At 60.4% G+C, this 56,195-nt stretch carries 54 protein-coding genes and 12 pseudogenes (1 of these 66 running past the window's edge); 31 read left to right on the forward strand and 35 right to left on the reverse strand.

The features are described from left to right. Positions 1–830: 830 nt before the first annotated feature. On the reverse strand, positions 831–1,109 hold the full coding sequence (locus tag NKI08_RS28035) for a hypothetical protein (protein WP_352451797.1): 279 nt from the start codon (positions 1,107–1,109) through the stop codon (positions 831–833). Positions 1,110–1,432: 323 nt separating this feature from the next. Further along, positions 1,433–2,692 (reverse strand): tyrosine--tRNA ligase, encoded by a 1,260-nt coding sequence (tyrS, locus tag NKI08_RS28040; protein ID WP_352774150.1) that lies wholly within the window; start codon positions 2,690–2,692, stop codon positions 1,433–1,435. Positions 2,693–3,162: 470 nt separating this feature from the next. Between tyrS and NKI08_RS28045 the strand changes: the two are divergent. Further along, positions 3,163–3,337 (forward strand): annotated as a pseudogene (locus tag NKI08_RS28045) (IS6 family transposase); the annotation flags it as partial. A gap of 84 nt (positions 3,338–3,421) precedes the next feature. Further along, positions 3,422–5,341: a potassium transporter Kup gene (locus tag NKI08_RS28050; protein WP_352509852.1), complete on the forward strand. Its 1,920-nt coding sequence runs from the start codon at positions 3,422–3,424 to the stop codon at positions 5,339–5,341. Positions 5,342–5,540: 199 nt separating this feature from the next. Here the strand turns inward: NKI08_RS28050 and NKI08_RS28055 are convergent, their stop codons facing one another. Next, the gene (locus NKI08_RS28055; RefSeq protein WP_352451800.1) at positions 5,541–5,918 is read right to left on the reverse strand and encodes a flagellar export protein FliJ; all 378 of its coding nucleotides are present in this window, start codon (positions 5,916–5,918) and stop codon (positions 5,541–5,543) included. Positions 5,919–6,215: 297 nt separating this feature from the next. Here NKI08_RS28055 and NKI08_RS28060 point away from each other — a divergent pair. Further along, positions 6,216–6,392 (forward strand): annotated as a pseudogene (locus NKI08_RS28060) (IS6 family transposase); the annotation flags it as partial. Positions 6,393–6,458: 66 nt separating this feature from the next. Here the strand turns inward: NKI08_RS28060 and istB are convergent. Further along, positions 6,459–7,331 (reverse strand): IS21-like element helper ATPase IstB, encoded by an 873-nt coding sequence (istB, locus tag NKI08_RS28065; protein WP_352774152.1) that lies wholly within the window; start codon positions 7,329–7,331, stop codon positions 6,459–6,461. Then, a complete protein-coding gene (gene istA / locus NKI08_RS28070; protein ID WP_352773192.1) occupies positions 7,328–8,590 on the reverse strand; it encodes an IS21 family transposase in 1,263 nt (420 codons plus the stop codon). Before istA ends, istB begins: the two co-directional genes overlap by 4 nt. A gap of 150 nt (positions 8,591–8,740) precedes the next feature. On the opposite strand from istA, the pseudogene NKI08_RS28075 reads away from it, so the two are divergent. Together NKI08_RS28075 and NKI08_RS28080 are read left to right on the forward strand one after the other, a co-directional pair. After that, positions 8,741–9,185: pseudogene (locus NKI08_RS28075) on the forward strand (IS6 family transposase); the annotation flags it as partial. Positions 9,186–9,188: 3 nt separating this feature from the next. After that, positions 9,189–9,584: pseudogene (locus tag NKI08_RS28080) on the forward strand (transposase); the annotation flags it as partial. Positions 9,585–10,034: 450 nt separating this feature from the next. Here the strand turns inward: NKI08_RS28080 and NKI08_RS28085 are convergent. The 6 genes from NKI08_RS28085 to NKI08_RS28115 all read right to left on the reverse strand — a co-directional run bounded on the left by NKI08_RS28085 (position 10,035) and on the right by NKI08_RS28115 (position 12,321). Continuing rightward, positions 10,035–10,289 carry a DUF982 domain-containing protein gene (locus tag NKI08_RS28085; protein WP_352774154.1) on the reverse strand — a complete coding sequence of 85 codons (255 nt, stop codon included), beginning with the start codon at positions 10,287–10,289 and terminating at the stop codon, positions 10,035–10,037. A 437-nt stretch (positions 10,290–10,726) separates the two neighbouring features. Continuing rightward, positions 10,727–10,879, reverse strand: coding sequence for a hypothetical protein (locus tag NKI08_RS28095; protein ID WP_352610245.1), 153 nt, complete (start codon positions 10,877–10,879; stop codon positions 10,727–10,729). Between the two features lie 47 nt (positions 10,880–10,926). Then, complete coding sequence (locus NKI08_RS28100; protein WP_352774156.1) at positions 10,927–11,298, reverse strand: DUF982 domain-containing protein; 372 nt, start codon at positions 11,296–11,298, stop codon at positions 10,927–10,929. Then, complete coding sequence (locus NKI08_RS28105; RefSeq protein WP_352610252.1) at positions 11,295–11,528, reverse strand: hypothetical protein; 234 nt, start codon at positions 11,526–11,528, stop codon at positions 11,295–11,297. The genes NKI08_RS28100 and NKI08_RS28105 overlap by 4 nt, the downstream gene beginning before the upstream one ends. A 70-nt stretch (positions 11,529–11,598) precedes the next feature. After that, positions 11,599–11,859, reverse strand: a complete 261-nt coding sequence (locus NKI08_RS28110) for a hypothetical protein (protein WP_352774158.1) — start codon at positions 11,857–11,859, stop codon at positions 11,599–11,601. A gap of 285 nt (positions 11,860–12,144) precedes the next feature. After that, the gene (locus tag NKI08_RS28115; protein WP_352610258.1) at positions 12,145–12,321 is read right to left on the reverse strand and encodes a hypothetical protein; all 177 of its coding nucleotides are present in this window, start codon (positions 12,319–12,321) and stop codon (positions 12,145–12,147) included. Between the two features lie 779 nt (positions 12,322–13,100). On the opposite strand from NKI08_RS28115, the gene NKI08_RS28120 reads away from it, so the two are divergent. After that, positions 13,101–13,262, forward strand: coding sequence for a hypothetical protein (locus tag NKI08_RS28120; protein ID WP_352774160.1), 162 nt, complete (start codon positions 13,101–13,103; stop codon positions 13,260–13,262). 330 nt (positions 13,263–13,592) lie between these two features. Here the strand turns inward: NKI08_RS28120 and NKI08_RS28125 are convergent, their stop codons facing one another. The 8 genes and pseudogenes from NKI08_RS28125 to NKI08_RS28160 form a co-directional block, all read right to left on the reverse strand. Next, entirely contained in the window at positions 13,593–13,823 is a 231-nt protein-coding gene (locus tag NKI08_RS28125; protein ID WP_352774230.1) for a hypothetical protein, read from the reverse strand. 122 nt (positions 13,824–13,945) lie between these two features. Beyond that, positions 13,946–14,104, reverse strand: a pseudogene (locus NKI08_RS28130) (DUF982 domain-containing protein); the annotation flags it as partial. 7 nt (positions 14,105–14,111) lie between these two features. Then, on the reverse strand, positions 14,112–14,354 hold the full coding sequence (locus NKI08_RS28135) for a DUF982 domain-containing protein (protein WP_352774162.1): 243 nt from the start codon (positions 14,352–14,354) through the stop codon (positions 14,112–14,114). Between the two features lie 92 nt (positions 14,355–14,446). Next, positions 14,447–14,839, reverse strand: coding sequence for a DUF982 domain-containing protein (locus NKI08_RS28140; RefSeq protein ID WP_352774164.1), 393 nt, complete (start codon positions 14,837–14,839; stop codon positions 14,447–14,449). Between the two features lie 189 nt (positions 14,840–15,028). After that, on the reverse strand, positions 15,029–15,256 hold the full coding sequence (locus tag NKI08_RS28145; RefSeq protein ID WP_352774165.1) for a hypothetical protein: 228 nt from the start codon (positions 15,254–15,256) through the stop codon (positions 15,029–15,031). 154 nt (positions 15,257–15,410) lie between these two features. Then, positions 15,411–15,605: a hypothetical protein gene (locus NKI08_RS28150; RefSeq protein WP_352774167.1), complete on the reverse strand. Its 195-nt coding sequence runs from the start codon at positions 15,603–15,605 to the stop codon at positions 15,411–15,413. Positions 15,606–16,026: 421 nt separating this feature from the next. Then, positions 16,027–16,458: pseudogene (locus NKI08_RS28155) on the reverse strand (ATP-binding cassette domain-containing protein); the annotation flags it as partial. 90 nt (positions 16,459–16,548) lie between these two features. After that, positions 16,549–16,722, reverse strand: a complete 174-nt coding sequence (locus NKI08_RS28160; RefSeq protein WP_352774169.1) for a hypothetical protein — start codon at positions 16,720–16,722, stop codon at positions 16,549–16,551. 146 nt (positions 16,723–16,868) lie between these two features. On the opposite strand from NKI08_RS28160, the gene NKI08_RS28165 reads away from it, so the two are divergent. The 3 genes from NKI08_RS28165 to NKI08_RS28175 all read left to right on the forward strand — a co-directional run bounded on the left by NKI08_RS28165 (position 16,869) and on the right by NKI08_RS28175 (position 17,572). Then, positions 16,869–17,015 (forward strand): hypothetical protein, encoded by a 147-nt coding sequence (locus NKI08_RS28165; RefSeq protein WP_352774171.1) that lies wholly within the window; start codon positions 16,869–16,871, stop codon positions 17,013–17,015. A gap of 143 nt (positions 17,016–17,158) precedes the next feature. After that, positions 17,159–17,308: a hypothetical protein gene (locus NKI08_RS28170; RefSeq protein ID WP_352774172.1), complete on the forward strand. Its 150-nt coding sequence runs from the start codon at positions 17,159–17,161 to the stop codon at positions 17,306–17,308. Between the two features lie 105 nt (positions 17,309–17,413). Further along, on the forward strand, positions 17,414–17,572 hold the full coding sequence (locus tag NKI08_RS28175) for a hypothetical protein (protein WP_352774174.1): 159 nt from the start codon (positions 17,414–17,416) through the stop codon (positions 17,570–17,572). Positions 17,573–17,872: 300 nt separating this feature from the next. Here the strand turns inward: NKI08_RS28175 and NKI08_RS28180 are convergent, their stop codons facing one another. Next, positions 17,873–18,157: a PilZ domain-containing protein gene (locus NKI08_RS28180; protein ID WP_352774175.1), complete on the reverse strand. Its 285-nt coding sequence runs from the start codon at positions 18,155–18,157 to the stop codon at positions 17,873–17,875. Between the two features lie 480 nt (positions 18,158–18,637). Here NKI08_RS28180 and NKI08_RS28185 point away from each other — a divergent pair, with 480 nt between their 5' ends. Next, entirely contained in the window at positions 18,638–19,786 is a 1,149-nt protein-coding gene (locus tag NKI08_RS28185; RefSeq protein ID WP_352774177.1) for an IS110 family RNA-guided transposase, read from the forward strand. A gap of 358 nt (positions 19,787–20,144) precedes the next feature. Here the strand turns inward: NKI08_RS28185 and NKI08_RS28190 are convergent, their stop codons facing one another. The 3 genes from NKI08_RS28190 to NKI08_RS28200 are packed head-to-tail and all read right to left on the reverse strand — an operon-like array spanning position 20,145 to position 22,307. Continuing rightward, positions 20,145–20,549, reverse strand: coding sequence for a TadE/TadG family type IV pilus assembly protein (locus tag NKI08_RS28190; protein ID WP_352774179.1), 405 nt, complete (start codon positions 20,547–20,549; stop codon positions 20,145–20,147). Beyond that, positions 20,539–20,928 (reverse strand): TadE/TadG family type IV pilus assembly protein, encoded by a 390-nt coding sequence (locus NKI08_RS28195; protein ID WP_352774180.1) that lies wholly within the window; start codon positions 20,926–20,928, stop codon positions 20,539–20,541. The genes NKI08_RS28190 and NKI08_RS28195 overlap by 11 nt, the downstream gene beginning before the upstream one ends. 56 nt (positions 20,929–20,984) lie before the next feature. Further along, on the reverse strand, positions 20,985–22,307 hold the full coding sequence (locus NKI08_RS28200; RefSeq protein ID WP_352774182.1) for a pilus assembly protein TadG-related protein: 1,323 nt from the start codon (positions 22,305–22,307) through the stop codon (positions 20,985–20,987). 659 nt (positions 22,308–22,966) lie between these two features. On the opposite strand from NKI08_RS28200, the gene NKI08_RS28205 reads away from it, so the two are divergent. Continuing rightward, positions 22,967–23,176, forward strand: coding sequence for a hypothetical protein (locus NKI08_RS28205; RefSeq protein ID WP_352774184.1), 210 nt, complete (start codon positions 22,967–22,969; stop codon positions 23,174–23,176). A gap of 345 nt (positions 23,177–23,521) precedes the next feature. Here NKI08_RS28205 and NKI08_RS28210 read toward each other — a convergent pair whose 3' ends face one another. Beyond that, positions 23,522–23,746: an SOS response-associated peptidase family protein gene (locus tag NKI08_RS28210; RefSeq protein WP_352774185.1), complete on the reverse strand. Its 225-nt coding sequence runs from the start codon at positions 23,744–23,746 to the stop codon at positions 23,522–23,524. 198 nt (positions 23,747–23,944) lie between these two features. On the opposite strand from NKI08_RS28210, the gene NKI08_RS28215 reads away from it, so the two are divergent. Further along, on the forward strand, positions 23,945–24,325 hold the full coding sequence (locus tag NKI08_RS28215) for a hypothetical protein (RefSeq protein ID WP_352774187.1): 381 nt from the start codon (positions 23,945–23,947) through the stop codon (positions 24,323–24,325). A 50-nt stretch (positions 24,326–24,375) separates the two neighbouring features. Here the strand turns inward: NKI08_RS28215 and NKI08_RS28220 are convergent, their stop codons facing one another. Further along, on the reverse strand, positions 24,376–24,678 hold the full coding sequence (locus NKI08_RS28220; RefSeq protein ID WP_352774189.1) for a hypothetical protein: 303 nt from the start codon (positions 24,676–24,678) through the stop codon (positions 24,376–24,378). Positions 24,679–24,912: 234 nt separating this feature from the next. On the opposite strand from NKI08_RS28220, the gene NKI08_RS28225 reads away from it, so the two are divergent. The 8 genes and pseudogenes from NKI08_RS28225 to NKI08_RS28260 all read left to right on the forward strand — a co-directional run bounded on the left by NKI08_RS28225 (position 24,913) and on the right by NKI08_RS28260 (position 34,157). Further along, complete coding sequence (locus tag NKI08_RS28225; RefSeq protein WP_352774191.1) at positions 24,913–26,055, forward strand: helix-turn-helix domain-containing protein; 1,143 nt, start codon at positions 24,913–24,915, stop codon at positions 26,053–26,055. A 379-nt stretch (positions 26,056–26,434) separates the two neighbouring features. Next, positions 26,435–28,084, forward strand: a complete 1,650-nt coding sequence (locus NKI08_RS28230) for a putative bifunctional diguanylate cyclase/phosphodiesterase (protein WP_502899677.1) — start codon at positions 26,435–26,437, stop codon at positions 28,082–28,084. A gap of 165 nt (positions 28,085–28,249) precedes the next feature. Beyond that, positions 28,250–28,771: a ubiquinone biosynthesis methyltransferase UbiE gene (locus tag NKI08_RS28235; protein WP_352774225.1), complete on the forward strand. Its 522-nt coding sequence runs from the start codon at positions 28,250–28,252 to the stop codon at positions 28,769–28,771. Further along, positions 28,768–29,946 (forward strand): methyltransferase domain-containing protein, encoded by a 1,179-nt coding sequence (locus NKI08_RS28240; protein WP_352542260.1) that lies wholly within the window; start codon positions 28,768–28,770, stop codon positions 29,944–29,946. Before NKI08_RS28235 ends, NKI08_RS28240 begins: the two co-directional genes overlap by 4 nt. Next, a complete protein-coding gene (locus tag NKI08_RS28245) occupies positions 29,943–32,309 on the forward strand; it encodes a SpoIIE family protein phosphatase (protein WP_352774194.1) in 2,367 nt (788 codons plus the stop codon). Before NKI08_RS28240 ends, NKI08_RS28245 begins: the two co-directional genes overlap by 4 nt. Before the next feature lie 2 nt (positions 32,310–32,311). Next, positions 32,312–32,872 carry a slr1658 superfamily regulator gene (locus NKI08_RS28250; protein ID WP_352542258.1) on the forward strand — a complete coding sequence of 187 codons (561 nt, stop codon included), beginning with the start codon at positions 32,312–32,314 and terminating at the stop codon, positions 32,870–32,872. Between the two features lie 18 nt (positions 32,873–32,890). After that, positions 32,891–33,229, forward strand: a complete 339-nt coding sequence (locus NKI08_RS28255; RefSeq protein ID WP_352542257.1) for a slr1659 superfamily regulator — start codon at positions 32,891–32,893, stop codon at positions 33,227–33,229. A gap of 316 nt (positions 33,230–33,545) precedes the next feature. Beyond that, positions 33,546–34,157, forward strand: a pseudogene (locus NKI08_RS28260) (ATP-dependent DNA ligase). Between the two features lie 355 nt (positions 34,158–34,512). Here NKI08_RS28260 and NKI08_RS28265 read toward each other — a convergent pair. After that, positions 34,513–35,003 (reverse strand): annotated as a pseudogene (locus NKI08_RS28265) (IS91 family transposase); the annotation flags it as partial. A gap of 189 nt (positions 35,004–35,192) precedes the next feature. On the opposite strand from NKI08_RS28265, the gene NKI08_RS28270 reads away from it, so the two are divergent. Next, positions 35,193–35,501 (forward strand): Hpt domain-containing protein, encoded by a 309-nt coding sequence (locus NKI08_RS28270; RefSeq protein WP_352774197.1) that lies wholly within the window; start codon positions 35,193–35,195, stop codon positions 35,499–35,501. Positions 35,502–35,516: 15 nt separating this feature from the next. On the opposite strand, the gene NKI08_RS28275 is transcribed toward NKI08_RS28270, so the two are convergent. The 7 genes from NKI08_RS28275 to NKI08_RS28305 all read right to left on the reverse strand — a co-directional run bounded on the left by NKI08_RS28275 (position 35,517) and on the right by NKI08_RS28305 (position 45,638). Further along, positions 35,517–36,944 (reverse strand): glycosyltransferase family 2 protein, encoded by a 1,428-nt coding sequence (locus tag NKI08_RS28275; protein ID WP_352774198.1) that lies wholly within the window; start codon positions 36,942–36,944, stop codon positions 35,517–35,519. Continuing rightward, positions 36,941–37,978 carry a HEAT repeat domain-containing protein gene (locus tag NKI08_RS28280; RefSeq protein ID WP_352592145.1) on the reverse strand — a complete coding sequence of 346 codons (1,038 nt, stop codon included), beginning with the start codon at positions 37,976–37,978 and terminating at the stop codon, positions 36,941–36,943. Before NKI08_RS28280 ends, NKI08_RS28275 begins: the two co-directional genes overlap by 4 nt. A gap of 2 nt (positions 37,979–37,980) precedes the next feature. Then, positions 37,981–39,735: a YaiO family outer membrane beta-barrel protein gene (locus NKI08_RS28285; protein WP_352774200.1), complete on the reverse strand. Its 1,755-nt coding sequence runs from the start codon at positions 39,733–39,735 to the stop codon at positions 37,981–37,983. Beyond that, complete coding sequence (locus tag NKI08_RS28290) at positions 39,735–40,127, reverse strand: response regulator transcription factor (protein ID WP_352774202.1); 393 nt, start codon at positions 40,125–40,127, stop codon at positions 39,735–39,737. The genes NKI08_RS28285 and NKI08_RS28290 overlap by 1 nt, the downstream gene beginning before the upstream one ends. A gap of 253 nt (positions 40,128–40,380) precedes the next feature. Next, entirely contained in the window at positions 40,381–40,767 is a 387-nt protein-coding gene (locus tag NKI08_RS28295) for a response regulator (RefSeq protein ID WP_352774204.1), read from the reverse strand. Further along, entirely contained in the window at positions 40,767–43,211 is a 2,445-nt protein-coding gene (locus NKI08_RS28300; protein WP_352774205.1) for a hybrid sensor histidine kinase/response regulator, read from the reverse strand. Before NKI08_RS28300 ends, NKI08_RS28295 begins: the two co-directional genes overlap by 1 nt. 198 nt (positions 43,212–43,409) lie before the next feature. After that, positions 43,410–45,638 (reverse strand): adenylate/guanylate cyclase domain-containing protein, encoded by a 2,229-nt coding sequence (locus NKI08_RS28305; RefSeq protein ID WP_352774207.1) that lies wholly within the window; start codon positions 45,636–45,638, stop codon positions 43,410–43,412. A gap of 1,014 nt (positions 45,639–46,652) precedes the next feature. Between NKI08_RS28305 and NKI08_RS28310 the strand changes: the two genes are divergently transcribed. The 10 genes and pseudogenes from NKI08_RS28310 (at position 46,653) to NKI08_RS28355 (ending at position 52,371) form a co-directional block, all read left to right on the forward strand. Next, a complete protein-coding gene (locus tag NKI08_RS28310; protein WP_352774227.1) occupies positions 46,653–47,576 on the forward strand; it encodes an MBL fold metallo-hydrolase in 924 nt (307 codons plus the stop codon). Between the two features lie 54 nt (positions 47,577–47,630). Further along, positions 47,631–47,845, forward strand: a pseudogene (locus NKI08_RS28315) ((2Fe-2S)-binding protein). A gap of 642 nt (positions 47,846–48,487) precedes the next feature. Further along, entirely contained in the window at positions 48,488–49,243 is a 756-nt protein-coding gene (locus NKI08_RS28320; RefSeq protein WP_352774229.1) for an SDR family oxidoreductase, read from the forward strand. A 108-nt stretch (positions 49,244–49,351) separates the two neighbouring features. Beyond that, positions 49,352–49,666 carry a hypothetical protein gene (locus tag NKI08_RS28325; RefSeq protein WP_352774211.1) on the forward strand — a complete coding sequence of 105 codons (315 nt, stop codon included), beginning with the start codon at positions 49,352–49,354 and terminating at the stop codon, positions 49,664–49,666. 11 nt (positions 49,667–49,677) lie between these two features. Continuing rightward, positions 49,678–50,088 (forward strand): cupin domain-containing protein, encoded by a 411-nt coding sequence (locus NKI08_RS28330; protein WP_352718760.1) that lies wholly within the window; start codon positions 49,678–49,680, stop codon positions 50,086–50,088. After that, positions 50,085–50,387, forward strand: coding sequence for a hypothetical protein (locus NKI08_RS28335; protein WP_352774212.1), 303 nt, complete (start codon positions 50,085–50,087; stop codon positions 50,385–50,387). Before NKI08_RS28330 ends, NKI08_RS28335 begins: the two co-directional genes overlap by 4 nt. A gap of 82 nt (positions 50,388–50,469) precedes the next feature. Next, a pseudogene (locus tag NKI08_RS28340) lies at positions 50,470–50,948 on the forward strand (response regulator transcription factor). Further along, positions 50,935–51,330 (forward strand): response regulator, encoded by a 396-nt coding sequence (locus NKI08_RS28345; RefSeq protein WP_352774214.1) that lies wholly within the window; start codon positions 50,935–50,937, stop codon positions 51,328–51,330. Before NKI08_RS28340 ends, NKI08_RS28345 begins: the two are co-directional and overlap by 14 nt. Next, positions 51,320–51,712, forward strand: a pseudogene (locus NKI08_RS28350) (response regulator transcription factor); the annotation flags it as partial. The gene NKI08_RS28345 and the pseudogene NKI08_RS28350, both read left to right, overlap by 11 nt. A 70-nt stretch (positions 51,713–51,782) precedes the next feature. Then, a pseudogene (locus tag NKI08_RS28355) lies at positions 51,783–52,371 on the forward strand (SOS response-associated peptidase family protein). A gap of 26 nt (positions 52,372–52,397) precedes the next feature. Here NKI08_RS28355 and ligD read toward each other — a convergent pair. Then, positions 52,398–53,405: a non-homologous end-joining DNA ligase gene (gene ligD / locus NKI08_RS28360; protein ID WP_352774216.1), complete on the reverse strand. Its 1,008-nt coding sequence runs from the start codon at positions 53,403–53,405 to the stop codon at positions 52,398–52,400. 55 nt (positions 53,406–53,460) lie between these two features. After that, a protein-coding gene (locus NKI08_RS28365; RefSeq protein WP_352774217.1) for an error-prone DNA polymerase crosses the window boundary here: on the reverse strand, positions 53,461–56,195 show its 3' portion. The gene runs 526 nt beyond the window's last position; the window shows 2,735 of its 3,261 coding nt (coding positions 527–3,261); the start codon falls outside the window, past its right edge; it ends in the stop codon at positions 53,461–53,463.

A 56,195-nucleotide genomic window follows, 5' to 3' on the forward strand; every position in this document is an offset into this window, starting at 1 on the left:
CCCCGACCAGCTCCGCCGATCACCCGTTGCTCAACCCGCGCCATACGGCGTAAAACCCGCCGAGGCTCTAACTGCAGCCGGATGAAAATTCAGTGGCAGGTCAGGGAAGTCAGGCTGTTTGGCTGTCGCATCCACGAAAGGTCGCGCCACAGAAACTTGATTGCCAGTCAAATTTTGTTTTCTCGACGCTTCACGAATTAGCATTGGATGCTTCGCTGTTGGGCGTGAAGGAAGATAGGCTGGGGATGGCGCGGCCCGAGCGAACCCACAAAGCCTTCACACGATGCAGATAAGGCACGGGACCTCGTCGAAAGTGTCGACAGGCTGGCTGGCGTTGCTCATGACTGAGCGGAAATAGAGCACGGCAAGACGGTGGAGACCATCGCGCTCGACAGCAAGAACAATTCTCCAGAGGCGATCATCATTATCGATCCGGCGGTCGGGAGGCCTGGTCGGCTTAGCGGGGCTACGACGATGCGACATCCAACAGATATGCGGCATGACTCGGTCAAGGTCGGTGCTGGAATTGCCGCCCGAAAATGGAGTCTTGGCCCAGGAATCGAGCCGCCATCGCGGACGTTGCACCGAAGCAGAGCCGGCACTGTCTCAAGTCCGGATGGCGAAGTGCGCAGCCGATGAAAGCTGCGGCAGTTGGGGACGCGTACAAGCCGTATATGATGACGACATTCGGGGCGCCACGGAGGCGTTCCGCGTTCCTATCGCTCGAACCATGGCCATCGACGAATACGACAGGCCATCAGGTCCGCCGCGCCTTAGCGATAGATGAGTCGCAGCTTCGCCGTGCATAGCGTGATCGCGGAAGTTTGCATTTACGCGCTCCCGTCCGTTTCATTCTCCTCATCGATTTCGCGCACGGGCAGATAGGCGTTCGTTTCCAACCATTCCCGCAGCACGATCTGAATGAGGTCCGCCCGGCCGATTTCCATTTCGGCAGCAATGGCGTTGAGAGCGTCCTCGGTGGCCGGTTCCAGCGGCACGCCGGCGACGTTTCTGAGCATCAATGCCGCGCGCCGCAAGATGATCTGCAGATCCGCGCGCGAAACGTGTGTCGCTTGGCAGTTAATTAGTAAGCGCGAATTTCCCCGCACCTTTTACTGTTGAGTGCTCTGATGCATGAGGCGTCACCAAAATAGGTGGACACCTTGTGTGCGGTCGCCGTCAATGCCGATCACATCAAAGGAAACGGCCCGCCCATTGCCGCATGGAAGCGTGACAATGCTGCTCGACCTCCTACATGTTAATGCATCACGTAATATAGTAGCCAATCACCCACCCGGCCAGTTTGCTGCCTTTGCCCGGCCTTAACTACCCCCTGGGGAATGTCTCTCGACATTCCTCAGGGAACTCGACGCGAATGTCTGCAATATCCGCTAAGCGGGCAGAATTTCTGCGACAGCATCTTGCTGAAACCCTACTTTACAACAGTGTGGCGCTTCCGGCCGAGCGAAAGCCGGATCGGGAGGTCTTGGGACGATATCATTGTATCAACCTCGACGACGTTGCCGTTGATCCGCACACCTCGTCCCGAGATCGCCCTTCGCGCTTCCCCTTTGGAGGAGGTCAATCCGGCGCGTACCAGCAAATCCACAAGGGCTACTCCGGCCAAGCCCTCGGCGTCATTTAGATGAAGCGTCGGTAGCCCCTCTGCGGCTTCGCCCTGCCCAAATGCTTGGCTAGCCGTGGCCTCCGCCTGTTTGGCGGCGTTAGTTCCATGTGCCAGGGCCGTAGCTTCGTTGGCGAGACGTTCTTTGACGGCGTTTAGCTCGGTTCCTTCAGCCTGTCCAAATCGCTCGATCTCGTCCATCGGCAGATCGGTGAAAAGCTTCAGGAACCGAACGACATCAGCGTCTTCCGTGTTACGCCAGAATTGCCAGTAATCGTATGGCGAAAGGCGATCTTCGTTGAGCCACACAGCTCCGGCAGCCGTCTTACCCATCTTGACACCTGAAGGAGTCGTCAGAAGCGGCGTAGTCACTCCGAAGACTTCCTTTCCATCCGTCCGCCGTATCAAGTCGATGCCATTGATGATGTTCCCCCACTGGTCGGCTCCACCCATCTGCAGACGGCAACCGGTCCGGCGGGATAGCTCAAGGAAGTCGAACGCTTGGAGGATCATGTAGTTGAATTCTAAGAAGCTCAGGTTCTCCTGCTTTTCCAGCCGCGACTTCACACTGTCGAAAGAGAGCATCCGATTGACGGAGAAATGCCTGCCGACGTCTCTCAGCATGTCGATCCAACGAATGCTGTCCAGCCAGTCGGCATTGTTCACCATCACGGCATCCGTCGAGCCGTCTCCGAAGACAAGGAGACGGTCAAAGACCTTTCTGATCCCTTCAATGTTGGCGGCGATCCGCTCGTCCGTCAGCATCGGCCGCGCCTCCGAACGGAAGCTGGGATCGCCGATGCGGGTGGTCCCACCCCCAATGAGAACGATGGGTTTATGGCCAGTCTGCTGAAGATGACGAAGCGCCATGATCAGAAGAAGATGGCCGACATGAAGACTGTCAGCCGTCGCATCGAAACCAGCGTAAGCGGGTACGATGCCTGCTTCAAAGGCGGCATCGACACCCGGCAGGTCGGTCCCTTGATTTACATAGCCGCGCTCAATGAGCGTCTTCAAAGCCGCCGAACATGGTTCGGAATGATCGGTTGGTAAATCGGGAAGTGCCATATAGGGAATCCTCCTGGTATTGCCGCCAGGGGGTCCTCTCATGAACAAAGCCGCCTGACGGCGGCTTGTTTCAAGGCATGATCGAAACGCGCCGCTCCTTATGGAAGCGTCGCATAATAGATTGCAGCGATGAGCGCGGACTTGATCATGTGCCGATGCATAAAGGACTTTATCCGCACCTGCAAGCAATCTGAAATGGCTACTTCGGGGAGCTGCCGAGCCTCTGTCGCGACGATTTGCAACTGACTTTTGCACCGTCGCAGAGCTCAACTTTTGCGACAGCATTTCCTGCTTCCCGCTTTCCTTCTGATGTCGAGCCCAGACGCGTTTCACCTGCGCTTCGCTGCAGCAGCCGGTCAGCTTTGCCGTCCTGCCGATACTGTTGCCGCCAGACCGGAAGACAATAATGCGTTCGTGTGTCACCAGTCAGCTTGGTCCGGCATATTTCCCGGTTCCGTCGCAAACTCCAGCTGAGGTCGGGCAGGTTGAGCGTCACGCGCCATCGTTTCCTGCCGCAGATCATCGCCCATGCGGTCTGGCTCTCCTTCAGGTTCCCCTTGAGCCTGTGTTTGGTCGAGGAAATGGCGCTGGAGGGGGATCGTGGTTTCGTATGAGACAATCCGCCGGTGGGGCAACAAATGCGGTCCGCATACGGAGCCATTACGTGACGGCACTTGATATTGCAGTGCAGCAAGCGTAGAGCACCGCGCGCTTATCGGAGTGTCGTCCATGGCCCTTACCAATGCTGGTAACGAGGCAGAACCCGTCGAACAATCGAGCCATTCTGAGGTCGAGCAGCACAGCACCAAGGTGCTGATGCTGGGCGCACTCGGCGTGGTTTACGGCGATATCGGCACCAGCCCGATCTATGCTTTCCGCGAGGCATTGGTGGCATCGTCGGGGGGCGAAGTCGCCAACCGTGGCGACATCCTCGGCGTGCTGTCGCTGATCATCTGGTCGCTGACCATCATCGTCACCATCAAATATATCATGTTCGTGCTCAGGGCCGACAATCGCGGCGAGGGCGGTGTGCTGTCGCTGATGGCGCTGGCGCGCAACAGTTTCCCGACCCGCTCGGCGGTGATCCTCGGCATCGGCATCGTCGGTGCCTCGCTTTTTTTTGGTGACGCAGTCATCACGCCGGCGATCTCGGTGCTGTCGGCGGTCGAAGGCATGAACGTCGTCACGCCGACCTTCCAGCCTTATGTGGTGCCGCTGACGCTGGTCATCCTGGCGATTCTGTTTTCGGCACAGCGGTTTGGAACCGGCGGCGTCGCCCTGATCTTCGGCCCGATCACGGCAGTCTGGTTCCTGGCCATCGGCCTTTCCGGTCTCAACCACATCATCGCCGATCCGGAAATCCTGCTGGCAGTCAGCCCGCATTATATCGTCGCCTTCCTGATCAATTCACCCGACGTCGCCTTCGTGACGATCGGCGCCATCTTCCTCGCCGTCACCGGCGCCGAAGCGCTCTACGCCGACCTCGGCCATTTCGGCCGCAAGCCCATCGTGCTCGCCTGGCTGGCAATCGTGTTCCCTTGCCTGCTGCTGAACTATGCCGGGCAGGGCGCATTCGTGCTGGCGAAAAACGGCGTGGTCGGTCATCCCTTCTTCGAGATGAACGAAGGCTGGACGCTTATTCCGATGGTCGTTCTCGCCACCGCTGCGACCGTCATCGCCAGCCAGGCGGTGATCTCCGGCGCTTTCTCGCTGACCAGGCAAGCGGTGCAGCTCAACATGCTGCCGCGCCTGGAAATCCTGCATACGTCGGAAAGACAGTCCGGCCAGATCTACATGCCGCGCGTCAACATGCTGCTGGCGCTGGTGGTGATGCTGCTGGTGGTCGGCTTTGGCGAATCCAGCAAGCTTGCCTCAGCCTACGGCATTTCGGTGACCGGCAACATGCTGGTGACGACGGTGCTGCTGTACGTGATCATGAGCCGCATCTGGAAATGGCAGCTCTGGCTGGCCATCTCCCTGACAGTGGTATTCGCGTTCATCGACATTGGTTTCTTTGCCTCGAACATCGTCAAAGTGTTCGAAGGTGGCTGGGCTTCGCTGGCGGTAGCCTTCACCATCGTGCTGGCGATGTGGACATGGATACGCGGCACCCGCTATTTGTTCGACAAGACGCGCCGGAACGAGATCCCGCTGGATTTCCTTGCCGGCAATCTGCTGAAGAAGAAGCCGCATCTGGTGTCGGGCACCGCGGTGTTCCTGACCAGCGATCCGCTGAGCGCGCCGACCGCGCTGATGCACAGCCTCAAGCACTACAAGGTGCTGCACGAGCAGAACGTCATCCTTTCGGTGGTGACGGCGCCGCAGCCTGTCGTGCCCGACAGCGAGCGCGTCAAGATGGAGACCGTCAACGAGCTGTTCATGCGGGTGACGCTGACCTTCGGCTATATGGAGCAGCCCAACATCCCGCGTGCGCTGGCGATCTGCCGCAAACAGGGCTGGAAGTTCGACATCATGACGACGTCCTTCTTCCTGTCGCGGCGCTCACTCAAGGCGTCGCCCAATTCCGGCATGCCGGTCTGGCAGGACAAGCTGTTCATCGGGCTGGCGCGCACGGCGGCCGATGCGACCGAGTATTTCCAGATCCCGACCGGACGCGTCGTCGAGATCGGAACGCAAGTGACGATTTAAGGCATGCCGCGGTTGAGAAGAATCGGTGCTGTCACATTGATTGAGCGGTAAGGAAATTGAGTAGCAGCGCGCCCGGCACTGTAAAGTTTCAGCGGCTTGATGCAGCGATAGCTGGCCGGGACGGCTGTCACGCTGCGGCGACACACGCGCCAACGGCCAGTCGGGTGTCGCGAATTGAGGCGCGCTGAAGCCGTCCGGCTCAGCCGATCATGGCGCTTCGGTTGCCGGGTTCGAGGTCGTGGCCTCTGCCGCTGCGCGATTCTAGCATTTGCGCCTTGGAGAGCTCTGCTTCAGCCTCGGCGAGGCATGGCTCGGCTGTGGTTCTCTGCCGCAGAAGGTCCGATTGCGAATTCTTGAGGTTGTCACGACGTAGGCGGGCGGCCTTGGCGAACGTCGGATAAGCGAAATGATTGATATCGGAGATGCCGGCCTTCGTTTCCTCGGCGTTTATCTGGAAGTCCAGTTCTCGCGCCATGCGTTCGAAATCGGCAATCATCATGTCTAGCTGCTGCAACTGTCGCCGCTTCTCATTCACCTGAAATTGCTTCAGTCGGACCAGATTACCTCGTGGCTTCATGACTCGGTACTCCGGTACACATTTCGTCCAATCAAACCGCTCTCTCCCAGCCCCTTAACGTTAGGCCTACAGCGACTCTCACGGTTTCTGCTGCGAGAGGAAACATATTTTCCAAATCCTTGGCCGATGGCTATGAGTTCAATGGCATCGACAAGCATGCGAGCGAGGGACTTAAGGGGCGGTAAAAAAAGGCGGAATAGGGCGATTTCACATTGTCTGCATATGAACGCGTTGAGACCTGCGGCGGGCTTGTCACACAAACCAATCGTCAAGATTTGCGACATAGACGCCGGGGGCATGAATACGCCCGCCGTCAGCTACACGCCCCCCCGATTTCCGCCCCTATTTATCGCCCACGCGGTCTGGCTTTATTTCCGGTTTCCGCTGAGCCTGCGCCTGGTTGAGGAAATGCTGCTGGAACGCGGCATCGTGGTTTCGTATGAGACAATTCGCCGGTGGGGCATCAAGTTCGGGCCGAACTGTCAATGCCGCTCGAATTTTCCCCAAAAGTGCCGAAGTAAAATTCCCCAGTTTCGCCGCTCAGACTGTCGCGGAGGGGTGTCCATTTTTCGGTGGCCGGCCGCGCGGCCGCGATGGTGGATTTAATGTCGGCGGCGTGATGGAGGCTTTTGATCGCAAGTGTTCGGGCATGAGCTCGGCGTGCTGGCGGAGCCGATAACTCGATCCTTCGATCTGGACGACGACCGCATGGTGAAGCAGGCGATCGAGAAGTGCGGTTGCGACGACAGGGTCGCCGAAGACCTCGCCCCATTCGGCGAAGCCGCGATTTGAGGTGAGAATCATTGCGCCCTTCTCGTAGCGGGCGTTGACGAGTTGGAAGAACAGATTGCCGCCACCGTGGACGACGGGCAAGTAGCCGATCTCATCGACAACGAGCAGAGCAGGCCGGCAGAAGAAGCGGATGCGTTCCTGCAGGCGGCCTTCGCGTTCGGCCCTTGCCAGCGCGGCGATGAGTTCGGCGAGCGTGCAGAAATAGACGCTCTTTCCAGCCTTCACAGCCTCGACGGCAAGCGCAATGGCCAGATGGCTCTTGCCTGTGCCGGGCGGGCCGAGGAAGTGGACGACCTCGCAGCGGGCGACGAAGCCGAGTTGGGCCAGCGTGAAGATTCGATCGCGGTCGAGCGAGGGCTGGAAAGAGAAGTCGAAGCCGGCGAGCGTCTTGATCGTGGCCAGGCGCCCCATGCGCAGTGCCGTCTTGATCCGGCTGTTCTCGCGCAGGGTCAACTCTTCCGAGAGGAGGATGTCCATGGCTTCGAGGGCGGCGATCTCGCCTTTCTCGAGCCGGCGCACGACATGATCGAGCGCTTCGAGCGCCCGCGGCATCTTCAGGCCGACGAGGTCGTGGCGGATCCGGTCGATGGTGGATGGCGTGGTGTCGAGCGCGTTCGTCATGGACGTTGCTCCTTCGCCATCACCCGGGCGACGGCGTCGTAGAAGGCCAACGGGCGCTGAGCGACCCTGTCGCCCGAGCCATGAAGAATGACCTCGTCGTTCCTCAGTCTTTGTCGGCGCTTGTGGACGTGGATGTTGCGATGACCCGGCTCGACATGACGCTGGTGCCGGCCTTCGAGAATAGGATGGGTGGCAATCAGTGCGCCGTCCTCGAAGATGCGCAACTCTTCGGCCAGCGTGTGTACCTCGACGACACGGCGCCTGGTGGCGTCGGGCACGCTGTAGAAATTGCCGCCGACGCTGACCATGCCCTCCCGGCTGATACGTCGCTCGAGCTTTAGGACCGATCGGAACGGAGCCAAAGGCAGCGGCCGCAGCGCTGCGCGCTCCTCGGCGAAAGCTTCGTTGACCACACGCCTTGTGGTGGCGTGAACCCTCGGGTTTGCGACCGTGTCCAGCCAGTGACGCAACTGGGCGTTCAGGTCTTCGAGATTGCGAAAGGACCGGGCCAGGAAGAAGTCCTCGCGAATGTAGCGGAACGGCCGCTCGACCTTGCCTTTGGTTTTGGCGCGGTAAGGCCGACACGCCTTGGGATGGAAACCATAGTGGCGGGCAAGATCGACGAGGGCACGGTTGTAGACGATGCCGCCGGTATCGCCTTCGCCGATCACAGCCGTCTTCATACGGTCGTAAAGCACTTCGCGAGGAGCGCCGCCCAGCGCCTCGAAAGCCCCGGCATGGCAGCGCAAGACAGTCGGCAGATCCTGGTGGACGACGAAGCGTGCCCAGATAAGGCGACTGAAGCCAAGCACCATGGAGAATAGCCAGACGATTCTCGGCGTGGTCGGCTCATCGGCAAAGACGACATTGAACTGGGCGAAGTCGACCTGCGCCTGCTCGCCGGGCGGGGTCTCGAAGCGAACCTCGTATCCACGCTCCGCCGCGGCAGGACGGACGTCGCGCAGGAAGTCGGTAACGGCCGTGTAGCCGCCGCCATAGCCGAGGTCCTTCAGTTCGCGGAAAAGCCGGCTGCCGGTGAGCCCAGGATATCGCGTGACACGTTCGCGAAGATAGGCCGTGAAGGGATCGATTACCGCCTGACGCGGCTTGCGTGGTCCGTAGGCCGGAGCCTCGAGCCCGCGCGCTATGTATTTGCGCACCGTCTTGCGGTCGATCCCGCTCTCCCTGGCGATCGCCGACACCGACAGGCCCTGCCGATGCAAATCCAGTATCATCATCATCTCCCCGATCTTGATCACCGAAATCCCTCTCCCGACCATCAGGAGAAGCATCAACGATCATGCGCCGCCGGTCTCCCCGAGCGCGCTCCGGAAGACCGGCGACAGCGCTAAACTGGGGAAGATTCAAACGGCACTTCTGGGGAGTATTGAGCCGGCATCGACACGAACTACGCTCGCTGCTTGCGCCGCAAGCCGCCGTGCCGGAATGATGTCTGGTACCTGAACGAAGTGGTCGTCACCATCGCCGGCAAAAAGCTTTGGTTGTGGGGCGCCGTCGACCAGGATGGATATGTGCTGGACGAAATCGTGCAAAACCGCCGCAACACCAAAGCCGCCAAGCGCTTGCTGACGCGGCTGTTGAAGAAGCAGGGGCTCGCGCCGAAGCGCATGATCACCGACAAGCTGCGCTCGTATGGAGCGGCAAAGCGACAGGTGATGCCGGACGTCGAGCACCGGTCGCACAAGGGGTTGAACAACAGAGCGGAGAATTCCCATGTGCCGCCGCGAAAACGGGAGCGGATGATGGAGGGGGTCCGATCGCCGGGAGGCCTGCAACGCTTCGTCTCGACCTTGTCAGCCCTCCGCAACCTCTTCGTCCCGCCCCGCCCCAAACGTTCTTGTCGAGCCGCTTCTGGCGATCGTGGCAACGATGTTGCGCGAGTTCGGGCGACTGACAGAGCAGGTCTTCAATATCGCCCGCAAGGAGCAAGTCTGCCGGCGCCTCATGTCCGTGCCCGGTGTGGGACCCATCACCGCGCTCGCCTTTCGTGCCACGGTCGATCAGCCGGACCGCTTTCGCCGATCGAGGGATGTCGGCGCGCATCTGGGTCTGACCCCGGCACGCTACCAATCTGGCGAGACGGACTTTCAGGGCAAGGTGAGCCGATGCGGTGACGAGCTCGCCCGCACGGCCCTCTATGAGGCGGCTCATTCACTGCTTGTGCTCAGCAAGAAATGGTCGAGCCTCAGAGCGTGGGGTATGAACGTCGCCAAGCGGCGCGGTATCACGCGGCTTCCTACTCCAGAACGAGCATGCCCCTCCTCCTTGGCGGCCTCGTCAAAGGCCTACGGACATCCTCGGGTGACACTTGGTCCTCAAAGGCGTCGATGCAGGACAGCACCGCCAGCTTCCACTTAGGTCCCTTCTTGGTCCACTTCATGAGTTCCTCGGCGGCACCCTCGACGTGGCTAACCCGTATCGGATGCCAGGTCTGTCGCTCCTGACATAGACTGGAGGGTTGAACCAATGGAGAGCCATACAGGGAAATTGGAGCGGAACCAGACTGCCGACCAACCCAGGTTGTAAGGAACAACGCAGGCCCTCGCGGGTTTAGAGGTTTAGAGGTGGCCGCGGGTTCTTCTTGGATGTGCAGCCGCTGTGGGGGTCCGTCGCCTTTCTCACGGGCGGCGGGCTCCTTTCGCGAAGGCGGTGTTGGTCAGAGAACCTTTACCGCAGTTCAAGTTAGCTGGTTGTCATTGGGGGAAGTAATGTCCCCTCCTCTTTTGCAGCAGCCAGGAATGCCTTACGAGCCTCCTCAGGTTCCATCTCGTCGAATATCACGGTCATGCAAACGCGCACCGCGAGGTCCCAGCGAGGGCCACGCCTGGTCCACTTCATCAGCTCCTCGCCGGCTGTCTCGGCGTTCTCGACGTTGCGGATTTCCCCTGGACGCTCGGTCTTGACGGGGACCGGAGGGTTGAACCAATGGCGAGCCATGAGAACTCCTAATCAGGAAAGATCATGCCCTCCTCCTTGGCAGCCTCCTCGAACGTGTCACGGGCCTGTTGGGGGTTGGGGGGACACCTTGCCGCTCATGGCATCCACGCAGGCGCGCTCCGCCTCTAGCCACTTAGGGCCACGCTTGGTCCATAAGACGAGTTCCTCGGCCGCAGCCTCAACGTGGTGGACCCCGTAGCGGAAGCCGTCATGCTCCGTCTTGACGTACACCGGAGGTGAGAACCAAAGGATTGCCATAGGCGGAATCTAGAGAAGGACTTCTCTGCGGCCAGCTCCGGTCGGGAGTATTGGTTCTGACGTAGACTGGGCGGGGGCAACCAGTGGAGAGCCATGCGGCTATTCCCGAAGATCGAACGCGACGAACAGGCCAAAGGCTGGGGCAACATCAACAACAAGAGCGACCAGCTCGCAGTCACTTACCACCAGATGTGGCCGTCACGGCGCACCGCCGCGATAGTGTCTTTGACGGAGATGATGATAATTTGGCCGCGCCGGGCTTGTAAAATCAGCTGTTCAACAAGCTCATGGGCCGTCACTTTGCGGGGTCGGCAGTTCGTCAGAACGTTCATCCGAAGGCCTCCCACCTCAGCGAGAACCCAAGCGGCTACCTTATGGGTCACTTCTCCAAGAAATCAATGTTCGAATCGTACTGAATAAGCCACGGAATCTTTGGGAGAAATCTTCCCCTCGTCCTATGCGGGGAAAGATACATCTTGGCTTCTGCGGCAGCCTCAAAGGCCCTTCGTACCACCTGAGGGTCAATCGGATCGCCCTCCAGGTCTGACAGACAGAGGGTCACCGCCTTGTGCCAGCGAGGTCCTCTGCGGGTCCACCTCTTGAGCTGCTCAAGGGCTGCTCTCGCATTGTCGCAGCCATGCCTGTCGCCGGTTTCAGTCTTCACGAACACCAGAGGGACGAACCAATGGGTTGCCATGGGGGTAAGTAGGGCGGCACGAACCCGCCGACCATCCGAATCATGGTCGGTCATGCTCGGTCCCTGCTCGGCAGGGAGCGGGCAACAAACCGAAGGTGTTCATAGAGAACGGCCTCGTCGAACTCGCCGTCCGAGAAGAGTGCCATTGCGCTCACGCTCAGGCGCTCCGCCTGCTCGCTTCCTACCGGAATGCCTTGCTCGACGCATACACGATCAAAGACCTGCTTCAACAGAATCAGATCGCCAGGATAGGCAGTACCACTAGTTGAGCTGCTGCTGGTCATAGGCTGTCACCATTGGGGCGGACGCGGGGTGGGCTCCCCTGCCAGATCCGAATGCCCGAGCCCCTAACCTTCAAGTCGCGCGACTCAGAGCAGTTGAAACTACAGCCGCCTGTGTTGCCGGCAGTTCGAACAGCATGGGCAGGTGGCGACACTCGGCTTCGTCCACGATCAGCGCCTCAATAGTCGCGATGGAAAGATGGCTTCTGAGGCGCAGCCGGACAACCGCGGCGAGCTTGTGAACGGGCACCGGTACCGCCCCGGCGTGATGATCTAGAAGATTGTTGATCTCGGCAACTACTTTTGGATGGACGGCGTGGGGCAATGGCAGCATGAAAGCGCTTCCTTTCGGAAGTAACTCTAAGCGGATCAGGGCGATGAGTCTTGGCCCGTACGTTTTTAACCAAATGCGCGGACATCATTGGACGTCAGGTCACGCCCATTCTCGCGTTACTGTGTTTGTATGGATGCCGCGCTATTTCTTCGACTTCACCGACACTGGCAAAGTCTTCCTTGACGTTGAGGGTACCGATCCCTCGGTACCTCGAAGCTGCAAAACAAGAGGCGGTGAAAGCCTTGGTCGATATTACCAAGGATAAGCTGCCCGATTGCCATGGGGTCACTGTTTGTCGGCCCGATCAATTTCATCGAGCAAAGACTTATGCTCGTCCGGCAGTTCCTGTTCTACCGGAAGATTTAGCGCTCTGCGAAGGTAGTTGCGGACTGCTTCTGACGTGACCCACCGTCGTACGAGGTCGGCAATAACCTTCTGTTTCCTTCTGTCGACCTCAACCATGCTCGATCCTGCATGCGAACAGGTCCGAACCTTCTGGAGAGAAGATTTGTTCCTGCTAATCACGAAGATGAGCAGGACGGCGCGCCCGCTCTTGCGGAGCCACAATGGGCAAAATTCCTGGAATGCTGGGCGGGAACGTTAGGCGGATTAATGAGGCGCGGGCTGAGAGCTACTCCCGGCCGTCGAAACACACGAACAGGCCAGTGGCGGAAGCTACCTCAAGGATAGCCTCAGTTAGCTCTTCGTCAGATGCCCGCAGATTAGGCGCAGTCACACGGACCCGTTCTATTGCAGCCTTGATCGAGACAATGTCTCCGCGAGCCGCCCGGTTCAGAAGTGCAGCAATAGCCTCATGTAGAGTTGGACTGATAATTTGAACGACATTCATCCGACCATCCCCAAGGGGCACGCCGAAGAGACGACAGTACTCTCTCCCTGACCGACATCAACAGGATGTAAGAACCGTACAAAGCTGGGCCGTAACCGTCAGGAAAGTTTGGTAGAAATTTCTGAGCGGGGGATCGGATAGCTGGCTCGCGCGGCGACCCCCGTGCCCCCTCTTGATCCACGCAATGCGGCGTGTTTGGGCTGCCCCATGTTACACCTTGTGTCACAGGATGGGCCTAACCAAGCGCTTTTGCCCATGTCGCTCCATCAGGGACACGGTAGGGCCATCCTGCAGGGTCACGCTAAATTGCGTTGAGCGGTCTTTAGCTCCGCGCGTACAGGTTGCGAAGGCGGTTTCCGCCATGGGGCATCGAATGGATAGGGGGCATCGAATGGATTTCGATTGGGTCGCGGCGTTCGTCGCAGGATTGTCCGGCATGATGGCGCTGGCTGGTTTCTATCGTTGGAACGTTGGCGACCGTATCGGCACTTGGTCTTGCCTGCTCTTGGCGCTATTCGGCGCGCTTGCGTTGATCCTTCGGCGGCAGCATTAAGGCTCCCTGCCATACCTACCATTATGAGTAGACGACCGGATAACTGGCTCGCGCGAGGATGGTCGGTGCCCCTTCGTCCCAACAAGTCGGCCTGCAGTTACCGCAAGAACAGGCCTCTTCGGCTCAGTGGCATGTGGAGCAGGTTCTTGCGCGACTCGTCGTTACTCGGCCCTATTTCGTGCCCCTCCACGGTCCCCCGGCGTGGTCTCTTCCGCCAGGAGCCGAGCCTTTTGGTTTATCCAAAATGACTTTGAGATTTTGGTCGGCCTTGGCGTAACGCGCGGAGACCTGGCCGTCTGGCTGAATACTGTCAAGCGAAGTGAGGGGGGGTCACTTTCTCAATTCGGCCGACACCCCGCCCGGATAGAAGTGCTGGTCGATGCGCGGTTGAAGCCAATCAAGCTCGGCATGCAGGAAATCCACTTCAAATACGCTGCGGGCGGATCGGCCGGGGATGCGGGTCGTCCAGGCCTTGCATTGGATGCAGGACATGCTGACCCAGAAGAGCGAACGGAACCGTATCCAGGCGACGTTGCGCCGCGTGTAGCACGGCGAGGCCATTCTCGAGTATCTGCGCGCCGGTCTCTCCGCCGTGCCGATCTGGATGCAGGAGTTCCTCCGCCCTCTTTTGCAGCAGCCAGGAATGCCTTACGGGCCTCCTCAGTTTCCATCTCGTCGAATATCACGGCCATGCAAACGCGCACGGCGAGGTCCCAGCAAGGGCCACGCCTGGTCCACTTCATCAGCTCCTCGCCGGCTGTCTCGGCATTATTGACGTGGCGGATTTCCCCTGGACGCTCGGTCTTGACGGGGACCGGAGGGGAGAACCAATGGCGAGACATAGAACTCCTAATCAGGAAAGATCATGCCCTCCTCCTTGGCAGCCTCCTCGAAGGCGTCACGGGCCTGCTTTGGGGACACCTTACGCCGCATGGCATCGGCACAGACGCGCTCTGCCTCTTGCCACTTAGGGCCACGCTTGGTCCACAAGACGAGTTCCTCAGCCGCAGCCTGAACGCTGTGGACCCCGTAGCGGAAGCCATCATGCTCCGTCTTGACGTACACGGGAGGTAAGAACCAAAGGATTGCCATAGGTGGAATCTAGAGAAGGACTTCTCTGCGGCCAGCCTCCGGTCGGGAGCATTTGGTGGAAATGCCTGAGCGGGTGTTGAAGTAATTGACGGTCAACCACCAGCCCTAATCAGCATCCCCTCCTCCAGGGCAGCGGCCAGGAACGCCTTGCGGCACTCCTCAGGCTCCATCTCGTCGGCAATAACAGCCACGCAAACGCGCACCGCGAGGCTCCAATGAGGGCCACGGTTGGCCCACTTCAGGAGTTCCTTGGCTGCTGCCACTGCGTTGTTGACGTGGTACTTCGTATTGGGACTTTCAGTCCTGACGGGGACCGAAGGGGAGAACCAATGGGTTGCCATGGGGTCACTCTTTGCCAACCGATGAAGTTCCTTAAGCAAGTTTTGCTCGTCCGACAGCGTTCGCTCAAATGATAAAGTGAGCAGCTTTCGAAGGTAACTGCGGGCAGCTTCTGACCTCTGCTTTTTTCTCTCGACTTCAACCATGATTGTACCGACCCAAGTTCTGTATATTGTCAGGAACTAATAAAAGATCAACCGACGATTTCGTGTGGAATGGTGGGCCAAGAATGTTTGGTGGAATTTCTGAGCGGGGATGGGATAACCAGCTCGCGCGAAGTTCCCCGTGCCCCTCTCGATCCCAGAGTGGGATTGAACCAATGGGTTGCCATGCGGCTATTCGCGAAGATCGAACCCGACGAACAGGCCAAAGGCTGGGGCAATCTCGACAATGAGCTCGACCAGCGCGCAGTCACTTTCCACCAGATGCGGCCCGGCTCGGCGCACCGCTGCGATGGTCTCTTTGACGGAGATGATTTGGCCGTGACCGGCTTGTAAGATCAGCTCTTCAACAAGCTTATGGGCAGTCACTTTGCTGGGTCGGCAGTTCGTCCAGACGTTCATACTAGGCCTCCCACCTCAGCGAGAACCCACGCGGAACATTCATGATGCTCTGTCGGGAAAAATCAAGAAGAATGTTTGGCGGAATTTCTGAGCGGGAACCAGAGAAACAAGTACGGAGCGAGCCTCTGTACTCTTCCGCTTTGACGCCAGCCGGCTAGGGACCTTCTTCCGTCGGGCCCTGTTTGGCCCGATCAATAGCCGCAAGTAATGACTGTAGGGTTGCCGGCAGTTCTGGTTCGACCTCCAGATTTAAGAACGTTTGTACGTGATGACGATAGCCTTCGGAACGGATCAGCTTCCGAAACGCTTTGGAGACAGACTGATGGTCTTCTTTGTTGCTGGTTGCCATGTTCGGGAAGTCCCTCCCAATGAGCCGCAACTCGCCCGCAACGAATGGGTTCCATCAGGACGTCGGAATATTTAAGTATAAATTTCTGAGCGGGAGATCGGATAGCTGGCTCGCGCGAAGACCCCCCGTGCCACCTTCGTGCCGCAGCATTATCCTCGCTCTTTGAACTGAAGATTCGTGTCGGTCTGGGTCGGTGAACGTTGGAATGCTTCGTCCGATGTTTGCTCACGCTGTGATGCCAATAGGGCAGGCTCTTGCGGGACGGTGCCGCAAGGCCGCGAAAATGAAACGCCGGCCCAGTTCAACCCGCGCGACGTCCCTCAAAGCTGGGGGGATCGATCTTCATCAAGCGGTCTGCGGCCTCCACAGCAGTTCGGAAGGCATCGGCTGCTGCCATCTTCGCCACCTCTTCGACCTCCTATTCGCTCGCCTCCGGCCGACCATAGCGGATATTGTCGCCGACAGAACGATGCAGCAGCGCGACGTCCTGCGCGATAACACCGATGGCGCGCCGAAGGCTTGCCTGGCTGACGGTGCGCATATCCTGCCCGTCGATGAGACCATGCCCTCCCTGATATCGTAGAAGCGCAAGAGCAGGTTTGCGAGCGTGTCTTGCCCGCGCCCGAGAGGCCGACGAGACCGACCTTCTCGCCGGGGCGGACGTCAGCGACAGATCTTCGATGACAGGCTTGCCGGCCTTGTAGGCGAAGTAGACATTTTCGAAACGGATCTCGCCGGTCTCGACCTTGAGATCAGCGGTATCCGCCCGGTCGGCGATGGTGGGCGGGGTTGTCATGACCGGCATGGCGTCCTTGATCGTGCCGATCGCCTGGAAAATCTGCTGGCCCATCTGATGGCCGGCGCTGGTTGTGGTCGCATCAGACCTGGCGTGGGTTGCCGGCCGGCGCGGTTGTCGTACAGCTGGCGAGCACCAGGCAGAGGATCAGCGCCTTGCCCATTTCCCAGCCTCCGCTCTTGCTGCCGCATCGGTCATGCCGGCGGCCTTGCGCCCTTCGGCGGCGGCCTCGCGGTAAAGAACCTGCGGGTCGACATAGGTGACGATGGTCGCAATGATGCTGATGGCCCCCTGAACCCGCTTCGAGCTTGAAAAACACAATGCGTCGCAGCAAAGTAGAATTGGGCAGCAGCGCGTGCCGATGTTGCGGCAGCAAGCAAGGTTGATGTTTTCGACCCGCCGTGTGAGAAGAGCACGGGATGGTTGCACATGTCTGATGATGAACAAACGGCTGCGGCGCGCTAACAGTGAAGGCCGAACTCCGCGCGGTCGGCCGCGACAAGCCGCTGCTGCTGGTGCTGGCGGCGATCCTCTGCCTCTATTGTGCGTTTATCGCCGGACCTATCGTCTATGCGTTGCTGGCCATCAACGGCATTGCAGATTTCTTCAAATGAAGCGGTTCCGGCGATCTCGCTCCGTTCCGCCGTACTGCGTCTATCGGGCCCGTAAATTGCCTGGCCTCGATGAAATTGCTTAGCCGGGATGAAACTGTGCGGGAGGACACGTGACGATAAGAATCAGGCTTCCGGGCGGGACCTTGAAGATTAAGAAAAGGGACGAGTTACGGCGTCGCGAGCAGAAGCGCGAGGTGCCGGTTTGGCAGGTCGGCAATTACTTCGTCATCTGGTGGCCGAGCGGCATATCCGATCGCCCGTCCTCGCCCAACAAGTCCTCGCCCAGGAAATAGCTCGCGCACCCGACCATCCCGCCCGGGCACTGACGCTTCGGTGCGGGATCAGGAACCGCCGAGGTCAGCGGGCAGGCGTTGATTCTTCCGCCGCGGAAGGCCCTGGTGCTGCATTGCGCAATGGGGGCGGCGGAATCGGTGGCGGTGCGTATCCGGATGCCTGGCGGCACGCTGAAGGTGAAGGTCTACCGCGAATTGCACCGCGAGCGCGCCCGCCGCATACCCGTCGTCAAGATCGGCCCGATCTACTTTACCGGCCCCTAATCACGTTCGATCTTGAAGTGACCTTGCGAAGCGGGATTTACTGTCGGTCTGGCAGCATCGTCAGGATGCCCAAAGGTGACCGCAAGAGATCGTTGCTCTGATCAGGTCGAGGGTTCCCGGCTGACCTGCTGGGGCGGCCACTTGTGCCGCAGCCCTCCGAAATCACCTTCTGTTCACTATGGGTAATGTTTGCCGGCCACCTACTTAAACCGAAGAAATTCTGGACGAGGAACAAGGCGTCCAAAGGACGGGGGTCAATCGTGGCCCAGTAGACGGCTACGAAGGTGTGGTTCAGGGGATTTAGCCGTAGTGCCAGTGGGGCTTTGGCGCGGTGCCGGTGAACATGATGCCGATGCGGTCTTCCCGACGCCAACGGACCACCGCCTTGTAGGCGATGCCGTCGGTCGGCACATAGAGCAGGAATTCGTCGGGGACGCGAGCGTCGATCGACACCTTCAGTTCGGCGCCGCCGGCATGCATGTTGCGCACCGTGCATGTGACCTCGGAATGGGTCATGCCTGTCAGGATTGTTGCGCCCTTGAAGACGCGCTGCCTGCGTTGGCGCCTCTGTTCGTCTTCAGCCATTTCGCCTAACCCCGGCGTCCGTCGCTTCGTGCAGTTTTTGGTCTGCCAGATAATTGAGCTTGCCTGATGAACATAGCGTTATCGTCAGAGGCGGCGACTTTGCCTGCCTAGTCGGGCAGGAACAGCTTGCAAGAAGTTGCGACCGCTACCCGTCGTATCGTGCAGGACAACAGCCCTACAGCGGTCCGCGACAGCAGACTGGCTAGACTCCAACTATGTCGCCCGAGCAGCCCGGAAACCCAGCAATATGTCGGGCTCGGTCTCTGTCAGCGTCGGCCGTGACATGCGGGATCGGATCTGGAAGCGCGTTTCAGGAGCATGCCGGTTAAGGGGCTTGCCAAGGCGGCCGGCGACCCAACGGGTCAAGCCGGGGATCAAAGCCTGCGTGAGGCGTCTAAGCGGCGAGGAAGATCCTATGGGGATGGAAGGCGACCAGCGCTCTGCCAGAGTGAAGTCGCCAAACATCACCTGGAGGTCAGCATGCAAGCCAACACCACGGCCGCTATCCGCGTCGATCTTGCCGCAGTGTTTGTCTCGTTAGAACTGTCTCGTTCAAAATGGCTCGTGACTTCGCTTTCGCCAGGTGGGGGCGAGAGAATGTCGAGACACCTCGTGCCGGGGGGCGACATTCCGGGTTTGCTCGATCACTTCGCAGAGCTGCAACGAAAAGCGGAAGTGCGGACAGGGCAGCGTTTCCGGGTCATATCAATCCAGGAAGCTGGTCTGGATGGATTCTGGATACATCGGGTCCTCGAACGCGAAGGCATCGAGAGTTATGTCGTGGACCCGGCATCCATTGCCGCATCGCGTCGCCGCCGGCGGACCAAGACCGACAGGATTGATGGGGAAGCACTGGTTCGAGCGTTGTTGGCCTACAACCGCGGCGAGCCTCGGGTTTGCGCGATGTTGCGAGTGCCAACGCCGGAGGAGGAAGACCGTCGCCGGTTGGTGCGGGAGCGAAAGGCGCTGACGAACGAGCGGATCAGGCACGTCAACAGGATAAAGGGCCTTTTGTTCAGCCAAGGTGTGTCCGGATACGAACCGTTGAAAGGCGATCGACGCAAATGCCTCGACGCGCTCATTACCGGAGATGGGCGTCCACTGCCGCCAGCGCTCAAGGCGCAGATCAGCCGCGAGCTTGATCGCATCGAGTTGCTGATCCAGCAGATCAAGGATGTTGAAGAGGCACGCGACGCCTTGCTCGTCGCGGCAGATGAGCCAACACCGGCCCTGCTGCTCAGCCTCAAGGGAATAGGTCCGGAGTTCGCGGCCGTCCTGTGGTCTGAGGGATTGTCGCGCAAGTTTGACAATCGACGACAGGTTGCCGCCTACGCTGGTTTGGTGCCAACGCCCTGGCAAAGTGGGCAGATTAATTGCGAGCAGGGAGTCTCGAAGTCCGGCAATCCTAGGCTCCGGTCGACGCTTGTCCAGGTTGCGTGGCTCTGGGTGCGCCATCAACCCAATTCCGCACTCAGCCAGTGGTTCAGGGCGCGAGTCATCCAGAATGGTGGCCGGTACAAGAAGACGGCGATCATCGCGCTCGCTCGGAAACTGCTTGTTGCACTGTGGAAATACGTGAACGCCGGAGTCGTTATAGAAGGAGCTCTCCTGACGAAACCATCAGCGTAGACGCCAATCGATCATAACAATCTCCAGGCCGATCAGGCCTGGCAGATCCTCGGTAGACGAACCGACGAAACTCATGGCCTCAACAGCCGCCGTTGAAGAATGGTTTCGTCTCTTGGGTCCGAATCCGCCGCAAGCGGGATCATGGAACAGGTGCATGCGCCCTGACCGAATATAAGGTGGACTGGGTTCGTTCGCGAACCGCGTCACGCAAACGGACCCATCGAATGGATCTGCGGATTGCCCGGAGGTACATGACAATGTCGACGTGCCGCCGTTTGTGGTTGACCATCCCCATATAAGAGTTTCGCTGCAGGTTTTTGGATGGAAAGTTTGCCGCGGCGCCCGACGCGAATGAGCCTTATGTTCCAACCAACGGAACTGTGACTGTCGTTGCGTAATTTATCGGATTCCGATCGAAATATGGGAACTCGATCACGAAAGCATAGGTGGCGGTCAGATGCGCCATGCGGAAACCACCGCTAGGGGGATCGATCCCAATCGTCACTTTGACGTCTTTTAATCCCAAATCCAGTAATTTTTCCGTGGCAATGGCTTGTATCTCGGCCTGGGTCAGCGAATTCCTCATCTGCAGCGCACGCCAGGACGTTTCCAGGGTGTACCGAACACTCGACATGGCGTTCAGAGCCCAGCCGAATGCGAAGATGCCGATCAAAAACATTATCAGAATAGGCGCGAGCAGTGCGAACTCCAGTGCGGCTCCGCCTGATGCCCCACGTATGAAGGCTCTCCCTTTAGCGAACACGAATCACCTGTTGGTGGCTGAACTCGCGCGAGAGGGAAAACGCGCCAAAGCTGAAGGGCGGAGACCAGGTGGCGGTCGCCTGGATTTCGACGAAAACCGCGGGAGCTTTCAAACTGTCGCACAGGACAGATGGATCGACCACGGTGGTCCCGCACATGTATTTCCGGCTCAGCGTCACCTGCGCGTCACCGGGATGGTTTTCCCAGCTTGAAAGGGCGACGGCTTGGGTGGCCGTATCGTCGGCTGCTCCTTGCATCACGAGATTCGCCGCCGTTTTGACCCCTGCACGCATCGACAACGCGTTCGACACAAAAGACCAGCCGTCAATGATACCAAGAAGCAGCAGGCAAAGGATCGGCAGAACCAGCGCAAACTCCACCGCAGCAGCACCCGAATCACTCCGGGAACTCCGGACTGGCAGCCGTTCCACGAAGACTACTCGACAAGCTTTATCGATTGCGTGGCCGGAATGTCGCGCATTCCGAGGCTTGTGCAATCCTGGCTGATGCTCGTGTTGCCGGACCACTGCAACGTGCCGGCGACGACCTGGGTGCAACCACCTTTGCCCGAGAAATTACCGAGATAATTAACGTCCTGCGTTGGAAAATACAGAGCGCCGGTCAAAAGCGAATCCGCCGTGCCATTGAACGTATTCGATCCCGCCGGGTTACCTCTGTTGCCGTAAAACAGCACACCGGAATAGGTGCCTGACGTCGGTGCGCTAAGCTTGACGGTGGCGTTGCCGTTCATGCTGACGCTCGACGTGCCGGCCAGATAGATGATGACACCGTCGCCGGAAATATTCGCGTTCGCGTTCGCTTTGAAATCACCGCCTTGAATGACGTACACGCCGGGCGAGAGGGCAACATTGCCGCTCAGGCTCAGCCCGCTGCAGTATGTCCCGGGGTTCAGGGTCGACAATTTCGAGTTTTGACAGGGAGTTGTGCCTGGTGGCGTCGGCAGGTCGATAAAGGGATCGCCGGCGGGTAAGGCCTGGGTAATCGGGCTGGCGCAAACGGTCGTCACCGGGTTGTTCAACGAAACACCGCCGGCCGATATCAGGCAGTCGGCCTGAAGTCTTGCTGATCCCTGAAGCTTGATAGCATCCGCGGCTATGGAGTTGGACATCACGGAGCAGCCCGTCATTTTTATGGTCGAACTGCCCGAAAACAGCGCCGCTCTCGGAACGGAAGGATTGAGGGCTAGAGCGCAGGCTTTTGAGGCGGCAGTGATAAGCGCCACCGCTCTTGCCTGTGCGCTAACCGCGTTTTGCGTAAAGATCGAGGTAAAAAACCGATCGAGGGTCTGATCAACGATGACCTCGACAGCCCTTTTTGCGACATTTGGGCCGGACGACGGGGGCGTGAAGACTTCGATCGTGCCGGTTGACGGCCTCCAGCCGTTCGTGGTCGCTGACGTTGTCGCGGCGGAGACTATCGTCGACTTGTCGGATCCCGAGACTTTTTCCAAAGCGCCAGCATAGGCCGCCGCATCCGCCACCGCCTGTAACTTAAGGGTGCTATAATACCAAAAGGAAGTCTCGACACCGAGGCCCGCTGCGCCGACAACAATCGGCAAAGACAGGGCAAAGATAGTAGCGACGTTGCCGCTCCTGCCGATGCCTGGTCGGAGACAGCGGATAAACCGCCTCAAGATACGGGCACCCCATTCCATGGAAATATTTAAGCAAAGATCGATGAAGGAACGACTAAGGATTTCACTCCATTTGATGGATTCGCTCCTTGGGGCGGCCGGCACGAGCTCCGGCAGCCGGGCAGCGGGTCAGCCGTTCGACAGTCTCGATCATCGCCTTGGAAAGGGTTTCGCCCTCATGGACCGGCTCGTGACCGAAGAGCAGCGACACCCGCTTTGCAAAGCTTCGCCTCCGCAACGGCGTCCCGTCGGTAAGAGCGGATGGCCGGCGCCGCTTGGGAGGCGTTGGGGTCAGCGCGCATAAAGGAGGGGAGTCAAAATTGAACGCCGACTGGAGTGGACCCGTCAGACCGGATAGGTTGGTTCGGTAATTGACCGGGCAGCCAGGCTTTCAGAGGACCGGTCCATGGCAAAGCACCGAGTTCAAGCGGCGGGTTTCACAGGAGTATTTCGGCTATGCACGCCCTCTCGAAGCGGACGGGGCCCTACTCCTCCTGCTGAGTGCATTCCACTGTGCCATTCAGAATTATCTGCCGCTGTCCGGAATTAAGCCGGGCTTCGGCTTCGTGTCGGCGCTCGTGCATAAGCTTGAGCACGTGAAACCCTCGGCGGTTTTCGTACGCCAACTCTGAAGGCTTCTTCAACGGTGAGGCCAAGAAAGATCAGTTCCGGATCTTTCATCTTCGAGTGTTTGAAGGCTGAAGCACCCAAGTCGCACCCGGTAATCGTCGTTTTCGTCACATGGCGACTTTGAGAAGCCCGCCGTGGCGGAGGCCGATATCGCGGTGGTAAAGTCGGTACCTGACCTCTTTACCAAGCTTGGGTTGCAGGTAAAGGCGCAAGAGATCGGAGTTTTTCTCGAAGAACACATGGACGAGCTGATCGCGGCCGGCGATAATTGGGGCTTAATGGGAGATTTCGAGGATTCCGAAATCGACGAGACGACAGTGATTGCCGTAGACATTGGGCTCTGACGAGCTTCGGCTCGATTGAAGAACACGGCCCAATCTTAGTCGTGGGTCAACTCACGATAACGGCTGGCGTGTCCTACACACACCCTGACTGGACAATCCGGCGTATGACTCTGAAGACAAGCGTCTCATTCCGTTTGACGACGTAGCCGGCGAGACCGAGGTTCAATTCGATGTCGACGTTTCGATGTCCATCCTGGTCGATGAGAACGGAAAGCCGGCAGATTGACGAGCTACAATTCCGCGATAGCGATTTTACTTTGAGTTGAATCCGCCGGAAACTTACAAGTAAAAACGGCCCTTCGGGGGGGCGCCCGCTCTCCATCCATCTATAAGACCCACCCACAACTAGAGCAACGACAGTTGCCCGCCTGTGGGTCCTTGCGACACCTTGATCTCGGTGGCGGGCTTCTCGACAATCACAAGGGCACCGCCCGGTGCGGTGCGCTGCAGCCGCTTCACAACAGACCACGGAGCGGCAAGCGACGCCTCAGTTTCCTCTTGCGTGGTCAGGATCACCAGCATTGCCTTCTCGTGGATCGGCGTGATGTGGGCGTTGGGCTTGGTTGTCATGAAGCCGTACAACTCGAACTGGCCGGGACCGTCTTTGACCTTGCGAACGCCCTGCCAGCGCGTCCAAAGCCGGCGAAGAACAACAGCGGGCGGCCCTCATTGAGTGCGAACCAATAGTTCCGCTGAATGGCTGACGGGGTCCTTGTCGCCTGGCGTAGGGCTCGGCTCGGCGAAGCTGGTCATGGGGACTAAGCAGCGATGCTCAACGCCCACATACTGCTGCCAGTGCCCACACCGGATCTCGTTGCACTAAAACCGCTGCGCACATTTGGGCGACATGTACCAATGCCCGGTTCCCGCAGCCCTTTGCCGACGAGACCTGACCGCCTCCAGCAGTTCGGGCTCGCTGGTGTGAACATTTCGAAAAATGGCCACAACCATCACCGCCAAGATTTCGGCGTCCGGATCCAAAGGGTCGAGATTCTCATCCGCGCAGACCCGATCGAACACGCGTTCGCAAATAGCCAGATCGTGAGGGCTCAGGCACGTGCGATTGAAACGCCGACGCAGCATCTGGGCGAACCTTTCAGGGCCCGCCGTGCGTGCTTTGCGGCGGGCTTTTTACTGATGAACCGCTGACGCGATGGAATGCTTAAGTCATAATATCGTCCAAGTGGATTGTAATCAGTTTACCTGCTGCCTGATGATTGCTCTGTTAAGAGTCCCAAAATCAGCGCGCACTCGCGGGCTTTATACTGCCCAGCAATCATGAGTTGGCGGTAGTCTTGCCGCTTGTGTTCCGGGACGTGAAATCCGCGCCGAAATTCCGCCGCCTCTTTCGGAGTTCGAGTGCAACCGAGTTTACTGGCCGCGACCTTCAAACTCCCCAGTGAGCATCCGATTTTTGCCGCAATGTCTTTCAACGGTTCGTTGTTGCCATACCCATCAAGAATTATCTTGCGACGAGCTTCGCTGTTGAGCTTTGTGTTCATTTCAGCGGTCCCCCCTCAATTACGCTTTCACGATGCCTGATTCTATACGCACCAGGTTGAAGAGTGTCGTTAGCTTCCCATCCAGAAACTTATCTCGGCATGCATTTCTGACTGTAATCCAGCGTGATCGCCGTTTCAGTCGCCTCGAGTCGGCTAGTCTTGCCAGATGCTTGAGGTACACCACATGATTGAGAGGGGCACGGGACATACCCGATTCGGATATGGCACCACGCGATGGACACCAAGAGGCGAGACGAGGCCCCTGCGAGGCAGCCGCGAGACCGTGACCGACGTCGTTGGCCGCGCGAAGGTCAACCCCACAATGGGGATGCTCCATCACTCGCGCCGGCGCTCGAACCTCTGCCCTTTTCAACGCTCGAGCTGGCGCCAGACGATCAATTCGCCGCTTGGCAGGCGCATATGGCACCGCTCGTCGAGGTCAGGTTGCCGGATCACAAATCGCTCGACGATGGCTTTCCCGCCGATCACATGGCTTGGAATCTCGGTGGCATGCTGATCGTTCAACAGCGCGCGCCGGCACATAGCTACTTGCGTTCCGCCGCTAAGCTCCGATCCAGTTCGATCGATCACTGGTACATGGTCTTGCCACGAACTGGCCGGTCGTGGACGGAGGTCGATCGCCGCGTTGCGGAAAACCAGTCGGGCAAATTGGAGATCAGATCGCTTGGCTACCCGTTTCGCGGGAGGGTAACGGACTCGGAAAGTCTCCTTCTGTATATGCCGCGTGATTTGTTCTCAGATGCGGCGTCAACCCTCGATGCAAAGAACAATTCAATTCTGTCCGGCAACTTTGCCAACCTCTTGGTCGACTACGTCAACAGCATAGAAGCAAGACTGCGGAGCCTCACGGCTGACGATCTGCCCCGCATCGTGCACGCAACTCGCAGCATGATTATTGCCTGCCTCGGGCCTCCGGCGGAACAGGCTGCGGCCGTCGAACAATTGACGGGTGTCGCGCTAATGGAGCGAGCGCGTCGATACGTCCACCACAATCTGGATGCGGCTCATTTGACACCGGATTCAATGTGCCGGGTGCTCGGTGTCTCGCGCTCTCGCCTCTATCAATTGTTCGAACCGAGCGGTGGTGTTCTCCATTACATACAAAGTCGCCGCCTTCTGGCGGCCCATGTTGCGCTTAGCGATCCGGCGGACAGCCGGCGCATTGTTGAAATTGCTGAAGCCTTTGGGTTTAGTTCGGCGGCTAATTTCAGCCGAGCCTTCAGCAAGGAATTCGGTTACAGCCCCCGCGAAGGTCGCAGTGCTGTGGTGTTGTCGCGCCCCGCCCACTCTGTTTCGCATGCCGGATACGAGGTGGCCTCTTCCTTTGAACGTTGGCTCAAAGCGCTCGGAAGCTGAGTGCAGGATCGGGGATGGTTGAAGTGGGGCGGACCCAAAAAAAGGGGCGGGGAAGATCAGCCGCCTCATGGACCAGAATATTCGGGTCGCGTCTGCCGCGCCATCAATTATAGCCAATTCCCGATTTATTAACCAACTGTTCATCGTTACCGCAGTCAGCGGAACACTAAATTGCCACTACGCAGCATGCGGCAGTTGTTGAGACTGCGACTTGCAGGTTTGCCAAGCTTGACAGTTATGCTATTTCTGGGCTGGGGACGTGGATTCTCACCGCCTATGGAGATGGCTATTGCACCCGGAGGCATCAGGCGTGGGCACGGAGAGCGAGGGGGCTTCCTCAAGCGATGCACGTCCCGCCGAAGCGCTGCTTGTTGTTCTTTTGGCGAACACGACCGAACTTTTGTCGTTCTATGATCGCGACTTCTGTCTGACGCACTACGCAGCTAAGCTCAAAAGCGTGTATGGGAGCGCGGTGGTGCCGGGTGCCGCCATTTGGGAGATCTACCCGAGCTTCCTCGATGCGAGATATCGCGACGAATTTCTTCGTGTGTTCCAGGGCGGCTCTCCGGCAAGCATCGACCTGCCGCGATCGTCGGGCGAAGCGCCCCGGTCCGTTTTCGTCTTCGGCACTGCAAATGGTGTGGGAATCATCGAATCAAGGGAACGCGGCGGGCGGAGCGCGGCGGAGGAGCAGGAGCATGTAGTTCTGCTCCATCAGGCGACGCACGACGTGCTGACCGGACTGCAGAATCGGCGGCGATTCGGTGAACGGCTGCAGCAAGCACTGGCGGCCATCGGCGGACCAAAGCGGAAAGCCGCCCTGCTGCAAATCGACCTCGACGATTTTAAAGCGGTCAACGATACGCTCGGTCATGGAGCAGGCGATACGCTTCTTCAACTCGCGGCAGGTCGAATCCGCGACGCGCTGCAGGACGGCGAATCTGCGTATCGGTATGCCGGCGATGAGTTCGCTGTCATCCAATTGGGAAAGGATCAGCCCGCGGAAGCCGAGCGCCTCGCCGGATCGCTTGTCGATGCGTTCAAGGAGCCGTTTGTCATCAACGGCATTCCCGTCTTCGTCGGCTCGAGTATCGGAATTGCTTTCGGGCCGGAGCACGGGACCGATGGCGAGCAGTTGATGAAAGCCGCCGACATTGCTCTTTACGCAGCCAAGACGGATGGACGCGGTTGCGCTCGAACGTTCAACCGTTCGATGCTGCTCTTGCTCGAGCAACGCGAGAATCTGAGGCGCAGCCTTCGAACCGCACTGGAGCGGGGCGAGCTTTATCTTGAGTATCAGCCGCTCATTCGACCTCCCGCGTCGGTGATCGGATTCGAAGCGTTACTGCGGTGGCGGCACCCCGAGGTCGGAATCATTCCACCCAGCGTGTTCATACCGATCGCCGAGGCGGACGGTCTGATGGACGAGATTGGACGATGGGTGCTCGAGGAAGCCTGTCGCCAGGCATTGACGTGGCCTTCCTCGCTGACGGTCGCAGTGAACGTGTCGCCGGCTCAGTTCCTTAGCGGTTCGCTAACGGATACGGTTGCTCAAATCATCGACTCAGTTGGAATCCGGGCTGAGCGACTTGAACTCGAGATAACCGAGCAGGTTCTTCTTGAGAAGACGATCGACAATATCGACACCTTAAATACTCTGAACGTCTTGGGAATACGAATTTCGCTCGACGATTTTGGAACATACTATTCATCATTAAGCTACCTTAAGAATTTCCCCTTCGATACTTTGAAGATCGACCAGTACTTTATTGCGGACTTGGAGACCGATCTCAAAAGCCAAACGATCGTGCGATCGATCATGAATCTGGCGCACGGCCTGGGAATAAATGTCACTGCCGAGGGGGTGGAGACGTCGGCACAGGCACGGTGGCTGATCAAGGAGAATTGCGATTGCCTGCAAGGCAACTTCCTGGGAAAGCCGCTTGGAGCCGAGGCCATCAGCGATTTCATCAAGCGGTCCCCGCTGAGGGTGGTACGAGCGAGGGAGGAATCAAATCGAGCGCTCTAGCGCCTTGCACCTTTGTTAACGGTGAGGCGGAGATTTGTAGAACGATCGAGGCAGATACCGTGCATATCTTCAAGTGGGTGCGAGACTGACTCATCAAGGCGCGGTGAAATTTTTCTTCGCGGAGGCCCGCGAGGCTCAATACTGATGGAACAAGTGAGGATGCCGATGGGACCCGTTCATCATGATCTGACTGGCGAGCCGACTTTTGAGCCGGTGATCCAGATCGACTTCGAAATCAAAGCTTTTGTCTCCGCTTGGAAACATTGCGATTATGTCTCGACATACATGGCCCGGATGATCAGTCAAAACAGGTCAGACTCGGTCCATCATGCAAATCTCTTTTCCTCTGCCTTCAACGAATTGCTGGAAGTCGCCTTTCGTACGCGCCATGCCGAAGGCGAACTGGCATGCAGGGTGTCTCGCCATGGCGCGACGGATAGGATCGAGTTGACAATTCCTTGTGTGCCGGAGGAGCGCCAATTCTACGAAGAAGCCGTATCGCAAGTTGCTGGAATAGAGGCCAGAGAACGATACCTCAATTCCTTGTCTGGGGATCTCGCGCCTAGCCGCGAGGTCGTACTCCTGGAACTGGCTGTCGACTACAACGCGACGCTCTGGACCGAGGAGGCCGACGGCGATGCAATCAAGCTTGTCGTGGATCTTCCGCTCGAGGGCTTTCAAAATTGAACCCTTACGACCTTCTCCCGCGCTTCAAGGCGCAATACGACGCGAACAACCAGGAGTTCTCCATATCGGGAGTGGTCCGGCCTCAGGCGATCGATGAGCTTGGGCCCGCGATAGCATTGCTTCGCGATGCGATTGGCCGTGTGCGCGGCGTTCTCTACGTCAATGTCAGGCGCCTGACGCAGATGAACAACGCTGCGTTTCACACCTTATCGAGGATCATCATCGACGCTTGTCGCGCTCGACCCGATCTCAAATTCGTGGTCATCACATCAAGCGTCGTCGGATGGACCTCGCGAAAATTCGGTCGCCTGAGCGGAATAGAACCGAACATAACGGTCAAGGAGTATGACACCGAATTCTATCCGGGGCAGGGCTTCCTTGAGGAAGGAGGGTTCGTACCGATCCTGCGCACTCAGACAAAGATGACTTGGCGGCACGAGCGCGCAATCTTGCCGCGACACGGCATGCGGCCCGGCATCGTCATGGCCGACATCTGTTGCGGGATCGGTGATTTCGCCGTGCTCGCGCAGAAGGAGTTCCAGCCATCGCGGATCGTCGCCCTCGACCACTCCATGTCAAGCCTGAACTATGCTCGACAAGTGATGCGGGAGTTCGATATCCGGGGCATCGAGTACACCTATGGCGATGCGTCGGAGATGCTGCTCGACGAAGCGCAGTTCGACTTGGTCACTTGCCGACATTCGCTTCAAATCTTCAATCGACCTGAACTCATCCTCAAGGAGCTCTACCGCATATGCAAGCCAGGCGGTCGGGTCTATATCACCAACGAGAAGAATTCGCATTGCCTCGGCGAGCCGCGCGCCGAAAGCATTCGCTGGACCTACGACGAGGTGGCGAAGCTGTTCGGGCATTTCGAGATGGACGTCGAGTTTGGGCCCAAGAGTCGGCGATACCTGGTGGAAGCCGGATTCGAAGACATCCTTGTGGAGACCTTCATGGTCACTAACCTGGACGGCGATCCGCAGGACTTCGCCGACGTCATTGCGGCCTGGGCGGATGTCTATGCCGGGGAGATGGCGAGCAGACGCGGTGACGGACCGGAGTTCGTCGCACGGTTCCGGCAGGGCTTCCAGGATCACATTTTCGCTGCACTACACCCCAAGGGTTATGCGGGTTGGCCGATCTGGGTCGCATCGGGGCGACGGCCACAATGAAAGCCGATAACGAGCCTACACCGCGCTTCGGCCTGCGCTCCTTTCGAGCGAAATTCGTATTGGTCGTTGGCGGCGCCGTACTGTTCGACCTCCTGCTGAGCGGTGGTCTGGCGCTTTGGAACGTTCAAAAGCTGTCGCGCGACGCCACCTCGGAAGTCGGTGAGGGCCTGACGAACGCAAACCAGGAATACATTCGTTCCTATGCCGAGTCGACAGCGTTGAGCGTTGACCTGCTGCTCGATCGGGTTCACGGGGACGTCAAGGCGCTCGCTGGCGTGCTGCAGGCCCAGATCGACGATCCGAGGAGGCAGCAACAGGTCGGCGCCACGCTTTCGCATGAGGCGCCCGGCTCCGTGAAGGTTGTCTACAACGCGCAGGGCGATTGGGCGCAGAATCTGCCGGGCGCGCCTTCCGTGGTAAGCGTCTGGGGCTACCTGCTGGGCGCCGACCACAGTCCGCTGCCCAGCGTTCGGCAGGAAATAGAAGACAGTACTCTGATCGATCTCGTCGCGCCGTCTCTCATGGCCAGCGGGTCGTCCAAACTGCAGATGTACTATATTGGTCCAAAGGAACGGCCGATCTTCCGGACGGTACCGTATACGGATCAGGCACAGACCTTCGACCGACTCTATCCAGGTCACAACAAGGCGGAATTCTGGGAGTTCTTCTTTCCGGGAATCTATGGTTCATGGCAGCAATGGGCCAGGGATCCCGCCTCACGTCCGGTCCCTGACGATATTACCCAGACAGCGCCTTACACCGATGCAATCACGGGAAAGTTGATCGTCAGCTTTTTCCACCCGCTTTGGACGCGCGATCGCACCGGTATCGCCGGTACGACGGGAGCAGATATCACTCTCGATCAGCTCGCGAAAGTCGTCGAAAGGGTGAAGATCGCTGAAACCGGATTCGGCTTCCTCACGATGTCGACTGGCAACGTGGTGGCGATCAATCCGTCGGGCCAGGCGATCATCGGCCTGACTTCATCGAGCGATGCGGGCACGCAGGGCGTCACCGGCTTGGAAAGGTCTCTGCGGGGAAGTACGCAGCCGGCTATCGCGTCACTACCTCTAGACAAGAACAATGACGGTGTCATTCAGCATATCATGCTCGACAATAAGGGCGAACACGTTCCCTATATTGTTGTCCTCAAGAGATTGAAGCCGACCAACTTGTGGAGTTCGGGACCGATCAAGTCCGAAACGATGTCGGTCGGGATCGTCGTTCCCGAACGGGAGATCTATGCATCCCTGTTCGCCGCGCAGGAGAGTATTTCTCGCGCAACCAATCGTATCCTGCTGTTTCAGATCGCGGCGATCGCCGTTTCGCTTCTGATTGTTTTTGCGGCCGTGCTCGGAATTTCGAAACGGATCACCGCGGGCCTCAGGGCACTTGCCAGCGCCGCCCAGCGGCTCCAGTCCAAAGATTATTCAGTCCGCGTGAACATTCCGACGCGCGACGAGGTTGGAGCGGCAGGAATCGCTTTCAACCGGATGGCCGAGCAGATCAGCTTTCACACGGAAAACCTCGAGCAACTCGTCGACGAACGAACCAGGGAACTCGGGGACGCCAATCAGGAGATTTCCGCACTCAACGAAAAGCTGCAGGACGAGAACGTCCGCCTTGGCGCCGAACTCGCGGTCGCCAGGCAGATACAGATGATGGTCCTGCCGAAACAATTCGAACTCGAAGCGATTCCGGGGCTGGAGATCGCGGCCTATATGCGGCCGGCCGACGAGGTCGGCGGTGACTATTATGACGTCCTGCAGAACGGGTCACGGGTCAAGATCGGCATCGGCGACGTGACCGGTCATGGTCTCGAGAGCGGCGTGCTGATGCTGATGGTCCAATCTGTTGCACGCGCGCTGCAGGAGACCAGCGAGGCGGATCCGCACCAGTTTCTGGATCGGCTGAACAGAGCGATCTACAAGAACATCGAGCGGACGAACACCGGAAAGCATCTCTCGCTGGCCTTCCTTGACTTCGAGGATGAGCGGGTAACGCTATCCGGCCAGCATGAGGACGTTCTCGTCGTGCGTGCGGACGGGGACGTCGAACGCATCGACACGATGGATCTGGGTCTGCCGGTTGGCCTGGAGAATGACATCTCGAAGTTCATTGCCACGCGCGACATCCTGTTCGGCAGTGGCGACGTGATCGTGCTGCACACTGACGGTGTGACCGAGGCGGAAGACCAAGACAGAAGGCTGTTCGGGTTCGAGCGCCTCTGCCAGAGCGCACGAAGACGTCAAGGCGGGAGCGCCGAGGAAATCAAAACCGGGATCATCGAGGATCTCATGGCCCATATCGGGATCCAGAAGATCCACGACGACATCACCCTCGTGATCATAAGGCACACATAGCCATGACAACGCTGTTCGGGACCCCTGACGTTGCAATCGGGATGAAGGAGAGCGTCAGTCGCGTGCGGCTGTTCGACGGACCTCTCGACTTGAGTTGGCGTCATTGTGCCACGACCTCGGACTTCATCGCCGATCTTTTCGCATTGCGCTTCCGGTCGTCCCGCAATGACTACATGGAAGTGCGGCACAGCATTGGATATCTGGTCAACGAACTCATCGAAAATGCCGTCAAGTTTCGCGCACCGGGTGAGATCTTGATCGAGGCGTCGATGGATTCGGAGTGCTTCAAGCTGAAAGTGTCGAATGACGTCGATGGTGAAGATGCGTCTGAGTTCCAAAGTCTCCTGGCGGACATCACGGTTGGCGACCCAATGGACCTGCTGATACAGCGAATTGAAGCCAATGCCGCCAACCCCGACGTAGGAGGCTCCGGACTTGGATTGCTGACGTTGATGAGTGACTACGGCGCACGCCTGGCTTGGATATTCAGCGCCGCCGACGAAAGCGATCGGATCTGCGTGGAGACATATGCCTCCATTCCGATCTCGCAAATTCACAACTAGAAGAAACGAAGCCAGGCTATGGAAATCAAGACAGACGACTATCGTGTGTGGACTGAAGGAAGCGAAATTTTCTTCGACGGTGCAATGCGGCTTGCCAGTTCCGAGGCCGGTGCGCCTATCACGGCTTTGGCGACCAGTGTTCTTGCCTCGAAACCCGCTTCCATTACGCTCAATCTGAAGGACCTTCACTTTCTCAACTCTTCCGGCATCAACCTGCTGGCGAAATTTACCATCGAGGTGCGCAAGCATCCCGATGTTCGACTCGTCGTGCGTGGAACGCCCGACATACCCTGGCAGTCGAAATCATTGCCGAATCTGAAGAAGCTGCATCCCGCTGTGGTGCTTTTGATGGACTGACCAGGTCCCGAAATTTGCCAAGGGACTGCGTGGGCTTGCGGCAACCCGAGATAGTATAGGTCAGCCGGGACGATGCGGGAGCTCCGCACCGATAGTGAGAAGGTGCAGGAGCGCGGCGCCTACAGCGAATATGTACACTAGGATAAGTATTTGGATGCCAAGCTAACGACAATCCGGCCTCGTGCGCAGATGCTCGCAATGGCTCGGCGGGGGCTCGGCACAGGCGGCAGGCGTCCAAGTTGGGGGGATGTCGGGCTGTCTGTGCCGATCAGCCGCCGCGCGATCAAAGGTGGCGTCATTGAGTAAGCGTGCCAAGGTGAACGGCGGCCAGCTGGAGTTCATTCCGCCGCAGATCCCGACTCGGGTCACGGAGCCGCCCGAAGATGAGGGATGGCTTCAGGAGGTCAACCTTGACGGCTACCGAACGCAGATCATCATCGATAAAGGCGGCGTGCGTCTATACAGCAAGAACGGCCGTGACTGGGCCACGAAATACTGGCCCATCGCGCTGGCGGCCGAACTGCCATGCCGGGCTGCCATTATCGACGGCGAGGTCATTGTTCCAGGCGAGCAGGGCGCTCCCCATTGACCTGCGCAGGAAGCTGCGATCTGGCTCGAACCGAGCCGGCTGGTGTTCGTCGCGTTCGATATCCTCCATCTCGACGGTCGCAATCTAACCTCCTTGCCCCTGCTGCAGCGCAAGCAGGCGCTGTGGCAGCTCGTTGAGCACGGCCCCGGCAAGATCCAGTACAGCGAGCATTTCGAGAGCGATGCGCTAGCGATCTTCCACGCCATCGAGAAGATAGGGCTGGAGGGCATCATCTCGAAGCGCGCCGATAGCCGCTACAGGAGCGGGCAATCGAAAACATGGCTGAAGGCCAAATATTTCGAGGAAGCCGATTCTGAGCATCGACGACAGCTTCTGTGAAGGTTTCGGATGCCGGCCTTTCCGTGGGCGGTGCCGCGCGCCGGGGCCGGCGTCCGGGAAAGCCTCCAGGGAAAGAATCCGCGGGATCAGGAACGCGGTTTCTGGCCTATGGGGATTTGACGACTTCGCATTGCGCAGCTGGGCAGTGCTGATGGGCGTGGCGCGTGAGAGCAACGGGGTGGACGGGCGGTTGGAGCTTGCCAACGCCGGGGCTGTTGCGGCGTGGCCATTGACGAGCGGAGCAATTGAGCGTGGTTGGCGCCGTGCGGGTCAGACGCACGTCGTCGCCCAGCCACCGACAGCGAGCTTCGGCAGGTTTGCGATATGTTGACGGGCCGTTCGCAGTCATGACGTCCTATGGCGGCGCGCGGGCGGCTTTGCCCCGCTCGAAGGCCTCGATGATGATCGTGCGACCACCGCAGCACGGACATGGCGGCCGCCAATCGGTCGGAGCAGCGTCGGCATTGTCGGAGCTGCCGCGTTCGACCTTGGGCGGGGGCGCTGCGAGTAGTTCGCGAGCGCGCGCAATGTTTGCCGCGCGGGCGGCGCTGGCAAGCAGCCCATAATGGCGAAGCGGTGGAAGCCTCTGGGCAGCACAGGGAGCAGGAAGCGGCGGATGAACTCGCCGGGATCGAGCGTCATGGTCCGGTCCCGTTCGTGCCCGTTGCGGCGGTAGTCCTTGTAGCGGAAGGTCACGCCGGCCTCATCGAGCGCGATCAGCCGGCTGTTGGAGATTGCGACGCGATGGGTGTAGCGCGACAGACAGGCCAGCACGGCCTCGGGCCCGGCGAAGGGCGGCTTGGCATAGACGAACCAGTTCTTCTTGCGCAGCGGCGCCAGGAACGCTAGTTAGGCGACCCTCCCGCGAAGCGGATTCGTGCAATCGGCGCAAAGCGGCCGGCCATTGTCGACTGGCGGAGTCGCATTTGCATCAACAGCGCCTACCGTGATCGTCCTCTCACAGGAGGTCATGCGCGACAAGCAGTCCGTTTCAACCCAAGGCACTTTCTACTTGAATACCCTCGATATCCCGGAATGGAGCACAGCCTCATCTCAAACGACCCTTTCGCACTTTGGCGGCAACGCTTCCTTGCCCGTTGCGACGATCAACTCGCGGAGCTGAAGACCATCGCGCGTGAGGGCGGCCCCCTGCCCGGGGGGCCCGCCGATTCACTGGTCAGGATCGCCCACTCGCTGGCAGGGGCGGCGGGGACGTTCGGCTTTGCGGAGATCAGCGCGCGGGCGTCCGCGCTGGAGACGCTGCTGATCGAGAAGGGGAATGAAGCGGCGGCCGAAGCCGCGCTCGATGCGCTAGTTGCGGAAATCGAGCGGACGCTGCAATGATGCGTCCGGCCATGCCTATTTCTTGGCGCCGGAAAGGCCGGTCCTGGTCATCTCGCCCCAGTTCTGGTCTGCCCGCAAGAATTGCCACCAGCCCCTCACGCGCCAGAAATTGTTGAGCTGGCGATAGCCAAAATTCTCGATCACGGCGACCGCCGTCAGCACGGCCAGGTCCCGGGCGCGCGGGAAGCGCTGGAGCTCGGCCTCTTCGAGGATGAGGGAGCATACGCTGACGCAAACGCCATAGGTGAAGATGAGCGAGGTGAAGGCCAAAAGATATTCGGCCGACAGGATGCCGAGCAGCCAGAAGGCCGGGATCAGGATGTAGCCCAGCACCTCCGCCACGGGCCCCAGCACGTCGGCAATCAAGATGTGGCCGAAGCCGAGGAAGCCGACGCGGCCATAGCGCGGATTGAAGAGCATGGCGCGGTGGCGGAAGAAGCATTCGAGCGCGCCGCGCTGCCAGCGCGTGCGCTGCCTTGCTAGAACGCTCAGCGTTTCCGGCGCTTCCGTCCAGCACACCGGTTCGGGAATGAACTGGATGCGGTATTTGCGCCGGGCGTCCCGCATATGGCGGTGCAGCTTGATGACGAGGTCCAGGTCCTCGCCCATCGAACCTGTGGTGAAGCCGCCCACCGCCACCACTTCTGCGCGGCGGAATACGCCAAAGGCGCCGGAGACCAGCATCAGCGTGTTGATGCGGCTCCAGGCAAGCCGCGCCATGAGGAAGGCGCGCAGATATTCGACCACCTGGAGCAGCGGCAGCAGGCGGCGCGGCAGATGGACCTCGCGGACCCTGCCCGCTTCGATTTTCGAGCCGTTGGCGATTCGGATCGTGCCGCCGACGGCGATGGTGCGCTCGGGGTCGTCGATGAAAGGCTGGGCGGCGCGCATCAGCGCATCGGGCTCGAGGATGGAGTCGCCGTCGATCGCGCAGAAGAGCGGCGCGCGGCAGACATTGATGCCGGCGTTCTGGGCGTCGGCCTTGCCGCCATTCTCCTTGTCGACCACGAACAGCCGCTCGGTCATCGGCGAGGAATAGAGGGCGCGGATCGGCTTGTGCGCGAGCGCCTCCTCATAGGGCCGATGGAACTTCACCAGCCTGAAGGCCTCGATCAGGCGCTGCAGCGTCTGGTCCTTCGAGCCGTCATTGATGACGATCACCTCGAAACTAGGGTATTGGAGCGCGAGCATGGAATGGACGCTCTCTACCACGTTCAACGCCTCGTTATAGGCGGGCACCAGCAGCGCGATCGGCGGCGCGACGTCGCCATAACGGTGCCAGAGCAGCGCCGAGCGCGCTACCGGTGGGCGCTTGGAAAGCGCATAGCCTGCGACGACGAGCTGCAGGAGATAGATCGTCGTCTGCGCCAGCCCCGCTCCGATGATGAACCAAGACACGATGGTGGCGGCAAGAACGATCTCGTGGCTCCAGTCGGCGATCATAAGGCCGGCCCCTCGGCAAGAACGAGCGAGGCGGTGCGCTGGCTGCGCGAGACCTCGCTGTCGGCAATCTCGCGCAGCCGCCGCTCTCCCGGCTGGCCGAAGGAGCGCAGCGCATTGGCGGCGGCATAGCGCACGTTCCACGCCTCATCGTCCATCAGCCTGGCCAGTGGCGAGGCGAGTCCAGACAGGCCGAGCCGGCCGGCGGCATCGGCGGCGGCGCTGCGCACGTCCCAGTCGCCGTTTGCCATCGCGGTCGCCAGGATCGCCGGCGCGTCGGCGTGTCCTGTGAGGCCGAGCGCGCGCAGCGCCGCCGCGGCAACCTCGGGCGATGCGTCGCCGGCCAAGCGGGCGAAGAAATCGGCGAAGCGAAAGCCGCCGGCGCGGGCAAGCGCGTCGATCGCGGCCGCCCGAATGAAGGGCACGGCGTCAACACGCGCGGCATGGTCCGCGAGCTGGTCGAGGCGCGCCGGCGGAAAGCGCCTGAAAAGCTCGATCAGGCGCCGCGAGCGCTGCCCCGCCACGCCGATCTTGCGCAGCGCAATGCCGAGCGGCGGCAGGCTGCCGAGATCGCAGAGCGCGATGGCGACGGCGATCCTGACCTCGCGCGAACGGTCGTGGTCGAGCGCCGAAAGCAGGCTTGCGACCGCACCTTCCGAACGCAGCGCTGCCAGCATCTCGGCCGCGTGTATGCGATCGGCCACGTTGCCTTTTTCCAGCTGCCTGCCGACAAGGGCCGGCAGGCCGCATTCGTTGAAGGCGGCAAGGACGTCGTCATGCTCCCCGCCGCGCAGCAGCGAAATGAACTCGAACCCGGCATTGATCGCCACGCCCGCCGGCACCACGAGCACCGCTGCCTTCAGGGCCTCGCGGTGGCGGTTTTCGGTGAAGGCGATCAGCGCCGTCAAAAGCTGGCGCCGCTGGTCGGCCCCAGCCCTGCCCCAGCGCTCCTGCAGCACGCGGCGCGCGATCAGGAACAGCATGATTACCAGGGAAAGAGCGGTGAGCAATATGGACAGGTCCCAGATGTACCACATGGTCAGAATCGCGCGGTCAGTCCAAGCCCGAATATGCTTCGGTCGAATGTCGGGCGTTGCTCATGCGCGATGCTGGCGCGCAGCGTCAGCGGGTCGCTGACGTCCCAGGAAATACCGCCGAAGACGGTGCGCGTCGGCACCAGCGTGCCGTTGGAGATTTCGGGGGCATCGGCATAGCCGCCGAAGACGTTGAAGTGCGGTGTCACCACAAGGTCGGCGCGAAGCACATAGCCGTCCGCGCGCGTGCCGATATCGTCCTGCGCATGCACCCAGCGGGCGGAAAGCCCCAGGCGGCCATCAAGGATATACGTCTGCACCCAGGGCGAGATGCTGGTGACATTTGTGTTGGCGAAATTGTCGTAGCGGGCGTCGATGTTGAGCAAAAGCGGGCCGAACGCCTTTGCCGGCGCCACGATCTGCCACGAAGCGCCGGCGCCGATCGAATAACGCGCCAGGAAATCGGCGTCCGGCGTCGTCGCCGCCAGCGCATAGCCGGAGAACGCTGGCGAGAAGGCCTGGTCGATGCGGCCCTCGACCTGGACGTCGGTATGGCCAAAGCGGGTGGCCAGCCGGGCGCGGCCGGAAATCGTCGTGCGCGGCGACAGCCGATAGGCAAGGCCGGCCGAATTGTCGGTCCAGTCGCCGAGCCCATTGGTGAGATTGCTCACCTCGCTGCCGAGGTCGAGCCGCCATTTGCGCGGCGGCGGCACGGCCAGCCTTTGCTCGATATCGGGAGAGCCCGGCTCGATGGCGAGCGCTTCCCTATAGGCCTGCCGCGCGGCGTCGTCGTCACCCTCGGCGCGGCGCACATCGCCCATCCCGACCAGCGCTTCGGCGTTGCGCGGATCGGCCGCAAGCACGCGCCGGAACGACTGCCCGGCCCGCTTGTAGTCCGCATCGAGCAGAGCAATTCTCGCATCCAGATCGAGCGCCTCGACATTCTCTGGCGCCGAGGCCAGCACGCCGTCAACCAGGGCGCGGGCGCGCGGCGCGTCGCCCTGCCAGATCGCCAGGCGCACCTTGCCCAGCCGCGCGTCGAGAAGGCCGGGCTTGATTGCAAGCGCGCGGTCGAAGAACTGCCCGGCTTCGTCGAAGCGCTGGCTGGAGCCGACGACAAGGCCAAGGGCGACCAGGATGTCGGTGTTCTTCGGCGCCAGCCTCAGCGCCTGGCGATAGACCTTCTCCGCCTCGGGCAGCTTTCCCGCCGCCCGCAGGCGCCTGCCCTGCTCTATCAGGCCGGCGACGGGATCGGGCCGCCGGCTGGCCGGTTTCTTTGCCCGCGCCGGAGTTGCGGGAGCCCGTTTCGCATCGCTGGCGGCGGCCTGCTTCGCCTTGCGGATGTTCTCGACAAGCGCTGCGGCGTCGGCATTGCCTGGATCAGCCTGCGCAACCTTCTCGGCGAGCGGCAGCGCGCCATCCGGATTGCCCGAGCGGAACTCGACCTCGGCCATGCCGAAGCTGGCGTCCCGATAGGTCGGGGCGAGCGAGAGCGCCCTGGAAAAGGCGTCCCGCGCCGCCGGCAGATTGTCGCGGCCGAGCTCGGCGAAACCGAGCTGAACCAGGGCGTCGGCATTGTCGGGCTTGAGCGCCAGCGCGCGCCGGAAAAGATCCGCCGCCTCGCCGAAATGCTGCGCTTGCCTGGCCTTGACGCCGGACGCGTAGAGTTCATCCCCCGTCTGCGCCAGCGCCGCGACCTGAGGCGCGGCGATCGCCAGGATCAGGCATGCGGCAAGGGCAGCGCGCCGGCCGCGCCGCATCAGGGCTTCCCGCTTCTGCGCGCAAGCAGGCGCGCCAGCCGCGCCAGAAGCTCCTCGGGGATGAATGGCTTCACCAGATAGTCGTCGGCTCCCTTTTCAAGGGCCGAAACGATGTCCTTCTCGGCTTTGCGGGCGGTCAGCATGACCACCAGGGTCTCGGACAAAGCCGGGTCGCCCTTGATGCGGGCCAGCACCTCAATGCCGTCGGCCTTCGGCATCATCGCGTCGAGCACAATGATGTCGGGGCGGTCCTGCTCCGCTTTCGCCAGCGCTTCGGCCCCGTCCACGGCCTTGATGACCTCGTATCCCTTCGCCCTCAGCCTGAATTCTATCAGCTCGAGCAACAAGGGATCATCATCGCAGATCAGAACTCTTGCCTTCGTTCTATCCACCAGTCCTGCTCCGGTTCCGTCGCCCCCCGGAGTGATCAACCCATGAACCGACATCCGCCAACGCGGTCCATGCGGGAAATTCCGCGCGGCTTTTCCCGCGCCCGCCAACGCCGCGCGATCATAGATAAAGCTGATTCGCGACGGTTGCATTTCGATACAATCACTAGATGAATATCGGCCCACGGTATAGGAGCCGTAAACGGCAAACGGCGCTTGCCGACATGCTTCTTGCCGTCGCCTTGCCCTGGCGCGCCTAGGCGGGGGCATCGCGCCGCGGGAGCAGCTTCCTTACTTCGCCTGCAAGCGCCAGCGGATCGAAGGGTTTGGCGATGACCCCGACCGCTCCCATGGCGAGATAGCGCTCGACCTGATGCGTTTGCGTGCGCGCCGTGATGAACGCCACGGGTATCGATGCCGTCAGCGGCGAATCGGCCAGGCGCGTAAGCGTTTCCGGTCCGTCCATGTCCGGCATCATCACATCGAGTAGGATGAGGTCGGGCTGCCAATCGACGGCATCGGTCAGCGCCGCAACCCCGGAGGAGCAGGACCGCACCTCGAATTCCGGATCGAGCTCAAGCGATATCTGGGCGATTTCGCGGATATCATCCTCGTCATCCACATAGAGTATCCGTGCCGGCATCATCGTCGCTCCTTGGCAGGGGTTGGCGCGCTGCCGTGGCGAGAAGCGATCAGCATGCTTCTGACCAGCTTCGCGACGTCGATTTCGGAGGCCTTGGTCTTGGTCATGATCGCCTGCACCCGGTCGCCGAGTTTCTGGTCCAGTTCCGCCGCCGAGAACACGATGACCCGGGTCTCCAGCGGCAGATCGGCGAGCAGGTCCAGACCCGATCCGTCGGGAAGCGCTATGTCCAGGATGACCAGGTCAAAGCGACGCTTCGCGACCGCCCGCCGGGCGTCCTGCAGCGTTTTCGCCGAGGCGATCGAGACGCCCGGACCCAGCCCTGCCGACATCACGGCAAGCACGCCCTCATCGTCCTCGACATGCAGAATCTGAGCCTTCGGCTCGACCCTGCGGCCGACGATCTTGGCGAGAGCGGCGTGAAGCCGTTTCGAATCCACCGGCTTCTCCAGCCAGTCGACGATGCCGACGGCGCTGCCGTTGAGCGACCGCTTGGCCTCGTCGGCGACGGCGGAGATGACGATGACCGAAATGTCGGAATTCACCCGTGATGCTCTTATATCGTGGAAGAGCTTGATGCCGGATTCGCCCGCCAGCTTGATGTCGAGCGTCAGCGCCACGTAATCGCGGGACCGCAAAAGCACCTTGGCGGTGGCGATGTCGGGTGCGACGTCGCTGGAAAAGCCTTCCGCGTCGAGAAGGGCCGCGATTACCGCAGCGACGTCGGGCTCGTCCTCGCAGATGAGGACACGCAGACGGCCATCGCGCTTGCGCGCCCGGCGCTCGACCAAGACCGGCTTCTCGGCCTGCCTGTGCGCTTCGGCAAGGTCGATGTGAAACGAGGTTCCCTTACCTTCGTCGGTCTCGAATGAAACGGCGCCGCCCAGCTTCTCCACGATGGTCTTGACGATGCTCAAGCCCAGGCCCGTGCCTCCCTTCTTCCGGGTGCTGGACCCGTCGGCCTGCTCGAACTTGCCGAATATGCGGCTGCGGAACGTGTCCGGGATGCCGGCGCCCTGGTCGATCACGGAGATGCGCAGCATGTCGCGGTCGCGGCGCTGGAGCTTCACCGTCACGGTGCCGCCGGCATCGGAGAACTTGATCGCATTCGACAGCAGATTCGCCATCACTTGGTGCAGGCGGTCCGGGTCGATATTGGCCTCGGCGCGCGGGGCATCGTCGACCAGGACGATGCGGATCCTGCTCTCGGCCATGTAATTGGAACTGGCGGCAATGGCCTGCTCCAGGACCGGGCGGACGGCCATCTGCCTGATCTTGAAGGCGATCACGCCAGATTCGATTTTCTCCATGTCGAGGATGTCGTTGATGAGAAGAACCAGCCTTTCGCTGTTGTTGTGGGCGATGTTGACGAGATTGGTGGCCTTGGGCGGCAGTTCGCCCGCGACGCCGGCCGCGATCAGGCCGAGCGAGCCGCGGATGGAGGTCAGCGGCGTGCGTAATTCATGGCTGACCGTCGAGATGAAGTCATTCTTGAGTTGGGCGTTTCGCTTCTGCTCGGTGATGTCGCGGTTGTAGGTGATGACGCCGGCGATCTTGCCGGCCTCGTCGCGGAACGGCGTTTTCAGCGTATAGAGCCAGCCCTGCCTGCCGTCCGGGAGGAGAGCGGGTTGTTCGATCCGCAATGTCTGCCCGCCCTCCAGCGCGCCCGTCTCATCCTGCCTGAAGCGCTCGGCCACGTCCTTGGGATAGAAATCGAAATCCGTCTTGCCGATCAGGTCCTCGACCGAGGCGGCGCGCACCAGTTCGGCGGTTGCGGGATTGGCGGCGATGAAGCGGCCGTCGACATCCTTCACGTTGAGGCTATCCGGCAGCTCGCGGACCATGGCGCGATAGATCATGTTGGACATGGCGAGGTCACGCCGCCGCTGCTGGCGATCGAGCAGCACGGCGATGATGAAGGTGCTGAGGAAGCGGAACACCAGCGATGGGAACGTGCTCTGCTGCACAAAGCCGGCGAAGACTTGCGGGGGGATGATCAGAAGGGTGATCAGCCCGGCAAGCGCGACCGACACGCCGAGGCCGAGTATATCGAACATGGTGCGTGACCGGGCCGCGACGATGTGGTGCCATGCCAGACCGGCGACGGCGGTGATCAGGATGCTCACGACCCCGACGCTGGCACCCTGCCCGCCGAGATAGAGCCGATAGGCGATCGAGCCGGCGGTAGCGATCAACATCGCCGGCCACCCGCCGAAGAACGCGGCGGCACCGACGAAAGCAGCGCGCAGATCGACGACGAAGCCGGAGACGGACAGAGCCGTCGCCATGGAAATGATCGCGCCCACGCACATGACGACGCCGAGAAGTAGCGACTGTGCCCGCTGCCGGAGACGCCCCGTGAAGTCCTCCACAAGATCCCAGGCGACGACCAGGATGGAGACGAGGGCAAGATTGGCGAGGAGTGAGTGCCAGATCTCGGTCATTACTTCCGGCTCCTTTTCTCCGATAGATATCGCCAAAACCTGTCCAAGGTCTAAAGAGGGCGCGCCAGTGTCGGACGCAGCCCGACGAGACGATATGGCAGGCGTCTGGTCCGCGCCAATTGTCGACGTTTGCAGTTATGCCAACAACGTCGCGTCTACTCGGCAAGCAGACTTACGGCCTTGCGGCATTTGGGAGTTTCACTTGACGACCGAAAACTCGAACTGGTCCCCGCGGTAAACGGCCTTGTATTCGTCGTCGCGCCCCGGCGTCCTGAACACATTGCGAAAAATCGCCCCACAGCTTGTCAGTTCTATGGGAAAGGCGTTGCACAAGAAATCGCCTTGCACCCACGAGGTTCCTACGCGGCTCCTCTGGCCAACGGTCTCGCTGACGGCGCCGTCGACCGAGGTTGTGCGCTGCATCGGCAGGAACGTGGGCGTTACCAATTTTCCGCGCGTTTCGTGCCCGAACATGAGAGACTTTATTTCCGCCCCTGTGAGCCGGTCCTTCGGATTCATGCCTGCCTTTGCCAATGCCGACAGCTCTGGCACACCTGCCTTGGTCAGCCCGGCCAAAAGGCGTTCGATATCGGCCGTATTCTTGAACACCATGTAATCCTGGGTCATCAACTGGCTCGGCCCCCTGTCCACCCGCCCAACAACCTTCCTAAGCGTTTCCAAAGCCGCCGCGGCCTGGTCTGTGCGCCCAAGATGCCCATAAGCCGAAATAAGGACCTGCAGGGCATAAAATTTCGCCCGTGGATCGGCCGATATAAGGTCCATCTTCTCGATAGAGCGAACCGCGTCCTCAAACTTCTCCTGGCCGAACTCGGCCAGTCCGGCTTGGTAGCGCCTGTAGTCCATCCACGAGTTTGGGTCGACGCGCGCAGCCGCATCGAGATAGCTAAGCACTTCCTTCGGCCTGCCGTTGAAATTCAGAGCATTGGCCAGCGAGAGATAATTCCAAGTATCGCTGGGATCGAGCGCCACCGACTTCAGAAGAACGGTAACTGCGTCGTCCGAGTCGTGCTCGCGGACCATCAACTCGGCGACGAGCTGATAGTAGCCCGGCGAAGGATCCCTGGCCGCCGCTTCCAGGGTTTCATAGATCTTGCCCTGGGCCACGTCCGTCGTAAGTCCCATTACTACAACCCGACCGACATCCGCGTCCCAGTAGGCCCAGGCGAGCTGGGCGTACGCCGCGCCGAAATCGGGGTCGAGTTGCACGGCTTGCTGGAAATACTTCACAGCCTGCGCAAACTCCTCGGGCGTGTTGATACGGTTGTAGATGTCCATCCCCTTGAGATAGGCCTCATAGGCCTCGGGATTACTGGTGCCTCCGGCCCGGGTAGCCGGCGCGCCGCTCACCAGGCGGAGCTGCAGCGCACCCGCGATGCTGCTGACAACGCTGTCCTGCAGCGCGAATACGTCTGCCCACCGGCCGTCGAAACGCTCCGCCCAGAGATGTCTGGAAGTCGAGCCATCGATCAGCTGCGCATTGATGCGCATGTCGTCGCCGACGCGGCGAATCGAGCCTTTCAGCAGGTACCGGACGCCCAATGCCGCCGCAATCTCCTTCGGGTCCTTGTCCTTGTAAGCGGAGGCCGCGTTGGGGGAGAAGACGAAAAGACCCGGCACACGCGCCAGTGCGGTCGTCAGATCCTCGGTGAAGCCGTTGGCGAGATATTCTTGTTCCTTGTCGTCGCTGAGATTGTCGAAGGGCAGGACGACTAGCGAGGGCCGGGTGTCGGCTGCCTCGCTGACGGTCGGAACGGCAAGCGGTGCAGGCCTCTCCCACGGCTGCCACCATGCTACTGCAAGGCCGAGAGCCAGGACGAGAATTCCCGCCGCGGCCGGAAAACGCCAGGCGCGCGGCTGGCGGCGAGCATGGAGGGTCTTGCCCGCTGCCGCGGAATCAAGCAACACGCGATACGCCTGAACGGGTTCGGCTATGTTTTTGACCCTCTGTTCGCCCATTGGCTCAAAGGCGAACGCCAGCTTCCTATCAACCTCCTTGGCCACTTTTCCCGAGATGCAGATGCCGCCCGATTCCGCCAACTGCTGAAGTCTGGCCGCGATGTTGACCCCATCGCCATACCGGTCGTCGCCGTCGACGATCACCTCGCCGAGGTTGATGCCGATCCGCACCACGATCTGTTCCACTGCGGGAAGCGAGGCGTTGCGCTCGGACAGTCCCCGCTGCAACGACACTGCACATTCGACGGCATCGACGACACTACCGAATTCGGCCAGCATCCCATCGCCCATCAGCTTGAAGATATGGCCGTGGTGGCGGGCAATTTCGGGCTCGAACAGTTCCTTGCGTCCGGCACGTAGTCGCTCAAATGTACCGGCCTCGTCGCGCTCCATCAGAGTCGAATAGCCTACTACATCTGCGGCTAGAATCGCGGCAAGCTTGCGGTCCATCGGTGGCCTGGCCCCAGCGGATCATAGTATTGGTTGTTCTGAAAGGAAACCGACCTTACCAGCAAATCCCTTCTCCCGCACGTTTGATGGACCGCTGATACGGCGAGGTGTAACCAATGTCGTAGTCACCACATTCGAGACATTAGAGCTTGCCTGCCGGAATGGCTCGTTTGGGTCAGGGCTTGCCGTTGAGCCGGCCGCCGGAACGGGCAACTAGCGCCTCATGTCAGACGCTAGAGTCACCTTCTTCGTTGCCTGTAAGCAGACATTCGATCGACTGAGGCGATAGTTGACTTTTCCATACGTCCATTTGGACAACCGCTATCGCGCGTAGTCGCCTTAGATCGAATGGTGGCGAAACAGCCACGTGTAACTTGCACCCAGCTAGCCCTTGCGAGCGAAGCCGGAAAGCGCAGGGCAAGCACTTGGCGGTTACGCGAGATCAGCACCAACACCGCGATGGCCGCCAGGTAGGGCAGGGCCCGATAGCTGCTCCGAGGGGGCCTGAAGGCCCGCGCCTGTCCCTGCAGGATCGTCAAGCCGCCGAGCAGCACGCGCAGCGGGGCGCCATGTCGCGAACACTGCCAGCGCCAGCGCTATCCAACCTTTGCCGGCGGCCAGTCTGATTTCTCGTTAAGCAGTCACTAAAGCGGTCAGCCCGCCTGCGGCCGGACGGCCGCCGCGAGAGCGCTTATGCGGCTGCGAGACCGGCAGCAGGATCCGCCGATGATCACGCTTTACGATTACGAGCCGTCCGGCAATTGCTACAAGTTGCTCACAGCGATTATTCCCTGCTCGAAGCGGTCTCTTCGACGTTTGCGGGAGATCATCCGCCCTTGCAACGGTCGGTCATGGACCTTCGCATTGCCTGACCGATACTTCCGTTTGATGGTCGCGCAGGCCGCGGCGGCGCAATCTCGTGTGCAGACGCCGTGTGTCCGTCCGCCGATCCACGGGGCCAGCGGCGGAGGCGGCCGATATGGCCGTGGCAAAGGCGATCAACAGGAGACAAACATGAGCACAAACATGAACGTGGACGACATTTCCGCTCGACCGGGGCCCGACGAGCTGGTTCCATCGCGCTACGCACTTAAGATCGGCGAGATTGACGTGCTCGTGGTCAGCGATGGGATCCTACCAATTCCAGCCCCGACCATCGCATACAACGTCGACCCGGCCGTCCGGACAGCCTGGCTGGAGGACGAATTCCTCTCGCCGGAGACGCTCGAGTGGCCGCTGAACGTGGCTGTGGTGCGCAGCGGCGACCAAACCATACTCGTCGACGCTGGGCTGGGGGCGGACCCGGAGTTGCACTTGCCGCGGGCTGGGCAGTTGATCCATCGACTGACGGCCGCTGGCATCGATCTGGCATCAGTGACTGACGTGGTGCTGACCCACATGCACATGGACCACATTGGCGGGCTGCTCATCGACGGCGTGAAGGAGCGGCTGAATCCGCACCTGCGGATTCACGTTGCAGCCGCTGAGATCAAGTTCTGGGAATCGCCCGATTTCTCCCGCGTGTCCATGCCGCACGGGTTTCCAGACGCGCTTCGGCGGGCAGCCAAGCGATTCGTCAATGAGTACCGCAGCCAGCTGCGCCCGTTCGAAGACGAACACGAGGTGGCGCCGGGGGTGGTCGTCCGTCGCACAGGCGGCCACACCCCCGGGCACAGCGTGGTCCGTCTGGCGTCAGGCGGCGACCGGCTGACGTTCGCCGGGGACCTCGTGTTCCAGGTCGGATTCGACCATCCCGACTGGCACAACGGCTTCGAACACGACCCCGAGGAGGCGGCCCGCGTCCGCGTTAGTCTTATGCGGGAACTCGCGGCGAACCGCGAGCCGCTGGTGGCCACCCACCTGCCGTTCCCGTCGGTCTGCCATGTGGCGGTCGACGGCGACGCCTTTCGTTGCGTACCGGCGGTTTGGGACTACTGACCGCTTGCCGGGTGACGACCAACCTAGCCAATCTCCGTCGAGAGCCACCGCGCCATGATCATCTGTTCATGCAATGTGTTGAGCGATCAGGATGTCCGCTCCGCCGTCGAGGCGGGGCGGACGCGCTCGATTAGTCAGGTCTATGGCTGTCTCGGCTGCAGTCCCAAGTGCGGCCGTTGCGTGCGCGGCATCCGCCGCCTCGTGGACGAGGCGCTCGCGGAGCGTGTGCGGCATCCTGCAACGGCTGCGCGCGGTCCTCCCAATCGTGACTCGGCTGCCGCAGGCCGGCTTTCTGGGAGTGACGGCCGCTTGTTGAGTCAACATCAAACCACGACGAACAGCCGAGTTTGAACAACTGCTCAAGCGCCAAGGAGTCGCGGGTTGACGAAGGGGGCACGGACGCTGTCGCGCTGCAAAATGCGCGAGGGTTCGATTAATAGAGCGTTACCGCTTCCCCACACTCGCGGATCCCTGCGATTTTTCCATGGACATGATGTATTGTCTCGCTGCTGCTAAAGAGCAGTGGCGAACGGGAAAGTCTGACGGTAGACCGACTACGTTTTCCACGACGCGAGCCGCAGCTTTGCGCTGCGCATCTCGGTCGAAGAGTTCGATTTTGCTATTTGGCCGAAAGTCGCCCTCTCCGCCGACCTCACGCTGCTGATGAATGTGGCCTTCTGATCGCTCCCTGGCCGCATGTCGGTTGGCTAGCAGATGAGACACTGTCTCCTTGCTGACTAGAGTCCCCAATCTACGGATGCATCCTAGACCTTCGCATGACATGACAGATGCTTCCGTTCGATAGTCTGGGCCTGCGCCCCGATGCATTGTCCGAACGACGGGAGCTGATGCGCCAGCGGTTCTCCGCTCGGTCAGGCAATCAACGCCGAAACGCCAACGAGGAAGTCGTCATGAAGATCGTGGTTATTGGTGGCACCGGGTTGATCGGCTCGAAAACAGTCGAGAGGCTGCGTAACAAGGGCCATGAAGTCTTCGCCGCGTCACCGAACGGCGGCGTCAACACCATTACCGGCGAAGGCCTCGCGAAACTGCTCGCCGGAGCGCAGACCGTGATCGACCTGGCAAATTCGCCCTCCTTCGAGGATAAGGCAGTTCTGGAGTTCTTCGAGACCTCCGGCCGGAACTTGCTCGCAGCAGAAAAGCTGGGGGGCGTGACGCACCACGTCGCACTTTCGATCGTGGGGGCCGAGCGTCTGCCCGATAGCGGCTATATGCGCGCCAAGATTGCGCAGGAAAAGCTCATTCGGGGCTCCGGCATCCCCTACACCATCGTCCACTCGACGCAGTTTTTCGAGTTTCTTGGCGGCATCGCGCAGTCAGGAACGGTCGGCGACATCACCACAATCCCGAGTGCCTATTTTCAGCCAATCGCGTCTAACGACGTCGCGGACATCATGACCGAGGTTGCGCTCTCGCCGCCGGTCAACGGCGCGATCGAGATCGCGGGTCCGGAGCCGGTCCGCATGAGCGAGCTTGTCGCGCGGTTTTTGAAGGCTACGAACGATCCGCGCAAAGTTACCGCGGATCCCCATGCGCGATATTTTGGCACGCTGCTGGACGACCACTCGCTCGTGCCAAGCGACCATCCGCGCATCGGCACAACGCGCTTCGAAGACTGGTTCAGCCACGCCTCGCTCCACGGATGATGTGTGGCCCGCGCGCCTCAAGGTCAAGCAGGACGAGACAATCCTGAAGCTCAACCTCCTTCGGGTCCAGCTATGAGACCGGCAGAAATAAATGCAGGAAATGATGAAATGCCTTACCATGCAAGAGAACAAGCTGACGGCAATGGTTCCTCTGGATTCTACGTCTACAACGACGAGAAATACATCGCCGGCCCGCAGTTCGAAGGTTGTCAGGCTACGAACTACATCGAGACACTGACTGACGGCCGCTATATAGCAAAGGCTGACAGAACCATGGTCATGCGAGGCCGCAGAAGTAACGGCAAACTTGTACTGCGCGAGAAGCGCGATCATCAACCCCATCTGCTCGCGCCGCGTCCCCTCGGCGAGAGCCTGATCCCCGGCCGCCCCTCCCATCGGCTGGCGATCCCCAATCACAACTAGGAGCCAAGACAATGATCAGGACTACACTCCTCATCGCTGCTGTCGCAGCCATCTCCGCAACCGGCGCTCTGGCCGACGATTCGCACGGCCCCAGGGCCACGCTGGTCTACGACCAGCCGCTACCCAACGTTCCAGGCAAGAGCATCAAGGGCGTGCTTGTCGAATATGAGCCCGGCGGCAGTTCCCAGGCGCACACTCACGCAAAGTCGGCATTCATCTATGCCACGGTCCTCGAAGGAGCAATCAACACTCAGGTCAATCACGGTCCGATAAAGACTTATCGGGCCGGCGAAAACTTTTCTGAGTTTCCGGGTGATCATCACACCTTCGAGGAGAATGCCAGCAAGACGGAACGCGCGCGCATGCTTGCCGTGTTCGTTGTCGATACGAACGACACCAACCTGACGACATCCGAAAAATGAGCTCGACAGCAGGCGATCTCTCGGAGGATTTTGATGCAAATCGAACAACTCAACTCGATGACGAAGGCTCGGCTGATGGTGCTCGACGCCATGCAGCGGTGCAAGTCGCTGCTCTTTCGCTTTCGAAGCCCGGTATTGGTCTCGTCGTCGTGTGTGACGACAATGGAGCGGCTGCAGGCGTGCTAAGCAAATCCGACCTCATCCGCCACCTCACCGGCGCAGGATCGCCGACGCCGCCGGCCGCACAATGCATGGATTTCCGTAGGGTGCAGTCGGGAATGGTGGGACTAGGTTACTGAGGTGAGTCCATCAGTCCAGATTCAATTGCTGAGCAAGTTGCTGCACGAAACGCCAACAATCCCCTGAAGGGAGGTCTGCGCCGTGACTGATCATATTGTCTTCGTGGTAGATGATGACGAGCGCGTTCGGGAGGCTCTGAGCGAGTTGCTCGCTTCACACGGACTGCGTGCCCTCGCCTTTGGATCGGCTGGGCACTATGTCAGCGCGGACAAGCCAGACCTTCCAGCCTGCTTAATCCTCGATGTCGAGGCCGCAATTCGCGTGGCGATCGCCCGCGACCGAGAAATCAGATCGGAGCGCGCTGAACTTGGCGTGTTGAAGCAGCGCCATCAGGAACTCACGCCACGCGAGCGTGAGGCGCTGCCGCTTGTGGTGAGTGGCCTGCTCAACAAGCAGGCCGCCGCCGAGCTTGGGATCAGCGAGGTCACTTTGCAAATCCACAGAAGAAACGTCATGCAGAAGATATGGCAGCGTCCCTTGCCGATCTCGTGCGTATCGCCGAGCGACTGGAAATACCGATAACCCACTCGCGCCGGGCGGCAGGGAGTGAGCGTGAGTAAGCATAAACCTATTGTGGCGGTGGTCGACGACGATCCAAGACTTCTCGAGTCAATCGAGGAGCTCCTCGAATCCGCTGGCTATGTGGCCCGCAGCTTCTCGTCGGCGCAACAACTGTTGATCTGCGGGCTAACGGGGCTCGATGTGCTGATCACCGACATCGGAATGCCTGGCATGGATGGCTTTGAACTTCGTGACCTGGTGAACAGGGCACGCCCGGAGCTGCCGGTCTTCCTGATCACAGGTCGTCACGAGATAGTCGATCAGGACCGAGCGAAGGGGATGAGCGGGTTCTTCCGGAAGCCCTTCGATGCCCACGCCCTACTTGCGGCCATCGGCGAGACTTTGCGCAACCATGACGCGGAGGACGGACATGAGAGTTGACCAGCCGCTCTTATGGAGATCGGCGCCGTTATCGCAGCAGCGGAAGGGTGAAGCGGACCCGGTGCTCGTCATTATTGTCGATGACGATACGTCTGTTCGGGAGGCCCTGTCGGAATTGATCCTGTCGGCGGGTTTCCAGCCAGTCTCCTTTGCCTCGACCCGCGAATTGCTTGACTCCGATGTGTTGGACAGTCCAGGTTGCCTCATCGTCGACGTGCGCATGCCAGGAGCGAGCGGTCTCGATCTGCAGCGTCATCTGGCCCAAAACGGCAATCCCAAGCCATTGATATTCCTGACCGGGCATGGCGACATTCCGATGACTGTCAAAGCGATGAAGGCCGGCGCGGTGGATTTTCTCACCAAGCCTGTGCGGGACCAAACCTTTGCACTCATCGTCGTTCGAACATAACAAGAACACGGTCGCGCTGCGATGGCGATCGAACGGAGGACCGATGTGCAATGACTATCGATTGATGGTGGATCTCGCTTCGATCGTGGAGGACTTCGCCGACCTCAAGATCAAAATCCGTTTCGGCGAAGGCGCGCCGAACCTCGAGGCGCGAGAGGACGTCAAGATCACGGACCTGGCGCCGATCATCAGGACGATCGAGGGCGTCCGAGGCGAAGGCGATATGATGCAACGTCGCTGGAGCTGGCCCGGACCGAACAAGCGGCCGGTCTATAATTTCCGTTCGGAGGGCCGAGAATTCACGTCCGGTCGCTGCCTGATCGTGGCGGACGGCTTCTACGAATTCACCGATCCGGAAGACCCAAGAAGAAGCGCAAGGACAAGTGACTCTTCACAAAGAGGGAGGAGCCGATCTTCTGCATCGCCGGCATCTGGCGTGAAACGCCTGAGGTCGGCGAGGCATTCACCATGCTGACGATGGAGCCAGGACCCGACATCGCGCCCTACCACGACCGGCAGATCGTAATTCTCGATCGCAGCGCGTGGGCGGATTGGCTCGACCCTTCGGTGTCGGCCAAGTCGCTGATCAAGACCTTTCACCCGGCACGCTGCAGGTGGAGCAAGTCGGATGAATGAACCGGTCGGCGACCGATGCCGATCAGGGATGGGGCACGGAACGCACCACCTGCCGGGCTGGCTTATCCTGCCGCTCACCTTGATACGAAACCTGACGCAGGAGATTGTCTTCGGTCCAGGTGAGATAGGCGACCTCGACCACCATTTCAGGCCTGACCCAATGGACGCGCGACAGCTCAAGCGGCGAGCCGAACCGGCTCTCACGCGGCGGTGGGGCTTCGAGGGGCATTCGATCTACCTGAAGTGGTCTAAGCCGGCCAGCCAATCGCTTGAGCTCTGCAACCGTGATGCCCGTGCCGGCGCGGCCCGCGTACATCAGACGACCATCATCGGTGTAGTAGCCGAGAAGCAGCGAGCCGATATGCGGGCGGCTTCCCGTCGGATCGGTCCAGCCGACGACGATGAATTCCTCTCTGTTGAGACACTTTGACTTGACCCATAGCCCGCGATTGCCGGATGCATAGGCGCTGTCGATCCGCTTTGAGATAGCGCCCTCGAGTGCAAGCCGGCAGGCGTGCTTGCGGAACGCAGGCCCGTCGCCGATCACGTGATCGCTGAAGCGCAGGCCGGGCATGTCGGTCGAAAAGAGGCCTTCCAGCCGCGCCTTGCGGTCGATGAGCGGCAGCTTCGCAATGCTTTCTCCGTTCAGGAACAGAAGATCGAAAGCAAAGAAGGCAAGATCGCCCGTGCGGCCCTCGTCCATAGCGGCCTGCAGGCGGCTGAAGGAGGTGACACCGTCGGCCCGAACGGCGCACAGCTCCCCGTCGACATATGCGTCTTTCACCGGGAGCGCGCGCAGGGCCGCTATCGTAGCTTGATAGCGGTGCGACCAATCGAGGCCGGTGCGGGTGAGCAAGCGGATGTCGCTGCGGTCGATCCGCGCGTGCATGCGGTATCCGTCGTACTTGATCTCGTGAAGCCAATCGGGGCCGTTGGGCGCTTCGTCGACCAGGCGCGTCAGCTGAGGCTCGATCCATTTCGGCGGCTGCGTTTTATTCGGCTTTGTGGGATTCACCGTCTTGCGCGCCAATTGAGATAAAGCGTCGTTATGCGGGCCAGACTACCACATGATGACCGCTGCAGCTTTATCGGAAATCCCGCGTCTTCACCTTGATGCGGTCGATGTGCTCATAGGGATCGACGATATCGCGCGTTTTCGGCATGCCGCGCGGATCAACGCCCGATCCGCCATGATGGGCCTCGTCACCGCGGCCGTGCGGCAATGGAAACGGCGTCTCGCGACTTCCCAGGCTGGCCAGCTCGGCCGACAGATCGGTCAGCTCGTGAGCGACAAGATGCACCACCTCGCCTTCGCGCTGGATGCGGCCACGCACGCCGAGCATGGCCGACGAAAGAAGCACGCGCCGGAATTTCTCGAACACCTTGACCCAGACGACGACGTTGGCGGCGCCCGTCTCGTCCTCCATGGTGAGGAACATCACGCCTTTGGCCGAGCCCGGCCGCTGCCGGACCAGCACCAGGCCGGCGGCCTCGAGCCAGCTTCTGTCTCGCGCCTGCATGGCTTCCTGACAGGTCACGATGCGGCGCCGGCTAAGATCGGCACGCAGAAACGACACCGGGTGGCTACGCAAGGTCAGCCCGACATGGCCGTAATCCTCCACGACTTCGCGACCCGCCGTCATCGGCCTCAGCGTCACGACAGGCTCGTGGATCTCCGGCACGGTTTTCTGCTCGCGGGACGTCGCAGCCGCAAACAGGGGCAAAGGTTCGTCGCGCAGCCCTTTGATCGCCCAGAGCGCGTCGCGGCGGGCAAGGTTCAAATCCGGCAGAAAGGCATCGGCCTCGGCGAGCTGGACAAGTGAAGCCGCCGGCACGCCGGCGCGGCGCCAGAGATCGTCAACCGAGAGGAAGGGTTCGTCGGCCCGCGCCGCGACGATTGCGGCCGCGTCATCATTGGCGAGACCCTTCACCATGCGAAGACCGAGGCGGACAGCGAAGCGATCTTCGGCATCGGTCGGTTCCAGCGTGCAATCCCAGCGGCTGGCATTGACGCGGACCGGACGCACCTCGACGCCATGATCGCGAGCATCACGCACGATCTGGGCCGGCAGATAAAAACCCATCGGCTGCGAATTCAGAAGTGCGGCGCAGAAGACATCCGGATGCCAGCACTTCATCCAGGAGGACGCGTAGGCGATCAGCGCAAAGGAGGCGGCGTGGCTTTCGGGAAAGCCGTAGCTGCCGAACCCCTCCAATTGCGAAAAGGTCTTTTCGGCAAACTCCGGGGTGTAGCCGTTGGCGATCATGCCGTTGATCAGCTTGTCGCGGAATTTCGAGACGCCGCCGGTGTGCTTGAAGGTGGCCATGGCGCGGCGCAGCTGGTCGGCCTCGCCGGCGGAAAAGCCGGCGCAGACCATGGAGACCTGCATCGCCTGCTCCTGAAACAGCGGGACGCCGAGCGTTTTGCCGAGCACGCGCTCGAGCTCCGGCGTCGGAAACGTCACCTCTTCCGTCCCGTCGCGCCGGCGAAGATAGGGATGGACCATGTCGCCCTGGATCGGACCAGGTCGGACGATGGCGACCTCAATGACAAGGTCGTAGAAGGTCCGGGGCTTCATGCGCGGCAGCATCGACATCTGGGCGCGGGATTCGATCTGGAAGACGCCGAGCGTATCGGCTTTGCGGATCATCGCATAAGTGCGCGGATCCTCGGCCGGGATCGTCGCCAGGTCGAGAGCGATGCCCTTGTGCTCGGATAGGAGATCGAATGACCGCTTCATGCAGGTCAGCATGCCCAGGGCCAGGACATCCACCTTCATGAATTTGAGGGCGTCGATATCGTCCTTGTCCCATTCCACCACCTGGCGATCCTTCATCGCCGCCGGCTCGATCGGCACGAGATCATCTAGTCGGTCGTGGGTCAGGACAAAGCCGCCCGGATGCTGCGAGAGGTGGCGCGGCGTGCCGGCAAGTTGCGCCGCGAGTTCAAGGGTCAGCCGCAGCCGCCGATCGCCTAGATTAAGGTTGAGCTCGCGGGCGCGCTGCTCATCCACCGCCTCGCCATGGCCCCAGACCTGTGAGGACAGAAGTTTGGTCATGTCCTCGGGCAGGCCGAGCGCCTTGCCGACATCGCGGACGGCGCCCTTGGTGCGGTAGCGGATAACGGTGGAGCAAAGTGCTGCGTGAGTGCGACCGTAGGTCTCGTAGACCCACTGCATGACGATCTCGCGCCGTTCATGCTCGAAATCGACATCGATGTCGGGCGGCTCGCGCCGTTCCTGCGAAACGAACCTCTCGAACAGGAGGTTGTTGCGTTCGGGATCGATGGAGGTGATGCCGAGCACATAGCAGACCGCTGAATTGGCGGCCGAGCCGCGGCCCTGGCAGAGGATGTCCTGGCTGCGGGCGAAGCGGACGATCGAGTTGACGGTCAGGAAGTACGACGCATATTCGAGCGTCTCGATCAGCCGCAGCTCGTGCTTCAGAATCTTGATCACCTTGTCGGGCAAGCCCTCGGGGTAACGGCGGGCCGCACCTTCCCAGGTCAGTTTTTCCAGCGCCTGCTGCGCCGTGAGGCCCGGCATCGTTTTTTCCTCGGGGTATTGATAGGCGAGCTCGTCGAGCGAGAACCGGCAGCGATCGGCGATTTCGACGGTGCGCGCCAGGGCCTCAGGATAACGGCTGAACAGCCGCGCCATTTCATCGCCCGGTTTGAGATAGCGGTCGGCATGACGTTCGCGGCGGAAGCCGGCGTCATCGATGGTGACGTTGTGGCGAATGCAGGTGACGACATCCTGCATCATGCGGCGGGACGGCTCGTGGAAAAGCACGTCACTGGTAACGACGGTTCGCACCCCCA

This window comes from Mesorhizobium sp. M0768, from assembly GCF_040320195.1.
GTDB lineage: Bacteria > Pseudomonadota > Alphaproteobacteria > Rhizobiales > Rhizobiaceae > Mesorhizobium.

Coding starts and splice junctions, on each gene's coding strand:
- tyrS (WP_352774150.1), bottom strand. CDS start 2,692: ATGGCACTTCCCGATTTACCAACCGATCATTCCGAACCATGTTCGGCG.
- NKI08_RS28050 (WP_352509852.1), top strand. CDS start 3,422: ATGGCCCTTACCAATGCTGGTAACGAGGCAGAACCCGTCGAACAATCG.
- NKI08_RS28055 (WP_352451800.1), bottom strand. CDS start 5,918: ATGAAGCCACGAGGTAATCTGGTCCGACTGAAGCAATTTCAGGTGAAT.
- istB (WP_352774152.1), bottom strand. CDS start 7,331: ATGACGAACGCGCTCGACACCACGCCATCCACCATCGACCGGATCCGC.
- NKI08_RS28085 (WP_352774154.1), bottom strand. CDS start 10,289: ATGGCTCGCCATTGGTTCAACCCTCCGGTCCCCGTCAAGACCGAGCGT.
- NKI08_RS28095 (WP_352610245.1), bottom strand. CDS start 10,879: ATGAACGTTCTGACGAACTGCCGACCCCGCAAAGTGACGGCCCATGAG.
- NKI08_RS28100 (WP_352774156.1), bottom strand. CDS start 11,298: ATGACCGACCATGATTCGGATGGTCGGCGGGTTCGTGCCGCCCTACTT.
- NKI08_RS28105 (WP_352610252.1), bottom strand. CDS start 11,528: ATGACCAGCAGCAGCTCAACTAGTGGTACTGCCTATCCTGGCGATCTG.
- NKI08_RS28110 (WP_352774158.1), bottom strand. CDS start 11,859: ATGCTGCCATTGCCCCACGCCGTCCATCCAAAAGTAGTTGCCGAGATC.
- NKI08_RS28115 (WP_352610258.1), bottom strand. CDS start 12,321: ATGGTTGAGGTCGACAGAAGGAAACAGAAGGTTATTGCCGACCTCGTA.
- NKI08_RS28120 (WP_352774160.1), top strand. CDS start 13,101: ATGGATTTCGATTGGGTCGCGGCGTTCGTCGCAGGATTGTCCGGCATG.
- NKI08_RS28125 (WP_352774230.1), bottom strand. CDS start 13,823: ATGGCCTCGCCGTGCTACACGCGGCGCAACGTCGCCTGGATACGGTTC.
- NKI08_RS28135 (WP_352774162.1), bottom strand. CDS start 14,354: ATGGCAATCCTTTGGTTCTTACCTCCCGTGTACGTCAAGACGGAGCAT.
- NKI08_RS28140 (WP_352774164.1), bottom strand. CDS start 14,839: ATGGTTGAAGTCGAGAGAAAAAAGCAGAGGTCAGAAGCTGCCCGCAGT.
- NKI08_RS28145 (WP_352774165.1), bottom strand. CDS start 15,256: ATGAACGTCTGGACGAACTGCCGACCCAGCAAAGTGACTGCCCATAAG.
- NKI08_RS28150 (WP_352774167.1), bottom strand. CDS start 15,605: ATGGCAACCAGCAACAAAGAAGACCATCAGTCTGTCTCCAAAGCGTTT.
- NKI08_RS28180 (WP_352774175.1), bottom strand. CDS start 18,157: ATGGCTGAAGACGAACAGAGGCGCCAACGCAGGCAGCGCGTCTTCAAG.
- NKI08_RS28185 (WP_352774177.1), top strand. CDS start 18,638: ATGCAAGCCAACACCACGGCCGCTATCCGCGTCGATCTTGCCGCAGTG.
- NKI08_RS28210 (WP_352774185.1), bottom strand. CDS start 23,746: ATGACAACCAAGCCCAACGCCCACATCACGCCGATCCACGAGAAGGCA.
- NKI08_RS28215 (WP_352774187.1), top strand. CDS start 23,945: ATGCTCAACGCCCACATACTGCTGCCAGTGCCCACACCGGATCTCGTT.
- NKI08_RS28220 (WP_352774189.1), bottom strand. CDS start 24,678: ATGAACACAAAGCTCAACAGCGAAGCTCGTCGCAAGATAATTCTTGAT.
- NKI08_RS28225 (WP_352774191.1), top strand. CDS start 24,913: ATGGACACCAAGAGGCGAGACGAGGCCCCTGCGAGGCAGCCGCGAGAC.
- NKI08_RS28235 (WP_352774225.1), top strand. CDS start 28,250: ATGGGACCCGTTCATCATGATCTGACTGGCGAGCCGACTTTTGAGCCG.
- NKI08_RS28245 (WP_352774194.1), top strand. CDS start 29,943: ATGAAAGCCGATAACGAGCCTACACCGCGCTTCGGCCTGCGCTCCTTT.
- NKI08_RS28250 (WP_352542258.1), top strand. CDS start 32,312: ATGACAACGCTGTTCGGGACCCCTGACGTTGCAATCGGGATGAAGGAG.
- NKI08_RS28255 (WP_352542257.1), top strand. CDS start 32,891: ATGGAAATCAAGACAGACGACTATCGTGTGTGGACTGAAGGAAGCGAA.
- NKI08_RS28270 (WP_352774197.1), top strand. CDS start 35,193: ATGGAGCACAGCCTCATCTCAAACGACCCTTTCGCACTTTGGCGGCAA.
- NKI08_RS28275 (WP_352774198.1), bottom strand. CDS start 36,944: ATGATCGCCGACTGGAGCCACGAGATCGTTCTTGCCGCCACCATCGTG.
- NKI08_RS28280 (WP_352592145.1), bottom strand. CDS start 37,978: ATGTGGTACATCTGGGACCTGTCCATATTGCTCACCGCTCTTTCCCTG.
- NKI08_RS28285 (WP_352774200.1), bottom strand. CDS start 39,735: ATGCGGCGCGGCCGGCGCGCTGCCCTTGCCGCATGCCTGATCCTGGCG.
- NKI08_RS28295 (WP_352774204.1), bottom strand. CDS start 40,767: ATGCCGGCACGGATACTCTATGTGGATGACGAGGATGATATCCGCGAA.
- NKI08_RS28300 (WP_352774205.1), bottom strand. CDS start 43,211: ATGACCGAGATCTGGCACTCACTCCTCGCCAATCTTGCCCTCGTCTCC.
- NKI08_RS28305 (WP_352774207.1), bottom strand. CDS start 45,638: ATGGACCGCAAGCTTGCCGCGATTCTAGCCGCAGATGTAGTAGGCTAT.
- NKI08_RS28310 (WP_352774227.1), top strand. CDS start 46,653: ATGAGCACAAACATGAACGTGGACGACATTTCCGCTCGACCGGGGCCC.
- NKI08_RS28320 (WP_352774229.1), top strand. CDS start 48,488: ATGAAGATCGTGGTTATTGGTGGCACCGGGTTGATCGGCTCGAAAACA.
- NKI08_RS28325 (WP_352774211.1), top strand. CDS start 49,352: ATGCCTTACCATGCAAGAGAACAAGCTGACGGCAATGGTTCCTCTGGA.
- NKI08_RS28330 (WP_352718760.1), top strand. CDS start 49,678: ATGATCAGGACTACACTCCTCATCGCTGCTGTCGCAGCCATCTCCGCA.
- NKI08_RS28335 (WP_352774212.1), top strand. CDS start 50,085: ATGAGCTCGACAGCAGGCGATCTCTCGGAGGATTTTGATGCAAATCGA.